The sequence below is a fragment of the Methylobacterium pseudosasicola genome (genome assembly GCF_900114535.1).
Classification (GTDB): Bacteria; Pseudomonadota; Alphaproteobacteria; order Rhizobiales; family Beijerinckiaceae; genus Methylobacterium; species Methylobacterium pseudosasicola.
The window spans coordinates 1-55,675 of the sequence record NZ_FOTK01000017.1 but is presented as its reverse complement, the minus strand read 5'-3'; the positions used below and the strand labels follow the sequence as shown (position 1 = coordinate 55,675).

General features: G+C 70.4%; 54 protein-coding genes (1 of these 54 cut by a window edge). 20 read left to right on the top strand and 34 right to left on the bottom strand.

Annotated elements, in window-relative coordinates; translation table 11 throughout:
- Together BM228_RS17075 and thrC are read right to left on the bottom strand one after the other, a co-directional pair.
- Positions 1-597, bottom strand: partial view of a M16 family metallopeptidase gene (locus BM228_RS17075; protein ID WP_092042554.1) — the 5' end (the start) only. Its footprint begins 699 nt before the window's first position; 597 of the gene's 1,296 nt are visible here — the first part of the coding sequence; the start codon lies at positions 595-597; its stop codon lies off the left edge, out of view.
- A 7-nt stretch (positions 598-604) separates the two neighbouring features.
- Positions 605-2,017: a threonine synthase gene (gene thrC / locus BM228_RS17070; RefSeq protein ID WP_092042553.1), complete on the bottom strand. Its 1,413-nt coding sequence runs from the start codon at positions 2,015-2,017 to the stop codon at positions 605-607.
- Between the two features lie 232 nt (positions 2,018-2,249).
- On the opposite strand from thrC, the gene BM228_RS17065 reads away from it, so the two are divergent.
- Entirely contained in the window at positions 2,250-2,642 is a 393-nt protein-coding gene (locus BM228_RS17065; RefSeq protein WP_092042551.1) for a hypothetical protein, read from the top strand.
- A 69-nt stretch (positions 2,643-2,711) separates the two neighbouring features.
- The gene (locus BM228_RS17060; RefSeq protein ID WP_092042550.1) at positions 2,712-3,158 is read left to right on the top strand and encodes a hypothetical protein; all 447 of its coding nucleotides are present in this window, start codon (positions 2,712-2,714) and stop codon (positions 3,156-3,158) included.
- Positions 3,159-3,183: 25 nt separating this feature from the next.
- On the opposite strand, the gene BM228_RS17055 is transcribed toward BM228_RS17060, so the two are convergent.
- A complete protein-coding gene (locus BM228_RS17055; RefSeq protein WP_092042548.1) occupies positions 3,184-3,600 on the bottom strand; it encodes a DUF4864 domain-containing protein in 417 nt (138 codons plus the stop codon).
- A gap of 415 nt (positions 3,601-4,015) precedes the next feature.
- Here BM228_RS17055 and rutA point away from each other — a divergent pair, with 415 nt between their 5' ends.
- The 3 genes from rutA to rutC are packed head-to-tail and all read left to right on the top strand — an operon-like array spanning position 4,016 to position 6,279.
- Complete coding sequence (gene rutA, locus BM228_RS17050) at positions 4,016-5,110, top strand: pyrimidine utilization protein A (protein ID WP_092042634.1); 1,095 nt, start codon at positions 4,016-4,018, stop codon at positions 5,108-5,110.
- Entirely contained in the window at positions 5,110-5,847 is a 738-nt protein-coding gene (gene rutB, locus BM228_RS17045; protein WP_092042547.1) for a pyrimidine utilization protein B, read from the top strand. The genes rutA and rutB overlap by 1 nt, the downstream gene beginning before the upstream one ends.
- A gap of 45 nt (positions 5,848-5,892) precedes the next feature.
- Entirely contained in the window at positions 5,893-6,279 is a 387-nt protein-coding gene (rutC, locus tag BM228_RS17040; RefSeq protein WP_092042545.1) for a pyrimidine utilization protein C, read from the top strand.
- On the opposite strand, the gene BM228_RS17035 is transcribed toward rutC, so the two are convergent.
- On the bottom strand, positions 6,280-7,218 hold the full coding sequence (locus tag BM228_RS17035; RefSeq protein ID WP_092042543.1) for a glycosyltransferase family 2 protein: 939 nt from the start codon (positions 7,216-7,218) through the stop codon (positions 6,280-6,282). It abuts the gene before it with no gap.
- On the bottom strand, positions 7,215-8,108 hold the full coding sequence (locus tag BM228_RS17030; RefSeq protein WP_092042542.1) for a glycosyltransferase family protein: 894 nt from the start codon (positions 8,106-8,108) through the stop codon (positions 7,215-7,217). Before BM228_RS17030 ends, BM228_RS17035 begins: the two co-directional genes overlap by 4 nt.
- A gap of 422 nt (positions 8,109-8,530) precedes the next feature.
- On the opposite strand from BM228_RS17030, the gene BM228_RS17025 reads away from it, so the two are divergent.
- Positions 8,531-12,448 (top strand): glycosyltransferase, encoded by a 3,918-nt coding sequence (locus BM228_RS17025; RefSeq protein WP_092042540.1) that lies wholly within the window; start codon positions 8,531-8,533, stop codon positions 12,446-12,448.
- Positions 12,445-13,164: a CatB-related O-acetyltransferase gene (locus BM228_RS35850; RefSeq protein WP_092042538.1), complete on the top strand. Its 720-nt coding sequence runs from the start codon at positions 12,445-12,447 to the stop codon at positions 13,162-13,164. Before BM228_RS17025 ends, BM228_RS35850 begins: the two co-directional genes overlap by 4 nt.
- 3 nt (positions 13,165-13,167) lie before the next feature.
- Here the strand turns inward: BM228_RS35850 and BM228_RS34705 are convergent, their stop codons facing one another.
- The 6 genes from BM228_RS34705 to BM228_RS16995 form a co-directional block, all read right to left on the bottom strand.
- Entirely contained in the window at positions 13,168-13,308 is a 141-nt protein-coding gene (locus BM228_RS34705) for a hypothetical protein (RefSeq protein ID WP_167367755.1), read from the bottom strand.
- A 139-nt stretch (positions 13,309-13,447) separates the two neighbouring features.
- The gene (locus BM228_RS17015) at positions 13,448-14,650 is read right to left on the bottom strand and encodes a Zn-dependent hydrolase (RefSeq protein ID WP_092042537.1); all 1,203 of its coding nucleotides are present in this window, start codon (positions 14,648-14,650) and stop codon (positions 13,448-13,450) included.
- A gap of 142 nt (positions 14,651-14,792) precedes the next feature.
- The gene (trmFO, locus tag BM228_RS17010) at positions 14,793-16,220 is read right to left on the bottom strand and encodes a methylenetetrahydrofolate--tRNA-(uracil(54)-C(5))-methyltransferase (FADH(2)-oxidizing) TrmFO (protein WP_092042535.1); all 1,428 of its coding nucleotides are present in this window, start codon (positions 16,218-16,220) and stop codon (positions 14,793-14,795) included.
- A gap of 79 nt (positions 16,221-16,299) precedes the next feature.
- Complete coding sequence (locus BM228_RS17005) at positions 16,300-16,446, bottom strand: DUF1127 domain-containing protein (protein ID WP_007566967.1); 147 nt, start codon at positions 16,444-16,446, stop codon at positions 16,300-16,302.
- A 322-nt stretch (positions 16,447-16,768) separates the two neighbouring features.
- A complete protein-coding gene (locus BM228_RS17000) occupies positions 16,769-17,029 on the bottom strand; it encodes a GCG_CRPN prefix-to-repeats domain-containing protein (RefSeq protein ID WP_092042534.1) in 261 nt (86 codons plus the stop codon).
- A gap of 157 nt (positions 17,030-17,186) precedes the next feature.
- Positions 17,187-18,161, bottom strand: a complete 975-nt coding sequence (locus BM228_RS16995; protein WP_092042532.1) for a S1C family serine protease — start codon at positions 18,159-18,161, stop codon at positions 17,187-17,189.
- 277 nt (positions 18,162-18,438) lie between these two features.
- Here BM228_RS16995 and BM228_RS16990 point away from each other — a divergent pair, with 277 nt between their 5' ends.
- Together BM228_RS16990 and BM228_RS16985 are read left to right on the top strand one after the other, a co-directional pair.
- Positions 18,439-19,014, top strand: a complete 576-nt coding sequence (locus BM228_RS16990; RefSeq protein ID WP_092042631.1) for a sigma-70 family RNA polymerase sigma factor — start codon at positions 18,439-18,441, stop codon at positions 19,012-19,014.
- Positions 19,011-19,718, top strand: coding sequence for an anti-sigma factor (locus tag BM228_RS16985; RefSeq protein WP_092042530.1), 708 nt, complete (start codon positions 19,011-19,013; stop codon positions 19,716-19,718). The genes BM228_RS16990 and BM228_RS16985 overlap by 4 nt, the downstream gene beginning before the upstream one ends.
- Before the next feature lie 56 nt (positions 19,719-19,774).
- Here the strand turns inward: BM228_RS16985 and BM228_RS16980 are convergent, their stop codons facing one another.
- Positions 19,775-20,344, bottom strand: coding sequence for a fasciclin domain-containing protein (locus BM228_RS16980; protein ID WP_092042529.1), 570 nt, complete (start codon positions 20,342-20,344; stop codon positions 19,775-19,777).
- A gap of 213 nt (positions 20,345-20,557) precedes the next feature.
- A complete protein-coding gene (locus BM228_RS16975) occupies positions 20,558-21,535 on the bottom strand; it encodes a transporter family protein (protein WP_092042527.1) in 978 nt (325 codons plus the stop codon).
- 393 nt (positions 21,536-21,928) lie between these two features.
- Between BM228_RS16975 and BM228_RS35845 the strand changes: the two genes are divergently transcribed.
- Positions 21,929-22,051, top strand: coding sequence for a hypothetical protein (locus BM228_RS35845; RefSeq protein WP_280142335.1), 123 nt, complete (start codon positions 21,929-21,931; stop codon positions 22,049-22,051).
- Between the two features lie 51 nt (positions 22,052-22,102).
- On the opposite strand, the gene uvrA is transcribed toward BM228_RS35845, so the two are convergent.
- The 3 genes from uvrA to BM228_RS16960 all read right to left on the bottom strand — a co-directional run bounded on the left by uvrA (position 22,103) and on the right by BM228_RS16960 (position 27,043).
- Positions 22,103-25,258: an excinuclease ABC subunit UvrA gene (uvrA, locus tag BM228_RS16970; protein ID WP_092042526.1), complete on the bottom strand. Its 3,156-nt coding sequence runs from the start codon at positions 25,256-25,258 to the stop codon at positions 22,103-22,105.
- A gap of 335 nt (positions 25,259-25,593) precedes the next feature.
- Positions 25,594-26,016, bottom strand: coding sequence for a cupin domain-containing protein (locus BM228_RS16965; RefSeq protein ID WP_092042524.1), 423 nt, complete (start codon positions 26,014-26,016; stop codon positions 25,594-25,596).
- A gap of 7 nt (positions 26,017-26,023) precedes the next feature.
- Positions 26,024-27,043 (bottom strand): zinc-binding alcohol dehydrogenase family protein, encoded by a 1,020-nt coding sequence (locus BM228_RS16960; protein ID WP_092042523.1) that lies wholly within the window; start codon positions 27,041-27,043, stop codon positions 26,024-26,026.
- 110 nt (positions 27,044-27,153) lie between these two features.
- Between BM228_RS16960 and BM228_RS16955 the strand changes: the two genes are divergently transcribed.
- Together BM228_RS16955 and BM228_RS16950 are read left to right on the top strand one after the other, a co-directional pair.
- Entirely contained in the window at positions 27,154-27,525 is a 372-nt protein-coding gene (locus BM228_RS16955) for a winged helix-turn-helix transcriptional regulator (protein WP_092042521.1), read from the top strand.
- 97 nt (positions 27,526-27,622) lie between these two features.
- Positions 27,623-29,674 carry a methyl-accepting chemotaxis protein gene (locus tag BM228_RS16950; RefSeq protein ID WP_092042520.1) on the top strand — a complete coding sequence of 684 codons (2,052 nt, stop codon included), beginning with the start codon at positions 27,623-27,625 and terminating at the stop codon, positions 29,672-29,674.
- A gap of 114 nt (positions 29,675-29,788) precedes the next feature.
- Here BM228_RS16950 and BM228_RS16945 read toward each other — a convergent pair whose 3' ends face one another.
- Positions 29,789-30,655 carry an amidohydrolase family protein gene (locus BM228_RS16945; protein WP_092042518.1) on the bottom strand — a complete coding sequence of 289 codons (867 nt, stop codon included), beginning with the start codon at positions 30,653-30,655 and terminating at the stop codon, positions 29,789-29,791.
- A gap of 216 nt (positions 30,656-30,871) precedes the next feature.
- The gene (locus BM228_RS16940) at positions 30,872-32,293 is read right to left on the bottom strand and encodes an MFS transporter (RefSeq protein ID WP_092042517.1); all 1,422 of its coding nucleotides are present in this window, start codon (positions 32,291-32,293) and stop codon (positions 30,872-30,874) included.
- A gap of 175 nt (positions 32,294-32,468) precedes the next feature.
- Here BM228_RS16940 and BM228_RS16935 point away from each other — a divergent pair, with 175 nt between their 5' ends.
- The gene (locus BM228_RS16935; protein WP_092042515.1) at positions 32,469-33,347 is read left to right on the top strand and encodes a polysaccharide deacetylase family protein; all 879 of its coding nucleotides are present in this window, start codon (positions 32,469-32,471) and stop codon (positions 33,345-33,347) included.
- A gap of 128 nt (positions 33,348-33,475) precedes the next feature.
- On the opposite strand, the gene BM228_RS16930 is transcribed toward BM228_RS16935, so the two are convergent.
- Both BM228_RS16930 and BM228_RS16925 read right to left on the bottom strand, forming a co-directional pair.
- Complete coding sequence (locus tag BM228_RS16930) at positions 33,476-33,730, bottom strand: hypothetical protein (RefSeq protein WP_092042513.1); 255 nt, start codon at positions 33,728-33,730, stop codon at positions 33,476-33,478.
- Positions 33,731-33,845: 115 nt separating this feature from the next.
- A complete protein-coding gene (locus BM228_RS16925; protein ID WP_244537175.1) occupies positions 33,846-34,676 on the bottom strand; it encodes a TrmH family RNA methyltransferase in 831 nt (276 codons plus the stop codon).
- 743 nt (positions 34,677-35,419) lie between these two features.
- Between BM228_RS16925 and BM228_RS16915 the strand changes: the two genes are divergently transcribed.
- From BM228_RS16915 to BM228_RS16905, 3 genes are all read left to right on the top strand, one after another.
- Entirely contained in the window at positions 35,420-36,520 is a 1,101-nt protein-coding gene (locus tag BM228_RS16915) for a replication protein RepA (RefSeq protein WP_092042510.1), read from the top strand.
- A 138-nt stretch (positions 36,521-36,658) separates the two neighbouring features.
- Positions 36,659-37,303 carry a winged helix-turn-helix domain-containing protein gene (locus tag BM228_RS16910; protein WP_092042509.1) on the top strand — a complete coding sequence of 215 codons (645 nt, stop codon included), beginning with the start codon at positions 36,659-36,661 and terminating at the stop codon, positions 37,301-37,303.
- A gap of 187 nt (positions 37,304-37,490) precedes the next feature.
- Positions 37,491-37,709, top strand: a complete 219-nt coding sequence (locus BM228_RS16905; protein WP_092042507.1) for a hypothetical protein — start codon at positions 37,491-37,493, stop codon at positions 37,707-37,709.
- Between the two features lie 22 nt (positions 37,710-37,731).
- Here BM228_RS16905 and BM228_RS16900 read toward each other — a convergent pair whose 3' ends face one another.
- From BM228_RS16900 to BM228_RS16870, 7 genes are all read right to left on the bottom strand, one after another.
- Positions 37,732-38,043, bottom strand: coding sequence for a hypothetical protein (locus BM228_RS16900; protein WP_092042505.1), 312 nt, complete (start codon positions 38,041-38,043; stop codon positions 37,732-37,734).
- 230 nt (positions 38,044-38,273) lie between these two features.
- Complete coding sequence (locus BM228_RS16895; protein WP_092042504.1) at positions 38,274-38,951, bottom strand: carbonic anhydrase; 678 nt, start codon at positions 38,949-38,951, stop codon at positions 38,274-38,276.
- Positions 38,952-39,212: 261 nt separating this feature from the next.
- Positions 39,213-39,521, bottom strand: coding sequence for a hypothetical protein (locus BM228_RS16890; RefSeq protein WP_092042502.1), 309 nt, complete (start codon positions 39,519-39,521; stop codon positions 39,213-39,215).
- A 287-nt stretch (positions 39,522-39,808) separates the two neighbouring features.
- On the bottom strand, positions 39,809-41,689 hold the full coding sequence (locus BM228_RS16885; RefSeq protein WP_092042501.1) for a sensor histidine kinase: 1,881 nt from the start codon (positions 41,687-41,689) through the stop codon (positions 39,809-39,811).
- 186 nt (positions 41,690-41,875) lie between these two features.
- Positions 41,876-42,742: an alpha/beta hydrolase gene (locus BM228_RS16880; protein WP_092042499.1), complete on the bottom strand. Its 867-nt coding sequence runs from the start codon at positions 42,740-42,742 to the stop codon at positions 41,876-41,878.
- Between the two features lie 67 nt (positions 42,743-42,809).
- A complete protein-coding gene (locus BM228_RS16875; RefSeq protein WP_092042497.1) occupies positions 42,810-43,244 on the bottom strand; it encodes a GlcG/HbpS family heme-binding protein in 435 nt (144 codons plus the stop codon).
- Between the two features lie 40 nt (positions 43,245-43,284).
- Positions 43,285-43,575, bottom strand: a complete 291-nt coding sequence (locus BM228_RS16870) for a hypothetical protein (protein ID WP_092042496.1) — start codon at positions 43,573-43,575, stop codon at positions 43,285-43,287.
- Positions 43,576-43,728: 153 nt separating this feature from the next.
- On the opposite strand from BM228_RS16870, the gene argE reads away from it, so the two are divergent.
- On the top strand, positions 43,729-44,913 hold the full coding sequence (gene argE / locus BM228_RS16865; RefSeq protein ID WP_092042494.1) for an acetylornithine deacetylase: 1,185 nt from the start codon (positions 43,729-43,731) through the stop codon (positions 44,911-44,913).
- 204 nt (positions 44,914-45,117) lie between these two features.
- Here argE and BM228_RS16860 read toward each other — a convergent pair whose 3' ends face one another.
- Entirely contained in the window at positions 45,118-45,918 is an 801-nt protein-coding gene (locus BM228_RS16860) for a glycosyltransferase family A protein (protein WP_092042492.1), read from the bottom strand.
- Positions 45,919-46,391: 473 nt separating this feature from the next.
- Between BM228_RS16860 and BM228_RS16855 the strand changes: the two genes are divergently transcribed.
- Positions 46,392-46,859 (top strand): DoxX family membrane protein, encoded by a 468-nt coding sequence (locus BM228_RS16855; RefSeq protein ID WP_092042491.1) that lies wholly within the window; start codon positions 46,392-46,394, stop codon positions 46,857-46,859.
- A gap of 174 nt (positions 46,860-47,033) precedes the next feature.
- Here BM228_RS16855 and BM228_RS16850 read toward each other — a convergent pair whose 3' ends face one another.
- The 6 genes from BM228_RS16850 to BM228_RS16825 form a co-directional block, all read right to left on the bottom strand.
- Positions 47,034-47,639 (bottom strand): glutathione S-transferase, encoded by a 606-nt coding sequence (locus tag BM228_RS16850; protein ID WP_092042489.1) that lies wholly within the window; start codon positions 47,637-47,639, stop codon positions 47,034-47,036.
- A 205-nt stretch (positions 47,640-47,844) separates the two neighbouring features.
- The gene (locus tag BM228_RS16845) at positions 47,845-48,264 is read right to left on the bottom strand and encodes a GFA family protein (RefSeq protein ID WP_092042487.1); all 420 of its coding nucleotides are present in this window, start codon (positions 48,262-48,264) and stop codon (positions 47,845-47,847) included.
- Between the two features lie 471 nt (positions 48,265-48,735).
- Positions 48,736-49,245: a P-loop NTPase family protein gene (locus tag BM228_RS16840; RefSeq protein ID WP_092042486.1), complete on the bottom strand. Its 510-nt coding sequence runs from the start codon at positions 49,243-49,245 to the stop codon at positions 48,736-48,738.
- Positions 49,246-49,405: 160 nt separating this feature from the next.
- Positions 49,406-51,094 (bottom strand): thiamine pyrophosphate-binding protein, encoded by a 1,689-nt coding sequence (locus BM228_RS16835; protein ID WP_092042484.1) that lies wholly within the window; start codon positions 51,092-51,094, stop codon positions 49,406-49,408.
- A 146-nt stretch (positions 51,095-51,240) separates the two neighbouring features.
- Positions 51,241-52,434 carry an FAD-dependent oxidoreductase gene (locus BM228_RS16830; protein ID WP_244537174.1) on the bottom strand — a complete coding sequence of 398 codons (1,194 nt, stop codon included), beginning with the start codon at positions 52,432-52,434 and terminating at the stop codon, positions 51,241-51,243.
- Between the two features lie 220 nt (positions 52,435-52,654).
- Positions 52,655-53,539 (bottom strand): LysR family transcriptional regulator, encoded by an 885-nt coding sequence (locus BM228_RS16825; protein WP_092042481.1) that lies wholly within the window; start codon positions 53,537-53,539, stop codon positions 52,655-52,657.
- On the opposite strand from BM228_RS16825, the gene BM228_RS33805 reads away from it, so the two are divergent.
- Both BM228_RS33805 and BM228_RS16820 read left to right on the top strand, forming a co-directional pair.
- Positions 53,520-53,783 (top strand): hypothetical protein, encoded by a 264-nt coding sequence (locus BM228_RS33805; protein ID WP_139234103.1) that lies wholly within the window; start codon positions 53,520-53,522, stop codon positions 53,781-53,783. The genes BM228_RS16825 and BM228_RS33805 overlap by 20 nt on opposite strands.
- Positions 53,784-54,116: 333 nt before the next feature.
- Positions 54,117-55,283: an HD domain-containing phosphohydrolase gene (locus tag BM228_RS16820; protein WP_092042629.1), complete on the top strand. Its 1,167-nt coding sequence runs from the start codon at positions 54,117-54,119 to the stop codon at positions 55,281-55,283.
- The last annotated feature ends 392 nt before the right edge of the window (positions 55,284-55,675 follow it).

Sequence of the window (55,675 nt, the reverse complement as noted above, 5' to 3'; positions counted from 1 at the left end):
GGCCACGACGATGCGGTCCGGCGTGTATTCCCGGGCGAGGTAGGCGCGGATCCCGGCCTCGTCGAAACTCCGGATCGTCTCGGGGCGCCCGAGGATCGGCCGGCCGACTGGCTGGTCCGGGAAGGCGGCCTCCGTGAAGGCGTCGTAGACCACGTCGTCGGGGGTGTCCTCGACGGCGGCGTATTCCTGCAGGATCACGCCCTTCTCCCGGGCGAGCTCGCCGGCATCGAACACCGAATCGGTGAGGATGTCGCCGATCACGTCGAGGGCGAGGCCGGCATCCTCACCCAGCACCCGGGCGGTGTAGCTCGTCCCCTCCGTGGAGGTGGCGGCATTGATCTCACCGCCGACATTCTCGATCTCCTCGGCGATCTTTTGGGCCGAGCGCGTGCGCGTGCCCTTGAACGCCATGTGCTCGATGAGGTGGGACAGCCCGGCCTCGTCGGCGCGCTCGTTGCGCGAGCCGGCCCCGACCCAGACGCCGAGGCTCGCAGTCGCGACCCCGGGCATCGGCTCGGTCACCACCGTCACGCCGTTCGCGAGCCGGGTCGTGCGCAGGGACGGGGAGGCGGCGTGCGTGGTGAAATGCTGGTTCATCGCGGGCTCAGCCACCCTTCGTGATGCGGGCGCGCTCGCGGATCAGCCGCTCCACCGCGGCCTGATCGTTGGCCACCGGGGTCATGCGCTCGGGCCGGTCCATGAGGTCGGCGAGGTGCGGCGGCAGGGGCGGCCGAAGCCCGCCGGTGGCCTTGGCGACCGCGTCGGGGAATTTTGCGGGATGCGCCGTGGCGAGGGCGACGACAGGGGTGGCCGGGTCCTGCTCCAGGAGCCGGCGGCCGGCGCGAACCCCGATGGCGCTGTGGGGATCGAGCACGATCCCGGTGGCGGCCTGGGTCAGGGCGATCTCTTCCATCACGTCGGGCTCCGGCACCGCGACGGCGTCGAACTCGGAGCGGACCGTGGCCAGAACTTCCGGGCTCAAGGAGAAGCCGCCGGACTGCTTCAGCCCGGCCATCAGCCGCGACAGCGCCGAGGCGTCGCGGCCGAGCGCCTCGAACAGCAGCCGCTCGAAATTCGAAGAAATCTGGATGTCCATGGAGGGCGAGGTCGTGGGCACGACGCCGCGCAGCTCGTAGGCGCCGTGCTCCAGGGTGCGCACCAGGATGTCGTTGGCGTTGGTGCCGATCATCAGCCGGTCGATCGACAGGCCCATCCGCTTGGCGACCCAGCCGGCGAGCACGTCGCCGAAATTGCCGGTCGGCACCGCGAAGGAGACCGGCCGATGGGGCGCGCCGAGCGCCACCGCGCTGGTGAAGTAGTACACGGCCTGCGCCGCGACCCGGGCCCAGTTGATCGAGTTGACCCCGGACAGGCGCACCGAATCGGCGAATTCGGCGTGCTGGAACAGGGCTTTGACCAGGTTCTGGCAATCGTCGAAGGTGCCGTCCACCGCCAGCGCGTGGACGTTCTGCGCCGGCACCGAGGTCATCTGCCGCCGCTGGACCTCGGAGACCCGCCCGTGCGGGTAGAGGATGAAGATATCGACCCGGTCGAGGCCGCCGAAGGCCTCCACGGCGGCCGAGCCGGTATCGCCCGAGGTCGCGCCCACGATGGTGGCGCGGGTGTCGCGCTTGGCGAGGACATGGTCCATCAACCGCCCGAGCAGCTGCATCGCCACGTCCTTGAAGGCCAGCGTCGGCCCGTGGAAGAGCTCCAGCAGGAACAGGTTGTCGTCGAGCTGGGTCAGCGGGCAGACCGCCGGGTGCCGGAAGGTGGCGTAGGATTCGTCGATCATCCGGTCGAGATCCGGGCCGGCGATCTCGCCATCCATCAGCGGGCGCAGCACGCGCTTGGCGGCTTCCGCGTAGGGCTTGCCGGCGAGCGCAGCGATCTCGCCCCGGCCGATCTGCGGCCAGGTCTGAGGCACGTAGAGTCCGCCGTCGCGGGCGAGGCCTGCGAGGAGCGCATCCGAGAACGAGAGCGGCGCGGCCTCGCCGCGGGTCGAGACGTGGAGCACAGGGGCCTCCGGGAGGAAGGCGCCCCCTCTACACGATGCGGGCGGACCTGTCGAAAGCCCGGCGCGCCCGAGGGGGTCCCGAGGTTTAACCGGGCCTGAACGGGCCGGTTCAGGACCGGTTCCGCCACCGCGCCTAGAACCGGATCACCCCCACGGAACCCCGGCCCGACCGGCCGGTGATGCGGGGGCGGCCCGACCCCGCCTGCGGGGCGCCTTCGGAAAGAGAGCCGACATGATTCGAACCCGCGCCGTTCGACCCCTCGCTTTGGCCGGCGCTGCAGTGCTGCTGCTCGGCACCGCGGCGATCGCCCAGACCCCGCCCCCCGGCGGCCCGCGGCCGGGTCCCGAGGCCGGCGCCCCGCCGCCACCCCCGCCCCCGGGCGGTCCCCGGCGCGGTCCCGGCCCGGACGGTCCACCCCCGCCACCGCCCGGCGGTCCGCGCGGTCCGGGTTCCGATGGTCCGCCCCATCCGCCGCCGCCGAAGGGCGCGCATTTCCGGCTCGAGCGCGGCGACGCCCGGGTCGACGTGAAATGCGCCGACGAGGAGTCGATGAAGGTTTGCGCCGACATCACCCTCCAGCTCCTCGACAAGCTCGCGACGCTGCGGCCCGCCGACGCCCGATAGCCCTCATCCGGACGGCGGGGCTCCGAAACGGCGCCGCCGTCCGCCGTCACCCACGACAGGATCACCGACATGACCGATACGACACCCGATTCGCACGACGCCACCGGCACCGTCTGGGCCGTGTTCGGGCACCGATTCGCCCTCGACGGGGCAGGGGGGCGGATCCTGGCGGATCTCGGCCCGAAGGGGGCCGCGGGGATCGCCCTGGCGGTGGGCGACCGGGTCTCGGTGCAGGGCACGCAGAAGCCCTCCGAGATCAAGGTCACCCGCCTCACCCTGGCGGACGGCTCGACCCGCACGATCGACTGGCCCGAGAAGGAGAAGCACGACCATCCGCCGGCCGATCCCGCCCTGGCGATCCGGGCCGCGGAGGCGGCGGGCTACGCGGTCGCCGACGTGCCAGCGCGCAAGCCGAAGCATTTCGAGCTGCGGGGGGCGAAGGACGGCGCGGAGCACGAACTCCACATCACGCTGGACGGCGAGATCCGGAAGGCCAAGGTCCTCGCCGCGGCGTAGCCGCTCGCCAGAACGCGGGCGCCGGTCAGGCGCTCGTGCCCGGCGCCTTGATCAGGCGGCAGCCGGTGATGCGCCAGGTTCCGTCCGCGTCCCGGGCGAGGCTGTATTCGGCGGTCCAGTCGACGCCGTACTCGTCCTGGATCGCCACCGACTGCACCACCCCCGCCTCCCCGGTATCCCGGCCCTCGCCGAACACGAAGCTGCGGTGGCGGTAGACCGGGCGGTACTGGTTGCGGACCATGCCGATGAACAGGTCGGCATTCGGGAACATCTCCTGGATCGCCGGGGCCGCCTGAGCGTAGGCGGTCGGCGCATCGTCGCGCCCGAGCGCCTCGACCTGCTTGGTGATCACCGCCCGGGCCGCCGCCCGGGTACCGTCATCGGCCAAGGCCGGCCCCGAAAAAAAGCTGAGGATCAGCAGGAGGGTGAGCCACGCGCGCATCGACGGTCACTCCGATCGGGCGTCTCCCGCGAGACACCTGAGCCGACTGATCATCTAGAGCGCGCGCCGCCAAAGGGGATACCGGTTCGGCGCGAAGCGCGCGCGTCGAAACAACGGGCTCGACGCGAGCTGGAGGCGGGCCGTCGGCAAGCACTGCGCGCGCAGGATGTGCAGGCATCGCGCTTCGGTTGTGCAAGTCGCTGGAATGAGAGGCATTTTCAGCTCTGATCCGGCGCACGGGTTTGATTCTCCGCCCGGGTTTTGCGAGCGTCCGCGCACCGACTCAGTCCCACAGGGCTTGCCTACGGGGCTTGGCCGAGCGGAGCAGAGGGCGATGGTGCAAAGCCAAGCGGACGCGAAAACCCGTCCCGAGAGCGTTCCAGCCAAGGACGGCCCGACCACGGGCGTACCGGCCATGAGCGTCGGGGTGTTCATCCCGATCGGCAACAACGGCTGGCTGCTGTCCGAGAACGCCCCGCAATACCGGCCAAGCTTCGAACTCAACAAGCAGATCACCCTCAAGGCGGAAGCGCACGGGCTCGATTTCGCCCTCTCGATGATCAAGCTGCGCGGCTTCGGCGGCAAGACCGAGTTCTGGGACCACAACCTCGAATCGTTCACCCTGATGGCGGGGCTCGCTGCGGTCACCACCCGGATCAAGCTGTTCGCCACCGCGGCGACCCTGTGCATGCCGCCCGCGATCGTCGCCCGCATGGCCGCGACCATCGATTCGATCTCGGACGGGCGCTTCGGCCTGAACCTCGTCACCGGCTGGCAGAAGCCGGAATACGACCAGATGGGCCTGTGGCCCGGCGAGGAGTATTTCTCCAAGCGATACGATTATTTAGCGGAGTATGCTCAGGTTCTGCGCGAGCTGTGGGAGACGGGTCGAAGCGACCTCAAGGGCGCGTTCTTCCAGATGAACGATTGCCGCCTGAGCCCCCGGCCGCAGGCACCGATGAAGATCATCTGCGCCGGCCAGAGCGGCGCCGGCATGGCCTTCACGGCGCAGTATGCGGACTACAATTTCTGCCTGGGGAAGGGCCTCAACACGCCCACCGCCTTCGCGCCCGTGGTGGAGCGGCTGGCGGAGGCCCGGGCCAAGACCGGACGGCACGTCACAGCCTACGCGCTGTTCATGATCATCGCCGACGAGACCGACGCCGCCGCGATGGCGACCTGGGAGCATTACAAGGCGGGGGCCGATGCCGAGGCGATCGCCTGGCTGGGGGTCCAGGGCGCGGCCGACACCAAGTCCGGCGGAGACACCAATGTCCGCCAGCTCGCCGACCCGACCTCGGCGGTGAACCTCAACATGGGCACCCTGGTGGGCAGCTACGCCCAGGTGGCCGCGATGCTCGACGCGATCATGACGATCGACGGCGTGGAGGGGGTGCTGCTGGTGTTCGACGATTTCCTCAAGGGGCTCGACGCCTTCGGGACCCGGATCCAGCCGCTGATGCAATCCCGCCGGCACGTGGTGCCGGCGCAGCTCGCCGAGGTCGCGTGATGGATAGGCCCGCCGGATTCCAAGACGCCCAGGGCCGCCACGGCGGGGTGATCCTGCCGGCCCGGCCGGAGCCGATCGCCTTCGACCCGGCCGCGACAGCGCTGATCGTCGTCGACGTGCAGAACGCCTATGCCAGCCAGGGCGGCTATCTCGACCTCGCGGGCTTCGACGTGTCGGGCACCGGGCCGGTGATCGCCCAGATCATCCGGGCGGTGGCGGCGGCCCGGGCGGCGGGCATCCGGATCCTGTGGTTCCAGAACGGCTGGGACCCGGACTATGTCGAGGCCGGCGGCCCGGGCTCGCCGAACTGGCACAAGTCCAACGCCCTCAAGACCATGCGGCGGCGGCCGGAGATGAACGCCCAGCTCCTCGCCAAGGGCTCCTGGGACTACGCCCTGGTCGATGCCCTGAAGCCGGAGCCCGGCGACATCGTGCTGGGTAAGCCGCGCTACAGCGGCTTCTACAACACGCCGCTCGACAGCATGCTGCGGGCCCGGGGGGTGAACACGCTGGTCTTCACCGGCATCGCCACCAATGTCTGCGTCGAGTCGACCCTGCGGGACGGCTACCACCGGGAGTACTTTGGGATCGTCCTGGCGGACGCCACCCACCAGGCCGGGCCGCGGAGCCTGCACGAGGGGGCGCTGGCCAATATCGAGACCTTCTTCGGCTGGGTCTCAGACGTTTCGTCCTTCGAGGCGGCGCTACGCGCGCAGACCCGCGCCGCCGCCGAATAGACCACCCGCCATCTCCGAACCCGCACCGCGAAAGTCCGAAGAAAAATGCCGAAGCAGGTCGTCATCCCGCCGGGTACGGGCAAGCCGCTCGCCCCCTACGTGCCCGGCACCCTGGCCGACGGGGTGTTGTACGTCTCGGGCACCCTGCCCCTCGATGCCGACGCCAACGTCGTCCATGTCGGCGACGCGGGTGCCCAGGCCCGGCACGTGCTGGAGACGATCAAGGGCGTGGTCGAGGCCGCGGGCGGCACGATGGACGACGTGACCTTCAACCACGTCTTCCTGAAGAACTGGGCCGATTACGCGGCGATCAACGCGGTCTACGCGGATTACTTCCCGGGCGAGAAACCGGCGCGCTACTGCATCCAGTGCGGCCTCGTGAAGCCCGACGCCCTCGTGGAGATCGCCTCCGTGGCCCATATCGGCCGCTGATCAGCGGCCCCGCAGGAGCTTCGGCGCGAGGCTGGGCAGCGCCGCCGCCAGGAGTCCGGCCGCGCGCAGCACCTCCGCGGCCTCCTGCGGCGAGCGGCGAGCGAGCGCCAGGGCGAGCCGCAGCGGCACCTGCGCGCAAAAACTCGCGGCCGTGAGAGCGAGGGCCGCGGCCCGGCCGTGATGCTTGCCGGCATAGAGGATCTGGCTGCGTAGGAAGTAGAACAGGCGCCGGGCTCGCGCCTGCCGGGTCGTGCCCTGGCCGACATGGTGGGCGACCGCCCCGGCCACGTGCCGCACCGCGAAGCCGGCGGCCCGGGCGCGGGTGCAGAGGTCGGCATCCTCCCAGTAGACGAAGAAGCGCGGGTCGAAGCCATCGAGCGCCGCGAACAGGTCCCGGCGGATCATCAGGAACGCGCCCATCACCTGGCCGACGGCGCGGTCGTCGGCGTGATCCCATTCGAGCAGAAAATGCGGCCGGACCAGGCCGAGCCGGTCGAGGGCAAGGGCGCGGCCGAGGAGGCCGAGACCGGTGGGCGCCCGGGCGCAGGAGCGGGCGGTCCGGCCATCCGGGTCGACCAGCCGGGCGCCGACGATCCCGGTGCGCGGATCGTCCATCAGGGCATCCCGGGCTACACGGAGGGCGTCGGGGGCGACCTGCGTGTCCGGGTTGAGGAACAGGATCGCGGGGGCCTCCCCGGCGGCGGCGCCCTGGTCGCAGGCCCGGCCGAAGCCGTGATTCTCGGAATTGCGGATCAGCCGAAGCGGGCGGGGCAGGGCGGGCAGGTCGTCCGCCGAGCCGTCCTGCGAGGCGTTGTCCACCACGATGACCTGCACGGACGCGGCATGCTGCACGGTCGCAAGGCTCGCCAGGCAGGTCCGGAGCAGGGCGCCCCCGTTCCAGTTGACGATCACCACGTCGAGGACGGCGCGGTCCGTCATGGGCGATCCCAGGGCGGGCCGAGGCGCCCGAGGGCGCCGTCGCGGACGGCCCCGAGCAGCCGCAGCAGCACGGCCGGCCGCCAGCCCGAATCCGCCCAGTACAGCCCGGCCTGGAGCGGCAGGTAGGCGGCCTGGACGAGCTTCCAGCGCAGGGGCACGTGCGGCAGGCGCCAGGCATAGACCGCGTTGCGCAGGTAGGTCGCCATGCGGAACAGGGGCTGGCGCGGCATCGCGATCCCGAAGCCGCGGATTACCCCGCCCCCGACCCGGTGCGGGATCGCGACGTCCCGGGCGAGGTAGCAGCCGTAACCGAGGCTCCAGGCGCGAAAGCACCATTCCAGCTCGACGCCGTCGATGAAGAAGTCGGCGCGGAACGGGCCGATCCGGGCGAGGGCGTCGAGGTCGATGAGCGAGCCCGAGGTCGCCAGGAACTGCACCGGGGCGAGGGCGTCGCAGGCCGGCGCGCCGGGGCGGGGCGGGTAGGCGGGCGCCTTGTGGCCGACGGCCGGGGCGGGGGCCGGCCCTACGACCGCCACCGGGATCGCGGCCTGCCGGAGCCGGGTGAGGGCGGCGAGCAGCGCCGCGGCGAGCCCCGCGGGCGGCTCGGCATCCTGATCGAGCAGCAGCAGGGTGCTCGCGCCCGCCGCCCGGGCCGCCGCGACGATCTGGTTGAGCGCCTCGGCGATGCCGACATTGCGCCCCGCCGACAGCAGGGTCACGCCGGCCCGGGTGAGGCGCTCCGCCTCCGCGTCGGGCAGGCCGCCATCGTCGAAGGCGATCACCCCGGCGAATCCGGACGCAGTGTGCGCCAGGACCCGGTCCACCTGGTCCCGGCTCGGCCGGAACAGGGTGATGCCGAGCGCGAGGCGGCCCAGGTCTGGATCAGGCACGGGCCGGGCTCCGGCCGCTCACGCCCGCACCACCGCGACGGTGGCGGCCTGCTCGGCATTGAGGGTATCGGTCGAGGGAGAATGCCGGATGGGAAAGCCGGCGAGGCGGCGCATGGCGTCGATCCGGTCTCGATGGGTCGGCGTTTCGATATCGCGGCCCCCGGTCCCCGACAAGCTGGCATGCCGGCTCGGGCAGCCGCGGGGCCGCGGACCGGGCGGCCCATGGTTTACGGACTCGGCCGGTTCCGTTAGTTCGACGGGCGAAGAATGCGACGCCCGCCTCCGCGCCTCGCACGCCCCCGACGCTGCCGACCATGAGCCGATCCGAGACCAGCGCCTCGACCGCGTCGACCCCGAAGGCGGCCGACGGATGCCGCGCCTCGTGACGGCACGCGGCGCACGTTCCCCCGCAGAGCCCTGAGATGCGCCTCGGTTTGCCCCCGACAATCGGGCGGTTCAAGCGCCGCATCGGCCGGCCGGTCGCGCGCGGCGCCGTCGAGTCCGCGCGCGCCCTGCGCCTCGGCTGGCGCCGGATCAGCGATCCGCTGGGCCGACCCGCCGCCTTGCAGGCTCGCTGGGCCGGCGCGGGGGCCGGCGACGATCTCGAGGCACGCCTGATCGCGGCGCTGGAGCCGTATGTCGATGCCGGCTTCTACGCGAGCTGGTATGGCATCACGGTCGATCCGGTGCGCGACTACCTCACGGTCGGCTGGCGCGAGGGCCGGGATCCGCGACCGGATTTCTGCACCGCCGACTACCTCGCCGCGCGGCCGTATCTCGCCCGGGCCGGGATCAACCCGTTCCTGCACTGGCTGACGGCCCAGCGCGCCAAGGGCGGCGCTCTGCCGAAGCCCGACACGAAACAGGCCGAGCGCCTGGCCCGCCGTCTCGTGGACGGCGCGTTCTATCTCGCCCACAACCCGGACCTGCAGGCGGCCGGCGTCGATCCGGCAGCCCATTACATGGCTTCCGGCTGGCGCGAGGGCCGCGAGCCGTCGCCGCACTTCGACACCCTGGCCTATTGCCTGACCCGAAAAATCTCCTACGCGACCCAGAACCCGCTGGTGCACTACATCCTGCACGGCGGCCCGGCCCGGCCCGAGCCGGAGGATTTTTTGGCGGTCCAGGCCGAGACGCTCGCGCCGTATTTCGACGCCGCATACTACCGGCAGGGGCTAGCCGAGCGGGAGGCCCGAGAAATCTCCGAGGCCTCCGATACGGAGCTGCTGCGAGCCTACGTTGCCGACGGCTGGCGGCAGATGCGCAGCCCGCGTCAGGATTTCAACCCGGCCGGCTTCGTGCAGGCGCGGGCCGGCAGCCGGGCGGTGATCGGCGACCCGTTCTTCCGCTACGTCGCCGAGACGCTGCTTTCCGGCAAAAAACCGTTCTCGGGGCCGGACAGGCTGAACGTCCCGGCGGTGGACGAGGCCTGGTACCGGGCGACCTACGCGGACGTGCGGGAGACCGCACCTTACCTGCACTTCGCCACCAGCGGCTGGCGGGAGCTGCGCGATCCGGGCCCGGGGCGCTCGACGCTGGACGCGCTGCTGCGGGTCTGCGGCCTGCGCCCGGCGCGTCCGCCCGTGGAGGACACGCTGTGGCTCGGCGCGATCGGGCGCAGGCCTCTGGACCGGGCAGCGTCTCTGGACCTTCAGGCCGGGCTGGCGGCTCTGCATTTCGACCACGCCTTCTACCGGGAACGCTACGGCCTGGCGGAGGATGTCGACGCCGTCCGCGACTATTGCGACGCCGGCTGGCGCCAGGGCCGCAACCCACGCCCCGACTTCAACGGGCAGGCCTATCTCGACGCGCATCCCTGGGCGCGGGAGACCGGCATCGCGCCCCTGGTCCACCACCTCGCCACGGCACTGCTGCACGGCACCGATATTGCGGCCGGGCGATTCGACCCGCGCTACGGCCCGCCGCCCTCCGAGGCGGACGCCCTGGCGGAGCAGGCGCGGCTGTTCGAGCCATATTTCGACGCCGCGTTCTACGCGAAGCGGAATCCCGACGTCGCCGGTGCTGCGGGCGGGCCGCTGGCCCATTTCGTCGCCTACGGCCAGCACGAGGGCCGCAACCCCAGCAAGACCTTCTCGACCCGCTTCTATCGCCGGGCCTACGGCCACCTGTTCGCACCGGGCGAATCGCCATTTCTGCACTACGTCCGCACCGGCCGCGCCGCCGGGCTGATGGGCTGCCCCGAGGATCTCGGCAGTTGGCCGGCCATGGAGGCCCCCGAACCGCAGGATTGGGACGGCCTGCCCCGAGCCCTGACCCTCGCCCAGGCCCGGGTCGTCGTGATCATGCCGGTCTACAAGGGCCGCAGCGAGACCCTGCGCGCCATCCACGCCTGCCTCGCCGCCCCGCAGAAAACCCCGTTCACCCTGCTCGCCGTCAACGACCGATCCCCAGACCCGCAGCTCACAGCCGAGCTCGCCGAGCTGGCCGGCCGCGGCCTGTTCCATCTGGTCGAAAACCAAAACAACCTCGGCTTCGTCCGCTCGGTCAACCGCGGCCTGTCCCTGCGCCAGGGCCGGGCCGTGGTCCTGCTCAACTCCGACGCCCAAGTGTTCGGCGACTGGCTCGACCGGCTGGTCGCCCATGCCGAGACCGCCGAGGCGGACGGCCGCCCGCCGGTGGGCAGCGTCACGCCGCTGTCGAACAACGCCACGATCTGCAGCTACCCTCGCTTCAACGCCAACAACACCATGGCGCTGGAGATCCCCCGGCCCGAACTCGACCAGGCCGCCAAGGCGCTCAACCGCGGCCGCTCGGTGGAGGTGCCCACCGGGGTCGGCTTCTGCATGTACATGACGGCGGAGGCCCTCGACGCGGTCGGCACGCTGGACGAGATCGCCTTCGGCAAGGGCTACGGCGAGGAGAACGACTGGTGCATGCGCGCCCGCAAGGCCGGGTTCTCGAACCTGCTGGCCGAGGACGTGTACGTCTACCATGCCGGGCAGATCTCGTTCGGGCTCGACCCGGGCGGCGAGTACGACCAGGGCCAGGCGGCGCTGCTCGCCAAGCACCCGGACTACCCGGCTTTGGTCGGCCAGTTCGTCCAGGCCGATCCCGGCCGGCGGGGGCGGGCGCGGCTCGACCTGTACCGGCTCGCCCGGCACTTCCGCGGCCGGGCTTTGCTGTTCGTGACCCATAGCTGGGGCGGGGGCATCCAGCGGCACATCGACGACATGATCGCCCGGCTCAAGGCTGAGGGCACGGCCGTGGTGCTGCTCTCGGTCGACCGGGCCCGGAACATCCAGGTCAACGTCTCGTATCGCAGCCGGGAGTTCGTGTACCTGCCGAGCCTGGACAGCCTGTACCTGCCCCGCGACGCCGACGAGCTCGCCGCCTTCGTCGAGCAGCTGGCGCCACTGCTGATCCACGTGCACTCGCTGGCGGGCCTGCGCTGGAATGCGGCCCGCGCGCTGATGGACCTCGTATTCGGCTCCGGGCGGCCCTATGCCTGGACGCTGCACGACTTCTCGCCGGTGTGCCACCGCAACCACCTGGTGATGCCGGACGGGCGCTATTGCGGGCTGGCACCGGTGCCCGTGTGCCAGGACTGCCTGGCCTCGGACGCGGACGGCTACGAGGAGCCGGATCCGGCGGAGCGGCGGGCGACGTTCGGGCGGTTCCTGGCCGGGGCGGCGCGGGTGTTCGCGCCGTCGGCCGACACGGCGGGTCGGATCCGGGACGTGTATCCGGATCTGGCGATCACGGTGCGGCCGCATGTCGAGCACGACCGCAGCGTGCGCTCCACCGCCCTGCGGCGCCCGGGCCGCGTGCGCCGGGTCGCGGTGCTCGGTGCGATCAGCGCCACCAAGGGCGGCCTGTTCCTGCAGGCACTGGCCACCGATGCCCAGGACCGCAAACTGCCGCTGCGGTTCGCGATCGTGGGCTTCTCCGATCCCGCGCTCGCGGGCGGGCTGGAGCGGGCGGGGGTGAGCCAGACCGGTCGCTATGCCGGCGACGACGAGGCCCTCGACCTCGTCTGGCGGACCGCCGCCGACCTGATCCTGCTGCCGGCGATCTGGCCCGAGACCTACTCCTACGCCCTGACCCTGGCGTTGCGGACCGGCCTGCCGGTGGCGGCCTTCGCCCTGGGAGCCCAGGGCGACCGGCTGCGGGCCTATCCGAACGGCCATATCCTGCCCTACGCCCTGGCCAACGACCCGGCCGCCTTCAACGACCGGCTGCTGGCGCTCGACATCTCGCGCGCCGGGGAGCTCTCGGTTCCGATCCAGGCGGCCGAGTATGACGACCTGATGCGCGACTACTACGTCCTGGACCTGAATCCGGCCGGGGCGCAAAACCCACGCGACGAGGACGCCGCATGATCTCCGTCAACGAGGACATGAAGCAGGAGATGCTCCGGCGCGGCATCTCGGTGCTGCATCCGGCCCCGTTCGGCCTGCCGGAGGACTGCACCTTCGAGCCGCCCTGCAGCATCAAGTGGATGGGGATCGATTACTGCCTCACCATGGGGGCGTTCTCCTACGCGGTGAGCGGCTATTATTTCGGCGCCGACATCGCCCGCTACTGCTCGATCGGCGAGAGCGTCCAGGTCGGGCGCGGCAGCCACCCGGTCCATTGCGGCTCGACCTCGCCGCTGTTCTACACGCACCATTCGGCGGTGTTCGACCGCCAGGATCCCCGCGCCGAGGATTACGAGATCTGCGGCCCCTATCTGTGGCCCAAGCGCGTGCGGATCGGTAACGACGTCTATATCGGCCACGGCGCCTTCCTGATGCCCGACATTACCATCGGCGACGGGGCGATCATCGGCGCCATGGCGGTGGTGACCAAGGACGTGCCGCCCTACGCGATCGTGGCCGGCAGCCCGGCTCGGGTCGTGAAGATGCGGTTTCCCGACGCGCTGATCGAGCGCTACCTGGCGGTGCGCTGGTGGCGCTACGCCTTCTGGGACCTGCGCCAGTGCTCGATCACCGATCCGGAGAAATTCCTCGACGCCGTCGAGGAGCGGATCGCCGGCGGGATGCAGGAATACCGCCCGGACCTGATCCCGATCCAGTCGCTGATCCCGGGCGCCTGAGGCTCACTCCCCCGCCTCGGCGAACCGCGCGAACGCCGCTACCAGCGCGTCGGCGGCCGGCCCGCTCAAATCGCTGAAGCAGAGGCCCTCGCCGACGAACACGGTCCACACCCCATCATAGGTCGCTTCCTTCCGGATCCGCATGGCCGCCCTCCGGCATTGATCCGGGTCAACGATCGGGGGCGGGGGGCGTTGCTTCACTGAGTAAATGCTCGGCCATCACTACCTTTGAGCCGCGCCCCAAGATCAGGTGGTAGCTGTCATCCTATGGCTTGCAATAGCCTCACCCCACCAGCACCCGAGCCGCCGCCGCGCCGAGCGCGCGCACCCCGAAGGCCAGGTCCGCGTCGCTGGTATCCTCTGCCCAATGGTGGCTGATGCCGCCGATCGACGGGACGAACAGCATGGCGGCCGGGAGAATCCGGGCGATGTTCTGGGCGTCGTGGCCGGCGCCCGAGGGCATCACCTGCCAGCGGCCGGGGCAGACCTGCTCGGCGGCCTCCGAGAGGGCCCGCATCAGGTCCGGGTCGCAGGGGGCGGGGATCGCCTTCGACAGGGTCGTGAGCGTGGCGGGGCAGCGCTCGCGCCGGTTCGATTCGCGCACCAGCGCCTCGAGGCACGCTTCCATCCGCTCCAGCACCGGGATCGACACGTCGCGGAACTGGAAGGCCACCTCGGCGCGGCCCGGGATGATGCTGTAGCCGCCGGGATCCAGGGTGATCCGCCCCGTGGTCCAGGTGCTGCGCGGGCCACAGACCTTCGGAAATTCCCGGTCGATCGCCGCGAGCAGGCGCACCGCCGAGAGGCCCGCGTCCCGGCGCTCTGCCATGGTGGTGCCGCCGGCATGGTCCTGGTTGCCCGCGAACACGATCTGGAATTGCCAGATCGCCACGATGCCGCTGACCACGCCGAGATGCAGGCCGGCGGATTCGAGTTGCGTGCCCTGCTCGATATGCAGTTCCAGAAAACCCCGGTAGCGGGCCGGATCGAGCCGCATCCGCGGCAATCCGGCGAGCCCCGCGGTTTCGAGGGCCGCGCGCAGGGGCGTGCCGTCGGTGCGGTTGCGGGCGGCGTCGATCTCGGCCTCGGTCAAGGCGCCGATCGCAGAGCGGCTGCCCAGGAAGCCGCCGGAGAAGTGCCCCTCCTCGTCCGCGAAGGCGACGACGTCGACCGGCAGCCCGGCCCGGGCCAGGGCCAGCCCGGCCACCACCCCCAGCGCCCCGTCGAGCCAGCCGGCCTCGTTCTGGGTCTCGATGTGGCTGCCGACCAGGAGATGGGGTCCGGGCCCGCGATGGCGCCCGAGCACGTTGCCGATCCCATCGATCGACGCTTCCAGCCCGCATTCCTCCAGCTTGGCCATCAGCCAGCGGCGGGATTCCATGTCGGCGGCCGAGAAGGTCGGGCGGTGGACGCCGGTACGGAACCGGCCGATCTCGCGCAGGGCGTACAGGTCGGCCAGGAAGGCTTCGGTGTCGATCTCGGTCATGCTTCGAGCCCAGCTGCTGAAAGCCCGGGTCGTGCAAGCGCCATGCGCGCATCAGGGTTTCCAAAGGGCGAGCCCTTTGGCGGGGTGTCGGGGCGGAGCCCGACAGCAGGGCTCCGCCCTTTCGAAACCGTGACCTGCTGCGCTACTCCGCCGCCGCCGGCCGCCACTCCGCCGCCGGAGCGCCCGCCATCCAGGCACCGAGGTCGGCCCTAGCCCGATCGGTGAGCGCCCGCTTCTTCAGCACGGCCTTTTCCGGGCCGCGCAGGCGACGGCCGGTCTCGTTGCGGGGGGCCTGGGCCAGGGGCGGGAACAGGCCGAAATTGACGTTCATCGGCTGGAACGAGCGCGGGGCGTTGGCCTCGCCGTCGGCCGCGACGTGACCGCCGGTGATGTGCGCGATGAGGGCGCCCAGCGCCGTGGTCTGGGGCAGGGGGGCGAGGGGCTGGCCCGCCGCCTCGGCCACCGCGAAGCGGCCGGCCATCAGCCCGACCGCGGCGCTCTCGACATAGCCCTCGCAGCCGGTGATCTGGCCGGCGAAGCGCAAGGTGGGCCGGGCCTTCAGCCGGAGGGTGGCGTCCAGCAGCCGCGGGCTGTCGAGATAGGTGTTGCGGTGCAGGCCGCCGAGCCGCGCGAACTCGGCCCGCTCGAGCCCCGGGATGGTGCGAAAAATCCGGACCTGCTCGGCATAGGTCAGCTTCGTCTGGAAGCCGACCATGTTGTAGAGGGTGCCCAGCGCGTTGTCCTGGCGCAGCTGCACGATCGCGCAGGCCTTGACCAGCGGGTCGCGCGGGTTGGTGAGCCCCACAGGCTTCATCGGGCCGTGCCGCAGGGTCTCGGGGCCGCGCTCGGCCATCACCTCGATCGGCAGGCAGCCGTCGAAATACGGCGTCCCCTCCCACTGCTTGAACCCGATCTTGTCCCCCGCCACGAGGGCGGCCACGAACGCATCGTACTGCTCGCGGGTCATCGGGCAGTTGAGATAGTCGGCCCCGGTGCCGCCGGGGCCGGGCTTGTCGTAGCGGGACTGGAACCACGCCACGTCCATGTCGATCGAGTCGCAGTGGACGATTGGCGCGATGGCGTCGAAGAAGGCGAGGGACTCGGCGCCGGTGAGCGCCCGGATGCCCTCGGCGAGAGCCGGGGCAGTCAGCGGGCCGGTGGCGACGATGCAGGGCCCCCATTCCTCCGGCGGCAGGCCCTCGACCTCACCGCGCACCACCGTGACGTTGGGGTGCTGCTCCAGAATCCGGGTCACCGTGGCGGAGAAGCCTTCCCGGTCCACCGCGAGGGCACCGCCCGCCGGCACCTGGTTGGCATCGGCCGCCCGCATGATCAGCGAGCTCAAGGAGCGCATCTCCTGGTGCAGCAGGCCGACGGCGTTGCTCTCCGGGTCGTCCGACCGGAACGAGTTCGAGCAGACCAGCTCGGCCAGGCCGTCCGTCTGGTGCGCCTCGGTGCCGCGCACCGGGCGCATCTCGTGGATCACGGCGCGATGGCCGGCCTCGGCCACCTGCCAGGCCGCCTCGGAGCCTGCCAGCCCGCCGCCGATGATGTGAAGGGTCTGTGTCATGTCCCAGAATAGCGAAGGACCGTCGCCCGGATCAACGGGCGGCGGTCCTTTGAGTCGAATCGCGATGGTTTTTGGGAGATCAGACGCGGGCGATGCCATGGATCTCGCTGCGGTTGATGCCGAGATCGGCAAGATCGCGATCCGAGAGGCGGGAAAGCTGGGAGACGGTGTCGCGGTACCGGAGATAGGCGCGGACGCGACTCAGGACGCTACGAGCGGCGGACATGGAATGCTTTGACCTCTGTTCAGGCAGGAAATGGCGCGCCGTTGCGCATCGCTGCCTCTTGTTGGTGCAATGCACATATAAACCTGCCGCGGCGCAGCAGGAGTCAAAAGGTCAAGGATCTGGTCTGCACGGGCCGCATGGTCGGCTTAAGAAACCGGCAACCTTCCCGGCTGGTCATTCTTTGTGCGCATGCCGGAAACCGGCTTGAACGCGCGAAGGGCGCCCTACCGGCTGGCGGGGCGCCCTTCGCAGTGCAGCTCGGGCTGGAGAAGCATCATCCCGAAAGCCGGCGGCCGCCTTTCGGGATGATGCGTTTGCGCGCTCAGTAGAACGGGCGCGGGCCGTAGAAGCCGTAGGGCCGGTAATAGGGCCTCGGCCGGGCATAGCCGTAGCCGCCGTAATAGACCGGCCGGCGCCAGTAGGGCCGGGGCCCCCAGTTCGGGCGGCAGATACCCCAGGGATTCGGGTGGAAGCCCGGGCCGCAGCCCCCCGCCGCCTGGGCGGAACCAGCGAGCCCGAGGCCGCCGGCGATCGCGGCGGCCACAACGAATGCCTTCGCGCGCGGTGCGCTCAGAATCGCCATGACAGATCTCCTCAAAGCGTCCGGCGGATCGGCGCCGGTCGTGAGAAAGTCGGCCCCGCCGCCTGAACCGAAGCTGAGCCTGTGGTTGTATCCCGTGCAGGCTCGCCTCGGCATCCGAGAAACGCGGCCTCGGCGGCGACGGTTTCGCGGGCGGTTCTCAGTGCAGCGAAGGCGTGCGGAGGAACCGCTCCCGATCCGCCGAGACGATGGCGAGCTTCACACTGCGCCCGTCGCGGCGCACGGTGAGGGGAACCCGGACGCCGGCCTCGCCGAGCGCCCAGATGCTGCGGAACAAGGCCGCGAGGTCCGGGACCGGCTCGCCGGCCACCGCCTCGATCACGTCGCCGCCGTGCAGGCCGCCGGTCTCGGCCGGGCCGCCATCGGCAATCCCCATCACCACGATGCCCTCCTCGCTCTCGGTGGCGTAGAGGCCGAGCCAGGGCCGCGGCGGCCGGTTCGCGCGTCCGCGCGTGACCAGGTCGTCGAGGATCGGCGGAAGCAGATCGATCGGCACCACCATGTTGATCGGGCGGGCATTGCTGCTGCCGCCCTGCTGCAATTGCAGGGAGCCGATGCCGAGCAGCTCGCCCTGCGCGCCGATCAGCGCGGTGCCGCCCCAATGCGGGTGGGCCGGGGCGGTGAACAGGGCCTCGTCGAGGACATACTCCCAGTACCCGGCGAATTCCTGCCGGGCGACGACCTCCACGGCGACGCAGCGCTGGCGTCCGCCCGCCCCCGCCACCACCGCCCGGTCGCCGGTCTTCAGCCCGGCCGAGCGGCCGATGGGCAGGGCCGGGACGCCGAGCTCGCCCAGAGCCTGGACCAGGCCGAAGCCGGTGGCGGCATCGAAGCCGAGCACGTGGCCCTGCACCGAGCGGCCCTCCCGGGTGGTCAGCCAGACGCTCTCGGCCTCCGTGACCAGGTAGCCGATGGTGAGCACCAGCCCGTCCTCGCGGATCACCACGCCGTTGCCGGCGCGCTCGGTCCCGAGGGTCTCGGCCGTGAAGGCGCCCTCCGGCACCCGCGCCGACAGGGCAAGCACCGACGAGAGCGCCCGATCGAGATCGTAGCCGTAATCCGCCGGCCTGGGCTGGGCCTGCGCCGGGATTTTCCACTCGCCCTGCGTCGCCATGAGAGTCCTTCGGCTGGTTCGCCCCTGCGCCGGCGCCACCGGACGCGCGAAACCGGACTTAGATAGGCGGTCCGCGCGGCCTGCGACACCCGTGGCGCGGCGCCGCGCGCATCGCCGCGCCATCCGACGATCCTGTGCGGGACCGACGATGTGACAGGACGCGCAGGGGCCCTTAGAGCTATCCTAAAGGAGCGCGGCCGGCAGGGGAACGGGCGCGCGGGCGCGGGAACGGATCTTGGCCGGACCGATTTTTGCCGCGGGGGCGACCCCGGACCGGGTGCCGCCGGGTCTTTCCGGCGCCGACGAGGCCCGGCTGCGGCGATTGCTGTTCGAGATCGGGCGCGGCGAGGCGGCGGCTTTGGCCGAGCTCTACGATCTGACCAGCCCGAAACTCTTTGGCGTGATCCTGCGTATCCAGCGCGACCGGTCCCTGGCCGAAGACATCCTTCAAGACGCGTATCTGCGGATCTGGCAGGCGGCCGGGAGCTACGACCCCGAGGCCGGACGGCCGCTCGCCTGGCTGTGCACGATCGCCCGCAACCGGGCGATCGACGGCCTGCGCCGGAAGGGATCGGTAGAGGTTCAGGGGCCGGTGCGGGACGACGGCGAGGATTGGGTGGCGCGGCTGATGGACCCGCATGACGACGCCGCGGCGTTCCTGGACCGGGACGCCCTCGCGGCCTGCCTGGGCCGGCTGGAGCCGGCGCACCGGGATTGCGTGATGCTGGCCTATTGCGAGGGCCATTCCCGGGAGGAGCTGGCCCAGCGCTACGAACGGCCGGTCAACACGATCAAGACCTGGCTGCATCGGGCGCTCGCCTCCCTGAAGACCTGCCTGGAGGCGGTCTCGTGAGCGGCGGTCCCGACGGCCCCATTCCGGATCCCGCTGCGGATCCCGACCTGCGGGCGGCCGAGTACGTGCTCGGCACCCTCGACCCGGGGGAGCGGGACGCCACGGCACGCGCCCTCGCCACCGATGCCGCCCTTGCCGGCCGGGTGCGAGCCTGGGAGCGGCGGCTGTCGCCGCTCCTCGCCGCGATCCCGCCGGTGGCGCCGCCGCCGCGGGTGCGGGCAACGCTGCTGCGGGCGCTGGCAGCCGGGTCCGGCGGGTCGCAGGACCCCCTCGCCCATCTGCGCCGGCAGGTCCGGCGCTGGCGGATCGCCACCGCGGGGGCGGGGCTGCTGGCGGCGGGGCTGGCTGTGTTCGTCGCGGTCGGGCAGCTGCCGGAGCCGGAGGGTGGCCGCTATCTCGCGGTGGTCCAGGGCGGCGGCGCGCTCCCGGCCCTGATCGTGCGCGTCGACACCCGCACCGGCACCGCCCAGGTCCGGCCGGTGGGGGCCGAGGCGCCCGCGGGAAAGAGCCTGGAGCTGTGGTATGTCGGCGCCGAGGGGCCGAAGCCGCTCGGCCTCATCGGGGCTGGCGCGAGCCGGGTGAGCCTGCCGCAGGGCGCCGCGCCGGACGGGGTCCTGGCGGTCTCCGTGGAGCCTCCGGGCGGCTCGCCGAGCGGCCAGCCCACGGGACCGGTGGTCTATACCGGCAAGCTGATCGCCGAGTAGGGCCCCGGAAGAGCCCGCAGTGCCGGGGCGGCACCGCGGGCGCGTCGTTGACCGGATCAGGGGGTCAGCACGGCGTTGATCACGTGGATCACGCCGTTCGACTGCATGACGTTCGGGATCGTCACCGTGGCGGTGTTGCCCTTCACGTCGGTGATCAGGACCTTCTTGCCCTGCACCGCCACCGCGAGAGGCTCGCCCTCGACCGTGGTGAGCTGGCCCTGACCGCCGCCCTGCTTGACCAGCGCCATCAGGTCCTTGGCGGTGTAGACGCCCGGGACCACGTGGTAGGTCAGGATCTTGGTGAGCGTCGGCTTGTTCTGCGGCTGCACGAGGCTCTCGACGGTGCCCGGCGGCAGCTTGGCGAAGGCGGCGTTGGTCGGTGCGAACACCGTGAACGGGCCGGGTCCGCTCAGCGTGTCGACGAGGCCCGCGGCCTTCACGGCGGCGACCAGCGTGGTGTGGTCCTTGGAATTGACCGCGTTCTCCACGATCGTCTTGTTGGCATACATCGGCGCGCCGCCGACCATCGGGTTCTTGGCCTGGGCCGCGCCGGTCACGCCGAGGCCGAGGGCCAGAGCGAGGGCGACTGCCCGAGCCGCGTGCCGGCCTCTGAGAGCGTTGAACATCTGTGTTTCCTTCCGTCAGGCATCCCGGGATCGAACGCGGACCGGGATTACGCCGTCGCTTACGGGGCCTCGCGCGGAAAGGTTTCACAGGGTCCGGCTCCAGGCCGGCCCGAGAGGACAAAAAAAGACCGCCCGGCTGCGGAGCCGGGCGGTCTGGCGGAGATCCGAGGTCTCCCGCCCGGGGGCGGGAGACCGGAGGCGCGTCGTGGCCGATCAGTACTTGCGGACCAGGGCGGCCGGGACCGGCGAAGCGGGCGCCGGCGAGTACAGCGGGACGATGAACCGGATCCAGCCGTCGGTGGAGTAGTCGCTGCGGGTGCGGCCGAACGCGTTGGTGAAGGTCGCGCCGGTCACGACGTCGCGGGCGACATAGGCCTGGACGGTGAAGATCTTGAAGTCGTAGCCGACGAGGCCGCCGACGGCGAACCGGCCGCGGTTGCCGGCAGCAGCGCTGAACTGGCCGATGTCGAAGTTGTAGGTGCCGTAGGCGACCGGGCCGATCTCGAAGTTGCCGAACTTCTTGGTGGCGGTGATGTCGAAGTTCAGGGCGTTGGACAGGTAGAACGGGCCAAGCGCCGCGCCGACCGGACCACCGAAACGGCCGGGCGAGTCGTAGATGTTGGCGGTCAGGTTGCCGGTGATGTTCCAGCCGTCGCCGGTGTAGCTGCCGGCCACGCCGAAGCGGTAGGTGTTCGAGGAGAGCTGCGGCAGCACCGGGGTGGCGGTCGTGCCGTTCGCGGTGATGATCGAGCCGCGGTCGCCGTTGAGGTCGTTCAGATACACGCCGCCGAGCAAGCTGACGCCGAAGTTGCTGCCGAGGTCGAAGGCCCAGATGCCGCCGACGAAGGTGCCGACGTTGATCGAGATGTCCTTGTTGCGCACGCCGGCCGGGTTGCGGGTGAAGGCGAACACGGTCGGGGGAGCGACGAGCAGCTCGACGCGGCCGCCGAACGGCACGAACGGCGTCGACCAGACCAGGACCGGGATGTTGACGGCCGTGTCGGGATCGTTCCGGCCGTCGGTGCGGCGGTAGGTGAAGGTGTTGATCGCGTAGATGCCCTCGGGCAGCGGCGCGCCGATGGCGAGGCCGACCTGCTCACCGGGAACTGTCGTGGTCTGCGCCTGCGCGATCGTCGACGTCATGCCGACCGTGAGCGCGACCGCGCCGGCCGCGAGCCAGTTCTTCATCATTGTTTCATTCCTTCCCAAGGTCTCAAGGCTTCCGTCCCGCATTCGGCACTACCCTGCCGGTCTGCTCGCCCTTGGCGGCTGCCGACTTCCGATGTGCCGAGCGCCCCCACGGAGCCCGCCCGTCTCAACGCTGCTGACTATTCTACAGAGACCTGCGGAAAGACAGTGGAATGCTGATCGAAGCGGCAAAACCGGCTGAACCGTTGCGCAAAAGACGCATTTTTGCGGCGATGCAACACAGTCTCCGGACCCGAATATCGGGACCCCGATCGGCAAAATATCGTTGAACGGTCAAGCTGTTGATGCCGCCACCCGCGGGAGAATCCGGCAAGCCCGGGCGGGCGAACGGGCAGGGGCCGGTCCGGCGAGGATGGCCGGAAATCCCCGGTCCGGATGGCCCGGAACGAGCTCGAACCCGGTGCCGGCGGCCCGAATCACGGGCTGCCGCAGGCGGTCCAGACCGGAATTCCGGCGGCGACCCGGCAGAATCTGCCGCCCTGGAGCGCGCGCCGCTGACGTGGATCCCGGTTCGGCGTCGGCGAGCGCGTTCGATCGAGGATCCGGCGCCTATTCGGCGGCGCTGCGGCGGCCGGCCTGCGGGGCAGGGCGCCGGGCCAAAACCTCGCGCAGGAACCGGCCGGTATGGCTCGCCTTCGAGCGGGCGATCTCTTCCGGGGTGCCCAGGGCCACCACCCGGCCGCCGCCATCGCCGCCCTCGGGACCCATGTCGATCACCCAGTCGGCGGTCTTGATCACTTCGAGGTTGTGCTCGATCACCACCACGGTGTTGCCCTGGTCCACGAGCTCGTGGAGCACCTCCATGAGCTTGGCGACGTCATGGAAGTGCAGGCCGGTGGTCGGCTCGTCGAGGATGTAGAGGGTGCGCCCGGTGGCGCGCTTCGACAGCTCCTTGGACAGCTTCACCCGCTGCGCCTCGCCCCCCGACAGGGTGGTCGCCTGCTGGCCGACACGGACGTAGTGCAGGCCGACGCGCTTGAGGGTCTCGAGCTTCTCGCGGATCGCCGGCACCGCCTTGAACAGCTCGGCCGCCTCCTCGACGGTGGAATCGAGCACGTCGGCGATGGACTTGCCGCGGTACTTCACCTCCAGGGTCTCGCGGTCGTAGCGCTTGCCCTTGCACACGTCGCAGGTGACGTAGACGTCCGGCAGGAAGTGCATCTCGATCTTGATGACGCCGTCGCCCGAGCAGGCCTCGCAGCGCCCGCCCTTCACGTTGAAGGAGAAGCGGCCCGGCTGGTAGCCGCGCGCCTTGGCCTCGGGCAGGCCGGCGAACCAGTCGCGGATCGGCGTGAAGGCGCCGATATAGGTGGCCGGGTTCGAGCGCGGCGTGCGCCCGATCGGCGACTGGTCGATGTCGATGACCTTGTCGAGATGCTCTAGGCCCTCGAGGCGGTCGTACGGGGCCGGGTGCTCCAGCGCCCCGTTCAGTTTCTTCGCGACGGCCTTGTACAGGGTGTCGATCACCAGGGTGGACTTGCCGCCGCCGGAGACGCCGGTGATGCAGGTGAAGGTCCCGAGCGGGATCTCGAAATCCACATCCTTGAGATTGTTGCCGCGCGCGCCGAACACGCCGAGCTTGCCCTTCCGGCTCTTTCGACGCGCGGCGGGGGTGCGGACCGACATCTCTCCGGTGAGGTACTTCGCGGTGAGCGAGGCCGGGTTGGCCAGCACCTCGGCGGGGGTGCCCTGGGCGATGATCTCGCCGCCATGGATGCCCGCGCCCGGGCCGACATCGACCACGTAATCGGCTTGCAGGATCGCGTCCTCGTCGTGCTCGACCACGATCACCGAATTGCCGAGGTCGCGCAGGCGCTTGAGGGTACCGAGCAGCCGCTCGTTGTCGCGCTGGTGCAGGCCGATCGAGGGCTCGTCCAGCACGTAGAGCACGCCGGTCAGGCCGGAGCCGATCTGCGAGGCCAGCCGGATGCGCTGGCTCTCGCCCCCCGACAGAGAGCCGGAGCCGCGGGCCAGCGTCAGGTATTCGAGGCCGACATCCACCAAAAAACTCAGCCGGTCGCGGATTTCTTTGAGAATTCTGACCGCGATCTCGTTCTGCTTGGCCGTCAGCTTCTCCGGCAATTCGGAGAACCAGCGATGGGCTTGCGAAACGGACAGCGCCGTCACGTCGCCGATATCGGCCATGGCGATCTTCACGGCCAGCGCCTCGGGCTTCAGCCGCTTGCCGCCGCAGGACGCACAGGGCGTCTCGCTCATGAAGCGGCCGATCTCTTCCCGCACCGCGTCGGAATCGCTCTCCTTGTAGCGGCGTTCCAGGTTCGGGATGACGCCCTCGAACGGCTTGTTGACCGCGTATTTGCGCAGCCCGTCATCGTAGGCGAAGCGGATCGCCTGCTTGCCGGAGCCGTACAGCACGATGGCGCGGGCCGCCTCCGGCAGGCTCTGCCAGGGTACGCTGGTCTTGAAGCCGTAATGCTCCGCCAGCGCATCGAGCGTCTGGCCGTAATAGGGCGAGGTCGATTTCGCCCAGGGGCCGACCGCGCCGCGCTTGAGGCTCAAGCCGGGGTCCGAGATCACCAGCTCGGGATCGATCCGCATCTCGTGGCCGATGCCGCCGCAGGTCGGGCAGGCGCCGAACGGGTTGTTGAACGAGAACAGCCGCGGCTCGATCTCCGCGATGGTGAAGCCCGAAACCGGGCAGGCGAAGCGGGACGAGAAGGTGATCGTCCGGGGCTCCTCGCCCTCGGGGGCCTCCGCGAACACGATCTCGCTGATGCCGTCGGCGAGCTCCAGGGCGGTCTCGAAGGAATCGGCCAGCCGCGCGGCGATGTCGGCCCGCACCACGATCCGGTCGACCACCACGTCGATGTCGTGCTTGAACTTCTTGTCGAGCTTGGGCACGTCGTCGATCGCGTAGTACTCGCCATCGACCCGCAGCCGCTGAAAACCTTTCTTTTGGTACTCGGCGATCTCTTTTCGGTATTCGCCTTTTCGCCCACGGACCACCGGGGCCAGCAGGTACAGCCGGGTCTTCTCCGGCAGCTCCAGCACCCGGTCGACCATCTGCTGGACGGTCTGGCTCTCGATCGGCAGGCCGGTGGCCGGGGAGTAGGGGATGCCGACCCGCGCCCAGAGCAGGCGCATGTAGTCGTAGATCTCGGTGACCGTCCCGACGGTGGAGCGGGGGTTCTTGGAGGTGGTCTTCTGCTCGATGGAGATCGCCGGCGAGAGCCCGTCGATCTGATCGACATCGGGCTTGGACATCATCTCCAGGAACTGGCGGGCATAGGCCGAGAGCGACTCGACGTAGCGGCGCTGCCCCTCGGCGTAGATCGTGTCGAAGGCGAGCGACGACTTGCCCGAACCCGACAGCCCGGTGAACACCACGAGCTTGTCCCGGGGGATCGTCAGGTCGACGTTCTTGAGATTGTGCTCCCGGGCGCCCCGGACCGTGATCACCCGCCGGTCGGCGGCGGATGGGGCAGCGTCGAACAGGGCTTCCAGCTTGGCGTCGGTGGCGGCCTCGTGGCGTCCGGCGCCCGTCTGTGCAGCCTTGCGGGCAGATGCCGGCGCCTCGACCTTCTTACGCGCGGGCTTGGGCAGCACCGCCTCGACAGACGCCGCCTTGGCGGGCGTCTTGGCAGGCGTCTTGGGCGAAGGAGCCTTCACGGGAGAGGGTTTGGGGGCGGCTTTGCTGGCGGCGCCTCGGGGTCCGACTCGGGTTCCGGCTTGGGCTTTGGCCATGAGGGCGGCGGTCTTTCGAGGCGTCGACGCGGTCGGGGCTGGCTTGCGCACGGGTCAGCCGCCGTACCCGCTCATGTCGAGCCCGGAGCGGTCGACGGCAAGGTAGGACCGGCGGGACGCAAGCCCGTCATGCGAAGCCTTTGCTAGAACGAAACGCGTACGCCGGCAACTGCTTCCCCCGCATGTGCTGTCCCCGAGCCGAAAAGCAGGGTTTCCAAAGGGCCTGCGGCCCTTTGGCGGGGTGGCGGGGCAGAGCTCCGATCATCGGGCGAAGCCCGACAGCAGGGCGCTGCCCTGCACCCGCAAAAGGTCCCGGACCTTTTGGATCCGGGACTTCACGCCTCGGCGTTGCGGGCCATGAAGGTGGCGGGGGTGCCGTCCTCGGGGTTGACGAACACGATGTCGGTGGGCGCCCGCCGCGGGGTGTCGATCGACAGGAACGTCACCGGCTCGCCCGGGGCGATCTCCGGCATTGCGTGCACCGTGCCCTTCTCGAAGAACAGGAGCTGGCCGGGGCCGAACGTCGTGAGGTTCGCGGGGGCGCCCAGCCAGACGGTGCCGCGTCCCGACAAGCAGTAGAGGTACTCGTCGCAGGTGGCGTGGTAGTGCGGCGGGGTCGGCCGGTAGACCCGGAACACCCGGGCGCTCGCCGCCGCCCGGTCGGTCAGGTAGGTGTCGACCAGGAGCGTCTGCGCGCTGTCGGGCAAGGCCGCCGCCAGCGCCGATACGTCGAAGAGTCCGGTGCCGGTCTCGGTCATGGCGCCCTCACGACGCAAAGCCTTCGAGCACGATCTTGCCCTTGGCGCGTCCGCTCTCGATCAGCGCGTGGGCCCGCCGAAGGTTCTGGGCGTCGATCCGCCCGTAATGCTCACCCAGGGTGGTGCGCAGGCGCCCCGCATCCACCAGCCGGGCGACCTCGTCGAGGAGCGCGCCCTGGGCGCCGATGTCGGACGTGCCGAACATCGAGCGGGTGAACATGAATTCCCAGTGCAGCGACAGGCTCTTGCGCTTGAGCAGGGCCACGTCGAGCTGCGCCGGGTCATCGATCAGGGCGAACCGGCCCTGCGGGGCGATCAGCTCGGCGATCTCGGCCAGATGCGCGTCGGTGTTGGTGGTCGAGAACACGAGGCCCGGCGCGCCGAGGCCCAGGGCTGCCACCTCGGCGGCCAGGGGCCTTGCATGGTCGACCACGTGGTGGGCGCCGAGATCCCGGCACCAGGCCGCGGTTTCGGGCCGGGACGCGGTGGCGATCACGGTCAGGTCCGTGAGTTCCCGGGCGAGCTGGATCGCCACCGAGCCGACACCGCCCGCGCCGCCGACGATCAGGATCGCCGGAGCCGCGCCCGGCACCGGTTTCTTGGTGTCGAGCCGGTCGAACAGGGCTTCCCAGGCTGTGATCGCGGTGAGGGGCAGGGCGGCCGCCTGCGCCCAGTCGAGACTGGTGGGCTTATGCCCGACGATGCGGGCATCGACGCAGTGGAACTCGGCGTTGGTCCCCGGCCGGGTGAGGTCGCCCGCGTAGAACACCGCGTCGCCGACGGAAAAGCCCTCGGCCTCGGCGCCCTTGGCGACCACGGTGCCGGCGGCGTCCCAGCCCAGCACCTTGACCCCGCCGGCCTCGGGCTCGGCCCGCAGGCGGACCTTGGTGTCGACCGGGTTCACCGAGACCGCCTCGACCTTCACCAGCAGATCGCGGGGGCCGGGTTCGGGCTGGGGCAGGTCGAGATCGACCAGGGCCTCGGCCTCGGTGATCGGCAGGGATTTTCTGTACCCGACGGCGCGCATCGGCCTCTCCTTCAGCTGTTGCGAAACGAGATGCCGTCCGCCTTCACGGCGCGCAAGTACGCACATAAAACGCCACTGGTGCGAGAAATGATACCGTCGAGGATCCCGCCATGCCCCGCATCCGGCACCATCAGGGTAACTGCAGCCCCGGCTGTGCCGTGGAGGCGACCCTCCGGCTCATCGACGGCAAGTGGAAGGGCGTGATCCTCTACCACCTGCTGGAGGGGACCCTGCGCTTCAACGCGATTCGCCGGCGGCTGGCGAGCGTGACGCAGCGCATGCTCACGAACCAGCTGCGCGAAATGGAGGCGGACGGCCTGATCGCACGCACGGTCTACGCCGAGGTGCCCCCGAAGGTGGAGTACAGCCTGACCGTGCGGGGACGCTCCTTGGAGCCGGTCATCCACGCGCTGAAGGTCTGGGGCGATCTGCACGCCGAACTGCACCCCGATGCGGCGCGTCCCGTCGAGACTGCCGCCTGATTGTGCATTGCACCTTTCGGCAAACCCCTTCACCGTAACGGTGTTTTTATACCCCTCCCGGATGAGTCTGGTTAACCCTGAACCGTTCTGGATTCCGATGGCCGTCCTCTCCTCGCTCCGCGCCCGCATCCTCGCGGTGGCGCTCGCGCCCTGCCTCGCCTTCGCGGGCGCGGCCGGATGGGCGGTGTCCGACCAATGGGCGCGCCGCGCCGAGATGGATCGGGTCGAGACCCTGGTCGGCCTGGCCTCGCGGATCAGCGCCTTCGTCCACGAGGGCCAGCGCGAGCGCGGCGCCTCCAGCCTGTTCCTGGGCGCCAAGGGGGCGCAGTTCGGGCCCGAACTCGCGGCCCAGCGCAGCCGCACCGACGCGGCTTTGGCCGGGCTCCCCGAGGCGATGGCGGCGGCGACCGCGTTCGGCCCCACCTTCGCGGCGCGGGCGGATGGCTTCGCCAAGGCGCTCGCCGGGCTCGCGGCCCAGCGCCAAGCGGTCGACGCCCTCGGCGTGAGCGCGCCGCAGGTGGTGACGTTCTACACCGGCCTGATCGGCGAGGGGCTGGGCGTGGTCCGGGCGATGGGCGGCGTGATCGGCGAGGCCGGCATCGCCGCCCGGGCGAACGCCTACGCGGCGTTCCTGGCCCTGAAGGAGGCCGCCGGCCAGGAGCGGGCCGCCGCCTCGGCGGTGTTCGCCTCCGGCAGCCTGGACCTCCCCGCCGCGCGCCGGCTCACCACGCTCTCGGCCGATCAGGCGACCTACGGCGCCCTGTTCCGGGCCGGGGCCACCGACGGGCAGGCCAAACTGCTGGACGAGGCCGAGGCCACCGAGCCGGCCCGGGAGGTGGCGCGCCTGCGCAAGGCCGCGCAGGAGACGATGCCGGGCACGAGCCTCGCCTTCCGCGACGCGCCGGCCTGGTTCCGGCTCGCCACCCAGCGCATCGATGCCTTGAAGGGGGTCGAGGACCGGCTGACCGCCGACCTGGTCTCCGCTGCCGGTGCGGTGCGGGCCCAGGCCGACCGGATGCTGACGGCCTGGATCGTGGGCGGGCTCGCCCTGTTCGCGCTCTCGGTCGGCTTCGCCTTCTGGCTGGGCACGGCCATCGCCCGGCCCCTGGTCCGGATGGCCCGGGTGCTGACCGCGATCGGCCGCGACGAGCCGGGTGCCGCCGACCTCACGATCCCCGCCGGAGGCCCGCGCGAGGTGCGGGCGATCGCCGCCGCCGCGGAGACGTTCCGCGACAGCGTCGCCGAGCGCCGGCTCGCCCGCGCCGAGCAGCAGCGGCTCGCGGCCGAGAATGCCGCCGCGCAGCGCGCCGCGGCTCTGAGCCTGGCCGACAGTTTCGAGCGGCAGGTCGGCGGCATCGTCGAGGCGGTCTCGGCCGCCGCCGAGCAGCTGGAGGCCTCCGCTCACGGCATGGCCCGGTCCGCACAGGACACCACCGATCTCAGCCGGGCGGTGGCCGGCGCCGCGGATTCGGCCGCCCGCTCGGCCGACACGGTGGCGGCGGCCACCGAAGAACTCACCGCCTCGGTCCGGGAGATCAGCGTGCAGGTCGGGGCCTCGGCCGACCTCGCGGCCTCCGCGACTCGGGATGCGGACGGCATGGCCGGAGAGGTCCGCCGCCTCGCCCAGGCCGCCGGCAGCATCGGGGAGATCGTCGCGATGATCTCGGACATCGCCGGCCAGACCAACCTGCTGGCGCTCAACGCCACGATCGAGGCCGCCCGGGCCGGCGAGGCCGGGCGCGGCTTCGCGGTGGTCGCCGCCGAGGTGAAGAATCTCGCCGGCCAGACCGCCAAGGCCACCGAGGAGATCGCCGCCAAGGTCGCCGAGATCACCGGCTCCACCGAGGCCTCGGTCCGGTCGATCGGCGGTATCACCGAGGTGATCCGCAACCTCGCCCGGATCGGGGCCGAGATCGCCGCCATGGTCGAGGAGCAGGGCGCGGCCACCGCCGAGATCGCCCGCACCACAGGCCAGACCTCGCAGGACACCCGCGCGGTCTCGGGCCACATCGCCGGCGTAGGCGAGGCGGCGGACATGGCCAGCCACGGCTCGTCCCAGGTGCTGGACGCCGCCAGCGACCTGGCCCGGCAGGCCAGCGCCCTGCGCGGCGCCGTCGGCGACTTTTTGGCCAACGTCCGCGCCGCCTAAGACGAAGGTCCCGGATTCAAAAGGTCCGGGACCTTTTGCGGGTCCAGGGCGGAGCCCTGGTACTCAGGGGCTCCGCCCCCGAACCCCCGCCAAAGGGCTGAGCCCTTTGGAATCTCAGGACTGGGCCTCGGCGAGGCCGAGATTGAGCAGGCGGTCGGCGTTGCGCCAGAGGGCGGCGTCCAGGGCCTCCTCCGAGAGGCCGAGGGCGCGAAAATCCTCGACGCCCTGGCGCATAGGCCGGAACGGGAACGAGGAGCCGAACAGGAACTGGTCCTTCATGAAGCCGTTCGCCGCCTCCACGTAGAGGCCGCCGCCGGGGGCGAACGTGTACATGTCCGAGGAGACGAAGACGTTCTCGTTGCGGAAGGCCACGGTCACCGTCTCGGCGACGTGCGGGTAGAACCCGTGGCAGCACACGATCGGCAGCTTGGGGAAGGTTTTGGCGACCCGGTCCACCGCCAGCGGGTCGTTGAGGCGCAGGTCTGGGGTGGTCGGGCCGGACATCACGAAGGCCGGCACCGCGAGTTTCTCGCACAGCTCGTAGAGCGGCATCAGCCGTTCGTCGTCGGCCCGCATGCCCTCGCGGTAGAAGCCGGCATCGAGGTTGATCCCCTTGAAGCCGAGCTCGGTCACCGCGCGCTTGGCCTCGGCGACCGCGGCCTTGCGCCCGAGCTTCACCGGATCCACCGAGGCGATGCCGATCAGCCGCTTCGGATTGTGCCCGGCGGCCTGCACGAGGGCGTCGTTCGAGATCCGCACCCCCGGCACCGAGCGGGCGACCATCACGGCGACGTCGATCCCGGCCCCGTCCATCTCGGCGCAGAACCCCTCGATCGTGGCGCCGCGGGTGAAGTGCTCGACCTCACGGCTGCCGACCCGGGCGTTCAACCAGCGCGCGATACCGAATTCCGGCGTGTCGGGCTCGGCGCCGAAGAACTTGTGCAGGAAGGTCGGCCGGCTGCGCATGTCGACGACGGGCATTTTCTTGGAACTCCACGTTTGTGACTTGAAAGGTGTGGTGCTGAACATCCACGGCTGAATCGGATCATGGATTCAAAAGGTCGAGACCTTTTGCGGGTGCAGGGCGGAGCCCTGCTATCGGGCCTCGGGCCGTGCGCTCAAGGGCTCCGCCCCTGAACCCCGCCAAAGGGCTGAGCCCTTTGGAAACCCGATCTCGTCCCCGGCAGGCGGGTCTCGTCAATGCGAGACGGCCTCCAGCACCTTGCCGCGGGTCTCGACCCCGAGGGTGAGGACCAGCAGGGCGGCGATCAGGAACCCGCCGGCGCCGACCTGGAAGGCGGTGGCCGGGCCGTAATCCCGCACCAGCACCGGCACGATCATCGGCCCCAGGATAGCGCCGATCCGCCCGAAGGCCGAGGCGAAGCCGGCTCCCGTGGCCCGGGCGCGGGTCGGGTACAGCTCCGGCGTGTAGGCGTAGAGGCAGCTCCACATGCCGAACATGAAGAACTGCATCACGAAGCCGGCGACGAACAGCCCGGTCACCGCGAGGCCGGCGACGGTCAGTACGGGCTCGCCGCCGGCATTGCCGTACAGCCAGGCGGCGGCCGCAGCGCAGACGAGGAACAGGGCCGTGGTCGGCTTGCGGCCGATCCGCTCGAGCAACAGAGCCGCCGTGGCGAAGCCCGGGATGCCGCCGAGCGTGATCAGAGTCACGAAGCCCACCGAACCGACGATCGAGAAGCCGCGCTCCTTGAGCAGCACCGCGATCCAGGAATTGAGCCCGAAGAAGCCGATCAGCGCGAAGAACCACAGCCCGAACGCCATCACGGTGCGCATCCGGTAGGCCGGCGCGAACAGGGTCGCCACCGCGCTCTGCCGGCGGGCCGGGACCGCCTCCGCCACCGCGGCGGCGATCTGCGGGGTGACCGGGGGCAGGGGCCGGCCGGTGGCGCGCTCGACCGCGCGCTCCATCGTGGCCATCACGGCCTCGGCCTCCGCGTGGCGACCGGATTCGGCGAGCCAGCGGGGCGATTCGGGCATGTTCCGGCGCACCGCGAGCACCACCAACGACAGCAGGCCAACCACCACGAAGGCCCAGCGCCAGCCGAGATAGGGCAGCACGAAGAAGCTGATCGCCCCCGACAGCACGTAGCCCACCGCCCAGAACCCCTCCAGGATCGCGATGTATCGGCCGCGCACGGGAGCCGGGACGATCTCCGAGACCATCGCCTGCGCCACCGGCGCCTCGCCGCCGACGCCCACTCCGATCAGAAACCGGCAGGCCATCAGCACGGGCAGGCTCCAGGCGGTGGCCGCCGCGAGGCTCGCCAGGCCCCAGACCACCATGGTCACCTGGAACACCGCCTTGCGGCCGAACCGGTCGGAGGCGGTGCCGGCGACGATGTTGCCGACAAGCTGGCCCGCGAAGGTCATGGCGGCGAGCTGGCCGGCCTCCGTGGGGCTCAAGCCGAACGCCACCACGATCGAGCCGAGCAGGAAAGTCAGGAGCGCCACGTCGATCTGGTCGACCAGCCACGCCGAGGCGATGACCGCGAAGATCTTGCGCTGGTAGCGCGACATCGGCAGCCGTTCGAGGCGCGCGGCGATGTCCGAGACGACCGGTCGCCCGTCTCCCTGAGATGTGTCGGCCAGCGGCACGGCGGATCCTTCCTCGGCACCCGGACCGCGGCGCCCGCGATCCCGTTTCCGACCCGGTACAGCAGGCCCGCCCGCCGGAACAGGCGTGGCGGCGGATCGGCCGGCGATCAGGCCAGGCTGTCGGCGGCCAGGATCCGGCCTATCTGCCCGGGCGCCCCCGGACACTGGACCCACGATGGATGATGCTTCCTCGGCCGCGCAGCACGGCCGCTACCGCTACAGCGCCCTTCCGGACCGGCCGGCCTACGACTGGCCCGGGGGCAAGCGGCTCGCGGTCTATGTCGGGCTCAACCTCGAGACCTTCGATTTCGGCTCAGGGCTCGGGGCGGAGTTGGCGCCGGGCGGCCCGCAGCCCGACGTGCTCAACTACGCCTGGCGCGACTGGGGCAACCGGGTCGGAGCTTGGCGGCTGCGGGAGACCCTCGACGCCCTGGGCCTGCCCGCGAGCGTGCTGGTCAACAGCCGACTCTACCGGGACTGCCCGGGCCTGATCGAGGCGTTCCGGGCCCGGGGCGACGAGATCGTCGGCCACGGCCGCACCAATGCCGAGCGGCAGGGCACCCTGTCCGAGGCGGAGGAGCGCGCCCTGATCGCGGAGGCCACCGCGATCCTGACCCGGGAGGAGGGCAGGGCGCCCGCCGGCTGGCTCGGGCCCTGGATCTCGCAATCGCGGGTCACGCCCGACCTGCTGGCCGAGGCCGGCTACCGCTACCTGCTCGACTGGTGCCACGACGACCAGCCGACCTGGATGGCGACCCGGGGCGGCGGCCGGATTCTGGCCGTGCCCTATCCGCAGGAGCTGAACGACATCCCGGCCGTCGTCGCCCGCAAGGAGACCGGCCGCCAGTTCGCCGACGCGATCGTGGACGCCTTCGACGAGATGCTGGAGCAATCCGCCACCGCACCGCTGGTGATGGGCATCGCGCTCCACCCGTACATCGTCGGCCAGCCCCACCGGCTGCGGCCCCTGCGGGCGGCGCTCGGCCATATCGCGGCCCACCGGGACCGGATCTGGATCACCACGGCCGGCGCGATCGCCGCGGCCATCGCCTGACCGCCAAAGACGGGGTTTCCAAAGGGCTCAGCCCATTGGCGGGGGATCGGGGCAGAGCCCCGATGGACCAGGGCTCTGCCCTGGACCCGCAAAAGGTCGAAGACCTTTTGAATCCGGATTTGATCCGCTCAGTCGGGGATGGCGAGGCCGATCGACAGGCACAGGGCCGCCACGGCCGTCAGCGCCACGGCCGCCTGCCGGACCTGATGCCAGCGGGCGGTGCGGGCGCGTTCTTCCGGGCTGGCGCCGAGATGCAGCTCGTCGTCAAAGCCCTTCACGAAGGATTCGAAGCTCGGGAAGGCCCGCCGGGCGAGCCACAGCCACACGCCGACCGCGATCAGGCTGGCGATCCCGCCCCCATACGTAAAAGCATCGTCCAGCATTCGGCGCACGCCTACCAGCCCACGCCCCCCTCTTCGTTGTCTTTTACGATACGGTACTGGAATTGCCTAGATCACCACCCGATTTCGGCGGGCAACATTTTGTTTCCGGCCCGGTTCAGGCCGGCGGCCGGCCCAGCGCGTAGAGGGTGATGGCGGCCGCGTTCGAGACGTTGAGGCTGCGGATCGCCCCCGAGAACGGGATCCGGGCCAGGATGTCGCAGCAGGTCCGGGTCCGTTCGCGCAGGCCCTTGCCCTCCGCCCCGAGGACGATCACCAGCGGCCGGGCGATGGTGAGCGTGTCGAGGCTCGCCGGCGCATCGGAATCGAGGCCGATCCGGGTGTAGCCGCGCTCGCCCAATGCGATCAGCGCCTCGGCCAGGTTGCGGACAGTGACGAAGGGCACGTGCTCCAGGCCGCCCGAGGCGGATTTCGCCAGGACCCCGGTGGCGCCCGGCGCGTGCCGGACCGTGGTGACGATGCCGGCGACCCCGAAGGCCGCGGCCGTGCGGACGATCGCCCCGACATTGTGCGGATCGGTGATCTGGTCCAGCGCCAGCAGCAGGGCATCGGCCGGCAGGTCGTCGAGGCCGGGGGCGGGCAGGGGCTCGGCCTCGAGATAGAGGCCCTGGTGGACCGCATCCGGCCCGAGCAGGCGGCCGATCTCGCTCGGCCGTACCAGCTCGGGCGTGATGCGCAGGGCGTCGCCGAATTCCTCGGTCAGCCGGGCGGCGGCGTTCTCGGTGGCGAGCAGCCGGTGCAGCCCACGCTCGGCATTGCCCAGGGCCTGAACCACCGGGTGCCACCCATACAGCACGGCTGAGCCGTCGGCTGCTCCGGGTTCAGGTCGCGGGCCGGATCCTCCGGGGCGACCACCGGGCCGGAAGCCGGGTCGCGATCCGAAACGGGGCGGACCGCCCGGGCGGCCGTCATTGCGACGGCCGGTCATCGGAGCGCGATCGGGGAGGGAAGCATCGGCACGGCCTTCTCTGAATGGGTCGCGCCGAGAAACCGGGCGGCGCCGCTCGCGTCAAGCCGAGGCCGCCTGAAACGCCGCATCGCCGTCGAGCACACGATCGATTCCCTGAGCCTCTTTCCCATCGACACAGCGCCGGTCTGTGGATGGATCGGGTATATTCCCTTCAAACCAGGTGATTTTCGACGGAACAGGATGCGTTCTTCAGACCGAACGAGCGCTCCGTTAAGTAGGAAGATTATCAAGAAGGAATCTTTCAGAGAGTCAGTTCGGAAGACTATATGCAGTGGCGATTTCCCCATCTCGGTCAGCGGCTTGAGCCTGGTTTTCGTATCCAACTCTGCGCGGATGCGCATGCGACTCTGCGTGGTCGCGTATCGAAGTCTGCGCGGATCGAGCCGGCTGGCGTATCGGATTCTGCGTCGTTCCGTATCGGATTCGGCGCAGATTCCGGCTCCGAGCGGTGGAATGCGGGGACAGAATGCCGGACCTCCGGCGTATCGAACTCTGCGTTGGTCGAACGGCCCGATCCGCCCGTATGGAACTCTGCGCTGACACCGCCTCCGGGGCCGTGGGCGAACCCCTGGGGAAACGGGGATTGCCGGGACAAGCGTGATCGACTCCAAGCTTCGACCGGCGAATCATGGCATGGCAGGATCGGGCCGCCGCTTCGTCTCTCGGATGGCTGGCCCACATGCGGCTCGAGCTGAGGGGCGATGGGCATCGAGGAAAAAATCGCCGCGATCCATGATGCGGATCTGCGGGCCGAGATCGAGGCGGCACGCGGCGGCTTCCTGTTCGCCCAGATCGTCGAGCACGTGCTGCACCGCCAGCGCGAACGCGATGCCGAGGCTGCCGTTCTCGGGGAGCAGGAGCTTCGCCGCGCCCAGCTGTCGCGCGACCAGCGCCGCCGCGACGCGGTGCGCCTCGTCATCGAGAGCGAGCCGGCGCTGCCCTCGAGCCTGCAGCACATCCACTCGGTGCTGGCGCTCTGCGGCCTGCCCTATCGCGATCCCGGGCCGGTGCGCGAATTCTCCCGCACCTATGGGCGCAACTCGCTGAGCCTGATGGCCGGGCGGATCAAGGATCCGGAAACCGGTGCCTTCGAGCCCCAGGGGCTGCCCTACGGGCCGAAGGCCAGGCTCGTGCTGCTGCACCTCTGCACCGAGGCGGTGCGCCAGCGCAGCCCCACCGTGAAGGTCGCCGAGACGCTCTCGGGCTTCATGCGCGAGATGGGTTTTGCCGTGACCGGCGGCGAGCGCGGCACCATCCGGCAGTTCAAGGAGCAGCTGAACCGGCTGGCCGCCTGCACCATGCAGATCGGCCTGTGGGACGGGCGCGACAGCGCCACCACCCTCAACGTGCCGCCGTTCCGCAGCCTGGAATTGTGGAAGCCCCGGGCCGGGGAGGGCGAGGAGGAGGCGGGACGGACGGTGCGGTTCGATCTGGAATTCTACGAGACGCTGATCAAGCACGCGCTGCCGGTGGACGTGCGGGCGGCGCGGGCGTTTTCCGGCTCGGCGCGCAAGCTCGATCTGCTGTTCTGGACCGGCTACCGGCTGCGCGCCCTGCAGCGCCCGCTGCGGCTGACCTGGAACAACCTGCACGCGCAGTTCGGGGCCGAGAACGCCTCGATCCGCAGCTTCCGGCAGGCCTTCAAGGCCGATCTTGCGCATCTGCGCGAGGTGTTTCCCCGTCTGCCGATCGTGCTCGACGATGGCGGCCTGACCCTGCACCCGGCCGATCCGAGCACCCTGTTGGTGCCGCCGCGGCCGGCCTCCACGAAGAGAATGCAGGCTCGGCGGCAGGGAATGTAGCGCGTCCGGATGGAATGCCCTCAGGGCATTCCATATATTCCATCATGTTCTTATGAGGTTTGGGAACAGACCCACGAAACATATTCCCGGGGCGGTCGGAATGCGCTAGATGTTCCCTCATTCTGAAGGGAATGCCGCATGGGCCTGTCGGAGGACGAGATCGAAGCGCGGCTCGCCGCATTGCGCCGCCAGCGCGAGGCGCTCGACCGGGAAATCGCCGATCTCGTGCTCTACCTGGAACTCGGCCGGCGCTTGAGCGGGGCGGGGAGCGGACCGGCCCCTGCCGATCGCGGAAGGGGCGACGCGCCGGGGTCGCCCGCCCGGCCCGCGCCGGAGTCGCCGGCGGTCGCGGCCCCCGACACGCCCGTCGGGGCTAGCCCGCCGCGCGGGGCTCGGCCGGTCTCGGACCCGATCGGGTTCGAGGCCTGGGACACCCCACCGCGTGAGACCCGGCACGGCCCGCCGGATGGGGAGGCGGACGGGATTCCGCCGGCGGTCGCCTTCACGGAGGATGCGGCGGCCGCCCGCCGCTACGGCCGCGCGCTGGTGGAGGCGGCCTGCGCGGCGATCCGGGAGGCGGGCCGGCCGATGCATGCCGGCGAGATCCTGGAGATCCTCCTGGCCCGCGGCTTCACCCTGCCGGGGCGCGATCCGGTGGCGGCCCTGAACACCCGCCTGTGGAAGCGGTCCGGCCCGGGAGGCCCCCTGCGCCGCGTCGCCGAGGCCACCTACGCCCTGGCCGCGGAGTCCCGATCCGGGCAGGACCACGATCCGGAGGCTTGAGGGACGACGAGGCCGGCAGTCACAATGCCGTGACGCTCCGCGGCCCGGAGCCGACCCCGACCGGGCCTGACCCATATGGGGGACGCGCCGCCGCGCCACCGATTGTACGGTCCCGGATCGTCTCGATCGGGGCCGCTTGAGGATCGTGAACCATGCACAGCGACGCGCCATCCCGCGCGGTGACCCCATGACGGTGGCGCTCGCCGCACCGGCCGCGCAGGTCTGCGCCTTCGCGCTGGGCTGTGCGGTGATCCATGCCGCCCGTGGGCAGGCCGAGATCCTCACCCGGGTGCTCGCCGCCGCGGCGATCCTGGCGGCCGTCCTGGTGCTGCTCGTCGCCTCCCTCGACTACGCCCCGGAGGCGGACGCGGTCTTGGGCCCGAGCCCGGTCTCCGCGGCGTCCTGAACGACCCGCAGACGCCGGGCCGTCAATTGATCAGGCAGAAGCCGGCGCCGGTGCCGACGCGCCTGTCCTGGGCGCACCAGGGCCTGGGGGCCGCCCGGAGCGCCTCCTTGGGCAAGTCGGCCGGGATCCTCAGGGCCGAGGTGGTCTGGGCGGCCTCGGGCTCCGGGTGACGCAGCGCGAGGCTGTCGAGCAGGAGGCGGGGCTCTTGGTCCGGGAGCTGCGCATTCGCAACCGAGCTCGCCGCCACCGGCCGGGAGCCGTCGGTCCGCTCCTGCGCGGCCGCGGCCCCGGTCAGGACCAGGCAGGCGATCGGGGCCGCGAGGAACCTGAACATCGACGAAGCTCCCTGCCGAGGACGCGCATCCGGCGGATCCCAAGCTTACGGGGCGGCCGGACCGGGCGAGTGTGGCGCTGGCATCTTAAAAGGGCGCGAAGATTCAGGCTTAACCGGATGCCAAGATCCTGGATCGAAGGCTCTATACGCGCGGACAAAGTCGCCGGCCCGCTGGCGATCAATCGTCGGCGGACCAAGATAACCTGAGAGACATCCCGTCCGGTCGGCGCCTACGCCGCCCGCATCCGGTCCCCCGGCAAGGGCGACTGGGCCACCGGCATGTCCGCCTCGGCGATCGGCCGGAACCGCCCGGTGGTGCCGTCATAGGCCAGGAGCGCGCCGGACTCGATCTCGAAGAACCAGCCGTGCAGGCGCAGGGAGCCCTTGGCCAGGCCGACGGCCACGCTCGGATGGGTGCGCAGATGGGCGAGCTGCACCACCACATTCTCCAGAGCCAGCGCCCGGTGCCGCTCCTGCGGATCCATCCCCTCCGGATAGGCCTCGCAGACGATGCGCTCGGCGGCCTCGGCGTGGCGCAGCCAGGCCGCGACGCTGGGCATCTTCTTCGCGAGATCCGGCTTCATCAGGCCGCTCATGGCGCCGCAATCGGAATGGCCGCAGATCACGATGTCGCGCACCCCCAGGGCCACCACGGCGTACTCGATCGCCGAGGAGACGCCGCCGACCACGTCGGAGGCCGGGGGCACGATGTTGCCGGCGTTGCGGCAGACGAACAGGTCGCCCGGCCCGGCCTGGGTGATGTGCTCGGGCGAGACCCGGGAATCCGCGCAGGCGATGATCAGGGCGCTCGGGTGCTGACCGTCGCGCACGAGCTGCTGGTACATCTGGCGCTGGCCCGGGAAGACGCTGCCCTGGAAGCTGGCGATGCCCTGGATGATGCTGTTCACGGATGCGGTCTCTGCGGCAGGGGATAGGGCTGAGAGGGGTTCGGACAGGGGCACGCGGGATCCCCGCGAGCGCCGCACCGGCGCTGCGTGCTGGGTTCGTGCAGGGGGATGTGGGGGGATCGGAAGGCGGGTCGCCCGAGGGGCTCTGCGCGCATCATCCCGAAAGCAGGGTTCCGGCTTTCGGGATGATGCGGACGTCAAGGCCGCGCGCAGCGCCCGGATATTGGGTTCGGACGCTGCGCGCGTCGGTCTCGGATTGCGTCAGCGGCGGACGCGGCGCTCGACATGCCCGGACGCCCAATGGGGATCGATCACGGTGCGGCGCGAGACCGCGGTCCGGGCCCCGTCATGCACCATCGGGGCGCCGAGGAGCTGGCCGCTGCCCATCTGCTGCGAATGCAGAGAGCGCGGATCGTGGGAGGGATCACTGACATAGGAACTCATGTGCCCGCCGCCGGCGGCCTGCCGGCTGCCGCCGCCGCCCTCTCCGGCCTGCGCCGCCATCGGCAGGGCGAGGGCACCGGCCAGGAGGCCGAGGGTCAGGAAGCGCTGGGGGATCGTGCGCGTCATGTGAAGCTCCGCCTGTGTTCGTCATGCTGGCTCGGGACACCGCGTCCTGTGCCGATGAATTGAACATAGCCGTCGTCGTTCAAAGTCGATGTGCGTTCCAGCACAGTAAAAATAGGTAAAATTTAATCCATTCCGCCAATCTATTTGTGCGGAGCCGCACCTCGGCGCCGCGATATCTGTCGAGGGCCGGGATTAATCGGCGTCGTACGCCTGCACGCGGCATTCGCACCGCCGCGGCAGGGCGCGGCAGGAGTCGATCCGGATCGATGCCGGGGGAGGAGACCGGCTCAGTCGAGCCCGCGCCCGTGCCGGATGTCGCCCACGGGGCCGACCATCCGCAGGGCGGCGGGTTCCGGCCCGAGGGCGGCGGGCAACGGCGCGGCCGCCGCGTAGACGAGGCCATCCGGCTCGTAGGCCAGGGTGGCGCTGTCGCGTCCGGCGAAGCCGCGCTCCAGCAGGCGGGTGCCGAAACCCCGGCGCGACGGGACGGCGACCGGCGGCCCGCCGCACTCGCGCCAGGTCATCCGCAGGGTCCGGGTGCCGCCCGGCGCGGTCTCCAGCGCCCAGCCGAGCGCCGCCCGCCCGCCCGGGACCGAGAGGGCGCCGTACTTGACCGCGTTGGTGCACAATTCGTGCAGGATCATCGTGAGCGCGAGCGCCATCTCGGGGGGCAGGCGCAGGTCCGGGCCGTCCAGGGTGATGCGCGGTGCCGCGCCCTGGAACGGCCGAGCCGCCTGGTCGGCGATCCCCCGCAGATCGGCGCCGATCCAGCTCTCGCGGGTCAGGACGTCGTGGGCCCGGGACAGGCTGAGCAGCCGCGCCTCGAAGGCTTCGCGCCCGGCCTCGGCGCCGTCGCCGAGATTCTTGAGGCTCTGGGCCGCCATCGACTGCACGGTGGCGAGGGTGTTCTTCACCCGGTGGTTCAACTCGTCGACGAGGAGGCGATGGGCCTCCGCGCGCCGGGCGAGCTCGTCCGCCGCCCCCGTGAGGGCGTCGGCGATCATCGCGCCCTCGCGCACGATCGCCCGGGGCAGGGGCGGCAGCGGCGCGTCGCGACCCAGCGCCCCGGCGGCGACCGCAAGGTCCCGCAGCGGCCGGGCGATCAGGGCAGCGAGGAGCCAGGCGAGCATCGCCGCGGCGAGCGCCACCGCGCTGCCCGCGGCCAGGATGTTCCAGCGCAGGGCCGCCACCGAGGCCAGGGCCCGGTCCTCGGTCTGGCGCACCACCACCTGCCAGCCGAGGCCGGGGTAGTCGCGGTATCCGGTCGTGCGCGCGCTCGCGCTGAGATAGCTGGCGGTGCTGTCGGGCCAGGGGCCGAGCCGGCTCGTGCCCTGCGGGTCGAGGGGACGCCCGCCGGACAGCACGGTCTCGGGGAGGCGGCTGCCCTGGAGCGCGGCAGGCCCGAGCAGCACGGTGCCGTCCCGGGACAGGATCAGGATCTCGGCCCCGCCCCGGTGGCTGCGGAGCGAGCCTTCGAGGATGCGCGCCATGTCGCGCGCCCAGGTCCAGTCGAGATGGGCGGCGAGCACCCCGAGGAAGCGCCCATCCGGGGCCCGGACCGGGGTGGCGAGGTCGAGGAGGCGCAGGGGCTCGCGGGCCGCCGCGTCAGGCGTCTTCGGCGCCAGCACCGCCTGCAGGAGCTTGGCCGGATGGACGTCCCCGACGAACGGCCTTTCTCGGGCCCCCTGGAAATAGTCGCGGCCGGAGACGTCGGCCCCCTCCAGAGCGCCGGTGCTGGTGACCGCAATGCGCCCGTCCGGATCGATCAGCCCGATGATCGAGTAGGCCGGGTAGGTGGCCTGGAGACGCTCCATCACGGCGCGCTTGGCCTCGGTCCCGGTCCCGGGATCGCGCAGGCGGTCCGAGCCGGCGGCGATCTGGATGTCGCGCCAGCGCTCGAACATGCCGAGATCGAGGCTCCGCGCCATCTGCCCGGCGATCTCGGCGAGCTGGCCGCCGACCTCGGCCTCGAGCCGGCGCGTCGCCTCACGGCTCACCAGGATGGCCAGGGCCAGGGCGGCGAGGAAGCCCAAGGTCCCGAAGCCCAGGGCCAGCACCAGGCGCAGCCGCGGCACCAGCGGCCGCCGGCGGACGGGATCGGTCGGGGCAGCCGGATCGGCCTGCGATCCCGCCGCCGCTACAGGCCCGGATCGGGCGACCGCTTGCATCCGCTCTCCCCGGAACCCGACCGGCCCGCCCTCGGTCGAGACGGGCCGCGTCCGAGCCCGTCCGTCACAGCACGCGCGGGAGGGCTCAGCAAGGCCGTATCAGGACGAGCCATCGCGCGTGCAATCCTGTGTTGCACAGATGCGCCCTTACACGACCTCTCCACGACCCCTCCACCGCCCTTGCGCTCAGCCTCCGAGCAGCGCATGCGCCGCCCGCACCAGGATCCCGCCCGGCCGACGCAACTCGCCGAGCACCGAGAAATGCTCGGCCCCGGACACCGGCAGCAGGGGACCCGGTGCATGGGCCGCCGCCCGCAGGGCGTGCAGGTTGCGGGCGTCGTGGATCAGGGCCGGCAGCTCGCGGCTGCCATAGGCGACGCAGAGCGGCTTGCCCACCACGGGCAGGCGCAGGGGCGACAGGGTCTCGACCTCGGCTTCCGTGAGGCGCAGCTTGTCGTCGAGGGCGGTCTGGCGGATCGGGGCGAGATCGTAGACGCCCGAGATCGCGAGCCCCGCGGCGATTGCCGGGTGGCCGAGATGCAGGGCGGTCAGCAGCCCGCCCGCCGACCAGCCGGCCAGAACCAGGGGGCCGCCGATCCCGTGCGCGGGTCCGTGGCTACCGATCCAGTCGAGCGCCGCGCCGATCTCGGCCGCGATCCGGGTCAGGCTCGCCTCCGGGGCGAGGGTGTAGCCGACCATCGCCACCGACCAGCCGGCGGCGTTCGGTCCCTCGGCGAAGCAGGCGAACAGCTCCCGGGCGCCGCGCTGCCAGTAGCCGCCGTGGAGGAAGACCAGGGCGGGGGCCGAGGCGTCGCGGGCCGGGTAGAGGTCGAGGGCGTTGCGGGCGCCCGGGCCGTACGGGATGTCGAGGCCGGCCGGATGCGCGGCCCGGTAGGCGGCCGAGGCGGCGTCGCGGGCGGCCACCTGGGCGGCGCTGTCGGCGACCGCGCGGGTGTTGTCGTAGCAGGCGCTGCGGGCGTCCCGGTCGAGCTCGGCCCAGCGGCGGCGCGGATCGGCCGGGTTCGGGTCGTCCAGGCGGAAATCCAGAGCCATCGTGGGTTGTCTCCCGGCCTCCCGCCACACCATGACAGGCCGCGGGACCCGGGTCGAGGCGCCCGGCTCAGGGGGCAGCGCCCGGATCCTGAGCGCCGATCGCCCGCAGGGCGGCACGAGCCACCGCGACATCCTGGTCGCTGGCGCCGGAGCCGACCCCGATGCCGCCCAGGCAGACACCGTCGATCACGATCGGCAGGCCCCCCGGGAGGTTGGTCAGCCGGCCGCCGGAGGCGAGGGCGACCGTCACGGCGAGATCGGCGGGGAGGCGGCCGGTGGGCGCGCCGTTCGAGGCGGCGGTCACCGCCTTGGCGAGCGCGCTCTCGCGGGACAAGAGCTTGGCGCCGTCCATGCGCAGGAAGGCGAGCAGGTTGCCGTCGGCGTCGACCACAGCGACGTTCTCCGGCACGCCGATCGCCTCCGCGTGGGCGATTGCCGCCTGGAGGGCGGTCAGCGCCGCCGCATGGGTGAGCCGGGCGGCGGGACGGGTGGTGGCGGTCATCGCGGGCCTCGGCAACGGTCTCGGCGGGGGGGGCAGCGGGTCAGAAGCCGGGCCAAGCCCCCGGGATCGTGCCGCCGTAGCCCCAGCCGGTAAACGGCGGGGCCGCGACCCGCTCCCGCGTGGCCGGGGGAAGGGCGCGGGCGAAGGACCGGGGCGCCTGCCAGGCCCGCCAGCCCCGGAGCCGGTCGCCCTCGGCCCTGCGGGCCAGGGTTACGTCCATGTCGGACATTTGCCGGTGGCTTGGCTTCCGATGGAGCGATCGGGCCTCGGCCGGGGCGATCGCCAGCAGCACCGCCGTCGGCATCAGGGTCGCGAGGATCAGGGGGCGCATGGTTCGGGCTCGCAGGGCGCGGCGGGGCCTTCACCGGCAGCTACGCTGCGCCGCGCGCCTGGTTCCGGGGCAGGGCGGTTTTCACCGGTCCGAAGCTTGCGAAAACCTCGTAGGATGCGGGACGCCCTCCCCCGAGACCCCGCGAGCCGCCCGATGACGATCGCCGCCAAAAACCCCGCCGCGCAGGATCCGGTGGCGCTGCTTAAAACCCTCGTGGCCTTCGACACGGTGAGCGCGCGCTCGAACCTGCCGCTGATCGACTGGGCGGAGGGCTATTGCCGGGATCACGGCGCCGCCGTCGCCCGGGTGCCCGACGCCACCGGGACCAAGGCGGCCCTGCTCGTCAGCGTCGGCCCGTTCGCGACGCGGGCCGGCTACGTGCTCTCCGGCCACAGCGACGTGGTGCCGGCCGAGGGCCAGCCCTGGTCGTCGGACCCGTTCGTCCTGCGGGAGGAGGCGGGCCGGCTCTACGGGCGCGGCACCTCGGACATGAAGGGCTTTCTCGCCGTCTGCCTGGCGCTGCTGCCGGAGATGGTGGCGGCCGAGCTCGCGACCCCGCTCCACATCGCGATCTCGTATGACGAGGAGGTCGGCTGCCTCGGGGTGCGGCCGCTGATCGCCCGGATGCTGGAGCGGGGGCCGCGCCCGCTCGGCTGCTTCGTCGGCGAGCCCACCGGGATGGGCGTGGTGGTCGGGCACAAGGGCAAGTCCGCGGCCCGCCTCACCTTCCGGGGCAAGGCGAGCCATTCGGCCCTGGCACCGGCGGGCGTCAACGCGGTGGAATACGCCGCCCGCTTCATCGAGCATGTCCGGCTGTCCGCGGAGGCGATCGCCCGGGACGGGGCCCGCGACCCGCTCTACGACGTGCCCCACACCACCGGCCTGTCGAGCGTGGTCCGGGGCGGCACGGCGCTCAACATCGTGCCGGATGCCTGCAGCGTGGAATTCGAGTACCGGGCGATCGGCGCCGACGATGCCGGGGCGCTGGCGGCGTCCGCGATCGCCTACGCCACCGACACCCTGGCGCCGCTGATGCGGGCGACGGACCCGGCCTGCGGCGTCGAGGTCGAGCCGCTGATCGACTATCCCGGCCTCGACACCGACCCGGAAGCGGCGATCGTGACGCTCGCCAAGCGGCTGGCCGGGCGGAACGCGCACGGCAAGGTCTCGTACGGGACGGAGGGCGGGCTGTTCGAGCGGCTGGGCGGCGTGCCGGCGGTGGTGATCGGTCCGGGCTCGATCGCCCGGGCCCACAAGGCCGACGAATACGTGACCCGGGACGAGCTCGCCGCCTGCGCAGAGTTCGTCCGGCGGCTGATCCGGGCGTGCCGGGGCTGAAGATACGGCGAAGCGAAGCGCGGGCCGCCGTTCGAAGAGACTGCGAAGTCTGAGGCTATCTCGCCCGCTATCGGGGTTTCCTTCGAAGAATTGCCGAACCTCACGGCCGGCATCCCACGTGGGCGCGTCACGTCGAGGAGCGAGAGGCCAGATCGATCGCGACGCGATCGAGTCGGGATCCGAGGGCCGCAGGTCGCTGCGGTCTCACCACGGGATCCGTCCGAAGCGATCGATGAGCCGCTGATACTCCGCGTTACTCTCCTCCTTGGCCGTCCCACCCTCGCCGACATACGAGGTTCCGGATCCCGGATGCACGAGACGGTACACGAGCGGCAGGACGAAGCCGTGGCGCACAAGGTGGATGTTCGGGCCGCCGAAACGCAGAACGTTAGCCAGCCAGGGGCGGACCTGAAAAGCGTCCTGCATATTCGCCGGTGCCGTCGCCTCAACCAAGTGGGCGCGCCGTAAGCCAGTTTCGGCCAAGCGACCGAGCCATTCGTTGTCGTAGTGCCACTTCGAGGACGGATCGATCGCGCCGACCTTCTCGAATGTGCTGCGGCGCATGAGCCAACCAGAAGGCGCCGGAAAATCGTTGATCCGGACAGGCTCGTCGGTTTCGTTCACCTCGAGTTGAGTCGAGGAGACGAAGTCGAATCCGTCGAGGGCCCGGATGGCGACGGCGAGATATTGCGGCAGCCAGCGGTCGTCGTCCTCAAGGAAGCCGACGAAGTCCCAGTTGGCATCCACCGCCCGGATCGCCGCGTTCAAGGCGGGGACCTGGGCTTTGCATTCGCTCCGCACGAACGTGATTTGCGGATGGTCGGCGAGCCGAGCCGGAATCACGGTGTCCGCATCGACTCCGACGAAAAAATGGATCGTGAGCTGACTATTGCTGAACTCCTGAGCCGTTGCGCTCGCGACTGCATGCTCCAAGAAATAAAAATCTGATTTGCCGACCAGCGTCGAACGCTTGAGTCGGGATGGCGTAATGATTGCAATTTTCATTCTGATTCTCTTGAATTATTGCGAATAAATTTATGGAGCTGTCGCACGTTGCTTTTGAATCGATGCCTATCAATGGGCACGGCCATGTTCTTAGACGCTAATCAATCTGAAACAGCGTGGCTTTCGAGCTGTCAAGTTATATTTCATGATTTGTTTTTAATAAAATATCCGCATTATTGCAGTTATATACAAATCATCATTCCTTAAAATAAATGATTTTTCGATTTTTATAGCCATCACCTATTTGATATCGACCTATGTGTTGAGCACAATCGATGGCTCCGCTGTTGTTCAGAAGTCACCACGCTGCAAGATGCGCGACCAGCCGCCTAAGCCGGTGCGCTCGTCCTATTCCCGCAGGGCATTGCGGGCTGGAAGCTCTACGGCCGGCACCCGACAAGAAACCTTTGCCCCGCTCGCGGTTTGGAGGAACGGCGGGCCGCGGAGCCGGCACAGGAATCGTTGAAAAGCGCATGGCCAGCCTCAGCGTCGCGATCGCGTTCGGCGTCCGCCTGCTCCTGGTGCTGCTGTTCCTGCCGTTCAGCGCCCTGGACAAGATCCTCAACTTCAAGGGCGCGGTCGGCCAGGCCCGGGAGGCGGTGCACGCCACCGGGCCGGCGACCGTGCTGATCCTGATCGGGCTCGGGGTCGAGATCGGGATGTCGCTGTGCATCCTGACGGGCTTCGCCGACCGGGCGGCGGCCTTCGTGCTCGCCGGCTATTGCGGCGTCACCGCGCTGCTGTGGAAGCAGTTCTGGGCGCCCGGCGATTTCTGGGCGGGCGGCCAGGGCCGCGCGTTATTTTGGGATTTCTTGAAGAACTTTGCGCTGGCCGGAGGCTTCTTGCTGATCACCTTCGGGACCGGCGCCGGGACGGTGGAAAGCTTCTTCGCCGACCCGCTCGCCTCGTCCCACCCCTACGCGGTCCAGGCCGGACCTTAGCGCATCGTGCCGGATATCGGAACCGGCACGATGCGCCAGGTCTTTGATTTTGCATCGCCTTTTTCCGAAAGCCGGCACCCACCTTTCGGGGTGATGCTCGAGAATCCGAGTTTCCAAAGGGCCCCCGGTCCTTTGGCGGGGTTCGGGGCGCGAAGCCCCGAGAATTCCAGGGCCTCACCCCTTCGGCACGGTGGCGACCATCGAGGGCCGGGCCTCGAACACCGCGTACCAGGCGGCGGTGGCGGGGCGTCCCTCGCGCCAGGCGAGGTCGGGGAAGCGCAGGTCGAGATAGCCGAGCGCACAGGCGATCGCGACCGTGCCGATATCCAGGACCGGCATGTCGGCGACCAGGGTCTCGAACCGGTCGAGCGCCGCCGTGATCTTGCCGACCTGCCCGGCCTCCCAGGACTCCCAGCGCCGCTCTTCCGGGCGCAGGACCCGCTCGTAGCGGGTGAGCAGCGCGGCATCGAGCAGGCCGTCGGCCAGCGCCTGCCGGACCAGGGCGTCCCAGCGCGCCGCGCCCTCGGGGAACAGGCGCGGGCCGGCCGAGAGGCCGTCGAGATATTCGCAGATCACCCGGCTGTCATAGAGGGCGGTGCCGTCCTCCAGGACCAGGGCCGGGATCTTGCCGAGCGGGTTGTAGGCGGCGACCTCGGGGGAGGGGCCGGTCGGGGAGGCCCCGGCGACGGTGACGGCGATCCTGTCGATCAACCCGGTCTCGTGGGCCAGCACCAGCACCTTGCGGGCATACGGGGAGGCGGGGGAGTAGAAGAGCTTCATCGGACCGTCCCGGTTCGTGGCGACACCGGGACCTTGCACCGCTGGCGGCCGGAATCCAGCCTCCGACGCCGAAACCGGGTTTCCAAAGGGCTCAGCCCTTTGGCGGGGTCTTCGGGGCGGAGCCCCGACGGAGCTTCGCTCGACCCAGGGCTCCGCCCTGGATCCGCAAACGATCACGGATCTTTCGAAGCCGGGGCCTCTACCCTCAATCCATGTCGGCCGGAATGAACCGCAGCGTGCCGGCCCGGCGGGTTGGCTGGCCGGTGTCGTTGGTGTGGTTGACCCCGTCCATGACGGGCACCTCGGGGAAATCGAACGGGCTGATTCCGTCCAGGCACGCCACGTTCACGGCAAAGAGGTTCTGGTTCGAGCGCCGCTGGTGATGGGTGTAGATCCCGCAGCGGGAACAGAAGAAGTGCTGCGCCGCGCCGGTGTGGAAGCGGTAGCTGGTCAACGCCTCCGCGCCCTGCAGGATCTCGACCCCGCCCGCCTCCGCCATGGCGACGACGGCGCCGCGCATCCGGCAGTACGAGCAGGTGCAGCGGCGGATCGAGTCGAAGCCGTCGCCGAGCGTTGCCCGGAAGCGCACGGCACCGCAATGGCACTGGCCGGCATGGAGGGTCATGGTGCCCGGTCCCGTTCGGATCCCGTCTGCGCCCGGTCTTACGAGACGTGTCCGCTCGCGGTAGGACAAGGACAGGGTCGCCGACCGAGATCGGCGTCACCTTGGACGTAGCCCCGGAATCCGGGCCGGACAATCCATGAAAAGCTCGCGCGCTGTGTGAGGAAAACACACGCGACGGTCCGCGGATGCACGCGGGCGATCAGCGGCAAGCGTTTGAACCGCTACGCCTTTCTTGCCGCCGCCCCGGCCGGGCGAACGCTGATTGGGTTGCCAAAGTTTACACGCACTCTCAGGCGCAAACGGGCGGTGCCGACTTGATACAGACCAGATCGCGAGGGAATTCGCAGCCGTAAAGGTTCGCACGTTCATGCTAAGGTTGGTATGCCCTTGCAGATATAAAATATCTGAAGGATGGATTCGTTCGATAGCAGCGAAAAGCACATGAACTTATTGTCGAAATCCCTCAATCTCTCAAATGCTCGCCAAGAACATTTCAACCTGGTTCTGACCTTTTAGATGCAGGACCGCTTCTTCTTTTCCCCAGCGAGACAATTCCCTGTCGATGCGACCACGTCTGGTTGCATCAAATCGCCATACATCCCGCAGCAGTTCGATCGTGTTCCTGATGTTTCCTTCCTGACATCCGACAGGCAGGTCAGGTCGATTCCGAATCGCCGTGCTCCTCGAAATGACGCGGGCTGCGCAGATCAGACGGGGCGTATCCAGCCAAATGGTGAGATCGGCTTGAGGAACGCGCAGGTCAAATGTTCGAGCTGCATAGTTCCCTTCGCAAACCCAAGCATCCCCGCAAACAGCGCTCGCAACACGCTGCCGGAACAGGTCGGGATCAGCCTCTCGCCAGCCTGGCTCCCAGAAAAATTTGTCCAGGTGAACGACCGGAATTTGCAATCGCTCGCCGATCTTCCGTGCCAGCGTCGACTTACCGCTCCCGGCATTGCCCAGGACATTGATCCGCCTCATGCGATCGAGCGCCTTGGTGTCAGCCGGACAGCTGCCCCGCGGCGCTTATCCGTCATGCAGGGAGAGACCGAGGTGTCAGCCGGTGGTCCAAGTTCGCCAATCGGGGCAGAGGCGTAGCCCCGATCTTCGATACGGCGGATGGTGGTGCGGCCGCCGCCGGTCAGCTCGCCCGCACCACCACCTCCACGAGGTTGGCGCTCCCGGACCGGATCCCGGCCTCGATCGCCGGGGCGATGTCGGCGGCTCGGGTCACCCGTTGGGACGGCACGCCCATGGAGGTGGCGAGCGCCAGGTAGTCCACGCGCGGGTCGGTGAGGTCCATGGCGATGAAGCGGTTGGCCCGCACCGAGGCGTAGTGCGCCTGGCCCTTCATGAAGTTTTTCAGGATGTTGTACTCGGCGTTGTTGATCACCACGAAGGTGACCGGCAGTTTTTCGTGCGCCGCGGTCCAGAGCGCCTGAGGCGAGTACATCGCCGCCCCGTCGCCGACGACGCAGACCACGGGCGCCCGGTCGATGCCGAGCGAAAAGCCGACCGCGGCCGGCATGCCCCAGCCCAGAACGCCGCCGCGCATCGCCGCGTATTGGTGGGTGGAGGAGCTGTCGAGGAAGGTCCGCAGGTGGGTCAGCGTCGCGGGCGCCTCGTCGATGATCGTGGTCTGCGCCCCCACGGCCCGGGCCACCTCGCGGGCGGCGACGAGCGGCGCGATCACCGGATCGTCGAAGGCGGCGTCGGCCGCGGCGGCGAGCTTGGCCCGGCGCTCGGTCCGGGCCGTCTCCGCCTGCGCGCGCACCTCCGCGTAGGCGGCGGCGCGGCCGGCCACGCGCGGGGCCAGCAGCGGCAGCAGCGCGTTCAGGGAGGCCTGGATGTCGCCCACCGTCGACAGGCTGGTGGCGTAGGTGCGCCCGAGGTCGCGGACATCCGCCGAGAGCTGGAACACCTGCGTCCCCGGGGGCACCGCCGAGACCTCCGAGTAGAGGATGGTGATCAGCGATTTGCCGCCCAGCGCGAACACCGCGTCGTAGCGCCCGAGGATGTCGGCGATGGCGTCGGCCCGGGTCGGCAGGTTGCCGGCCCAGAGCGGGTGTGCGGTGGGGAAGGGGATGTGGGCCGGCCAGGACGAGCCGTAGACCGGCGCCGCCAGCAGGTCGGCCAGCGCCACAGCCTGGGCGGAGGCGTCCGAGGCGTCGATCTCGTCCCCGGCGATCAGGGCCAGGCGGCCGGGCGCGATGGCGGCGAGCCTTTCCGCCAGCTTGTCGAGGGAGCCCGCCACCGCCCGCTGGTCGATGGTCGAGGTCTCGCCCGCCGGTGTCGCGGTCATCGCCTCCATCACGTCCATCGGCAGGGACAGGAAGACCGGGCCGGACGGGGCGGCGCCGCAATCGTGGAAGGCGCGGCGCAGGAGCACCGGGATCTGGTCCGGGCTGGTGACCTCGCGCGCCCACTTCACCACCGGGTCGGCGATGGCGACGAGGTCGCCCATCAGCAGCGGGTCGGAGAGGGCGTGGCGCAGGTCCTGCTGGCCGGCCGTGACCACCAGCGGCGTGCCGCTGACCTGCGCGTTCCAGAGGGCGCCCATGCCGTGGCCGAGGCCGCCGGCGGTGTGCAGGTTGAGGAAGGCCGGCCGGCGCGCACCCTGCGCGTAGCCGTCGGCCATCGCCACCGCGGTCGCCTCCTGCAGGGCGAGGATGTAGCCGATGTCCTGCGCCTCGGTGAGCGCGTCGATCAGCGGCAATTCGGTGGTGCCGGGATTGCCGAAGATGTAGCGCACCCCCTCCGAGCGCAGCACATCCAGCAGCAGTTCGGCGCCTCTGCGGCTCCCGGCGGCGTCCACGGTCTCGATCGGCATGCGCAACCCTCCTCCGCCCCCCGGCGGAATCGCGGCTACGCTACCCCATGGCCGCGCCGCGACGAAGACCCGCAGGGCGGAATCGGGTTTCCAAAGGGCGAGCCCTTTGGCGGGTTGTCAGGGCGGAGCCCTGATGGAGCCGCGCGTTATAGCCCGATCGGCAGGAGGCCGGGCGCCAGAGCCGCGGCGGCCCTGGGGCCGTCCTTCGCCATGCGGATCGCCGTGCGGGCCAGGCGGTTGCGCAGGCGCCGGGCCCGCCAGAGGGCGCCCGTCTCCACGGCGAGGCCGCGGGCGTAGACGCTGGCGCGCAGGCTGCGGGCGTCGCAGGCCTGCTTGACCGGGTCGGCGTAGAACGCCGCGATTTTTTCCCGCGCCATCCCGGGGGTGGCGAGCCAGGCCGGCACGTGAACCCGGGCGAGCCGGTCGGCATCGGTGAGCAGCTTGCCGATCCCGGTGCCGGGGATCGGGCAGGCGGTCTGGAAGGCGTCGCCGATCAGCACCAGCCCGTCGCGCTCCACCCCGTCGGCCCGGGCGAGGTCGATCGGCCGGACCTCGAGGGGGCCGGACACCGACAGGTCCGGGCAATGCCGCGCCAGGTGAGGCATCATCGCCCGCAGGGTGGCTTCCGGGTCCCGCCGCAAGGCCGCGACCCAGGGCTCGCCGGGGTCGCGGTAGCAGAACAGGTTGGCGCGCATCACGTCGCCGATGGGGAACAGGGTCAGGTAGGCGTCGCGCCCGCCGAACCCCTCGGCGAAGTAGGTCATGGCCGGGAACGGAAAGGCGGCCCGCGGCGCCCCCATGTCGAAGCCGACCGCCAGGGAGTGGCGCGGGCTCAGCGCCCGCTTGGTGATGCCGGCCTTGGCGAGCAGCGCGTGGCCCAACCCGGTTGCGAGCACCACGAGGCGCGCCTCGATCCGGCGGCCGTCGCTCAAGGTGAGCGCCTGGCGATCCGGCCCGAGATCGAGATCGGCGACCCGGCCGACGGTCAGCAAGCCCTCCGGCAGGGCGTCCCGGGCGGCCCCGACCAGGACGGGATAATGCGCGCCCCATTCGCGGGCGGCCTCCCGGTAGGCGAGGCGGCCGTAGCGGACCACCGCGACCTCATCGGTCCGCGTCGTGCAGGCGGCGAGCGCTTGGCCGAAGCCGAGTCCCTCGAACAGGGCCATCTGGTCGGCCCCGAATTTCTCCGCCCGGAAGTCGCGCCGCGCCTCGCCGCGCCCGGCCTGGGCGTCGATCAGCGCGACCCGGGTCCCGGCGCGGGCGAGCGCCCCGGCGAGGCAGCTCCCGGCCAGCCCAGCCCCGACCACGGCCACGTCGTAGCTGTCCACCCCGCTGCCCATCGCTGTCATCCGAAAGTCGTCCCGTCCGCGGCGTGAGGTTCTCAACGCGCGAAATCGCACACATGGCAGCGATCACGATTTTCGTAAAGCACGTACGTAATTTTTCAGCGCCTGGAAACATGCGGTTACATGGCGACATCGAAATCTCTAAATGGGTTCATCTTCTGATTGAAATACGACACCTCATCCGGCTCGATCCGACTCCCGGAACTGCACGGGCTCAACCCCGCAACGCCGCCACGAAGGCACGCATGAACGGTGGCAGGCCGTCGAGGTCGCGCAGGCACAGGGTCAGGTCGCGGCGCGCCCACGCATCCGAGAGCGGCACCACCGCGATGGCGAGCCCTTGCGCGGCCCGGGCGGCGGCGCTCTCGGGCAGCACCGCGAGCCCGACCCGGGCCTCGACCAGGCGGCAGACGGCGTCGAAGCCGCGCAACTGCACCCGCAGGCGCATCGGCCGCCCCTCCCGCACCGCCTGGGCGACCAGGAACCGGCTGATCGCGCTGCGCCGGTCGAGGCCGACGAGGTCGTGGCCGAGCACCTCCACGAAGGCGATATCGGCGCGCGCCGCCAGGGGATGGTCCCGGGCCGCCACCAGCACGAACCGGTCCTCCCGGAACGGGAAGGTCTGGAGCGAGCCGGTATCGACCGTGCCGGACAGGATGCCGAGATCGGCCGCGCCCTCGGCCACCAGCCCGACGATCTCCTCGGAGGTGCGCTCCTCGATCTCGACGCCGATCCCGGGATGGGTGGCCAGGAAGGCCGAGAGCGCGTCGGGCAGGAACTCGGTGAGCGCGTTGGTGTTCGCCAGGACCCGGATCTGCCCGGCCGCGCCGCCGGAGAACACCGACATCTCCTCGCGCAGGCGCTCGACGCCGGCCAGGATCTCCCGGGCATGGGTGAGCAGCGTGCGCCCCGCCGGGGTCGGGCTGACGCCCTGCCGCCCCCGGGTCAGGAGCGCGGCGCCGAGGGACTCCTCCATCAGCCGGATCCGCGTCGAGGCGGCCGCCAGGGCGAGGTTCGCCCGCGCCGCCCCGTGGGTGATCGAGCCGGCCTCGACCACGTGCCGGAACAGGCCGAGATCGGTGAGATCGAACCGCATCATCGCCGAAGGTCCTTTCCGGAAGCGGCATCGCCCGGTCCATCCGTCCGGTGACGACGACGCGAGACGGTATCGCCGCCCCGCCGGCCTGTCAGCGTTGCCGGACGGACGCGCCGCCCGCCTCCGTCCCAATGCCCAGGCGTCAAAGACGCCAGGACAGATCGAAAACCACCACTACAAGATCCATGAAAATCTGAAACTGGACAATTCGATTTATATTCACGCCATAAAAATCAACGCTACCTGATTAATTCATGAGATTATCAAGCAAGATATAGCAGAGCCGATACTTATTTATTCGCGGAGATCAAATTTACCGTCCAACGCGAGCGCGAGAACATTTACTCCCCTTTAACGTGCAATATTACAAATGTGTCACATCGTCGAAGAGACCTTCCGCATCGAGGACGGCACCTTCACCCGCGATCGTCACGGATCGGATCATGACCGCTTTCAGCCCGATGGATCCGATCTTGGAACGCCACGGCTCTCCGTGCCCGCGAGCTCCCGAGAGCGCGGCCCCGACACCCCGCCGATCCCGCGCCGGGCACGCACCCGCGGAGCGAGACAAGACGCCATGATGGACGCGCTTCTGGTTGACGATAGCGCGACCATGCGCCGACGGCTGCGCCAGATGCTCGAGGCCAAGCCCGACGTCAGCGTGACCGACTACGCCGACCCGGCCGCGGCCCTGGTCGAGGCGCAGATGCGCGCCTTCGATCTGGTGCTGGTCGATTACCACATGCCCGCGATGGACGGGATCGCGTTCATCCAGCGCATGCGCACGATCCCGCACTACGCCCAGGTGCCCATCGCGATGGTCACCAGCGACATCTCCGACGCGGTCCGGCTCGCCGCCCTGGAAGCGGGGGCGACCGACTTCCTCGACAAGTCCATGCGGGGCGTCGAGCAGACCGTGCGGCTGCGCAACCTGATCCGCCTCGCCAAGGCGGTGCGGCGGCTGGCCGAGCAGGCCGCCTGGCTCGACGGCGAGGTCGAGGCCGCCCTGCGGCACATGCGCGAGCGGGAGGAGGAGATCATCTTCCGCCTGTCCCTGGCGGTGGAGTATCGCGACAACGACACCGGCGACCACACCTGGCGGGTGGCCCGCTACAGCCAGATCGTGGCCGAGGCCCTCGGCCTGCCGGCGGAGCTGTGCCGCAACCTGTATCTCGCGGCGCCGCTGCACGATGTCGGCAAGGTGGCGATCCCGGACGGCATCCTGCTGAAGCCCGGCCGGCTCGATCCGGACGAGTTCGCCCTGATCAAGACGCACGCGACCATCGGCCAGCGCATCCTGGGCGGCAGCTCCTCGGAGCTGATCCGGCTGGCCGCCGAGATCGCCGAGGCGCATCACGAGAAATGGGACGGCAGCGGCTATCCGAAGGGGCTTGCCGGCACCGAGATCCCCCTGGCCGCCCGGATCGTCGCGGTGGCGGACGTGTTCGATGCCCTGACCACGCAGCGGCCCTACAAGGAGGCGATGTCCTTCGAGGCGGCCCTGGCCTGCATCCGGGCCGATAGCGGCCGCCATTTCGATCCGGCCTGCGTGGAGGCCTTCTGCGCGCGCTGGCCGGATATCCGCGTGGCCGGCGGCCAGGAGCGGGGCGCAGTCCGGCCGGGCTCGCGCGCCGTCACAGAGCCCTGGGCCCGGGTGCCGACCCTGCTCCGCGAGATCGCCGCCGAGACGCCCGTCCTCGCGGGCCGGTTCGTGGACGAAGCCCCCACCCGCAGACGCCACGGATGACGCCACGGGAACGGGCATCGATCGATGACAATCCCGGTTTCAAAAGGTCCGAGACCCAGCCCTTTAAAGGTGTTGGGATTCATCTGCGCGCGAGGCGTTTTATCAATGGGATCAAGCGCTTCGAACCGCACAGCCAAGGTCCGATGGCATGCGCCCATCTCTCGCCAAGGTGACAGCCGAGAAGGCAGCGCGGCGGCAGGCGATGGGTCGCCGAGACCTATCCTTCCTTCACGGATCCCAAGTTTCCGCAGACGCTTCAGCCCCCACCCTGTCATCCCGGGGCGCCGCAGGCGAGCCCGGGATCCAGATCCGCCGACGGCGCAAGTCGTTGATCCGACACTGGTTCTGGATCCCGGGCTCCGCTTCGCGGCCCCGGGATGACGGGGTTGTTT

Excerpts from the sequence above, each read along its gene's own strand:
- BM228_RS17065 (WP_092042551.1), top strand. The coding sequence starts at position 2,250 with ATGATTCGAACCCGCGCCGTTCGACCCCTCGCTTTGGCCGGCGCTGCA.
- BM228_RS17060 (WP_092042550.1), top strand. The coding sequence starts at position 2,712 with ATGACCGATACGACACCCGATTCGCACGACGCCACCGGCACCGTCTGG.
- BM228_RS17055 (WP_092042548.1), bottom strand. The coding sequence starts at position 3,600 with ATGCGCGCGTGGCTCACCCTCCTGCTGATCCTCAGCTTTTTTTCGGGG.
- rutA (WP_092042634.1), top strand. The coding sequence starts at position 4,016 with ATGAGCGTCGGGGTGTTCATCCCGATCGGCAACAACGGCTGGCTGCTG.
- rutB (WP_092042547.1), top strand. The coding sequence starts at position 5,110 with ATGGATAGGCCCGCCGGATTCCAAGACGCCCAGGGCCGCCACGGCGGG.
- rutC (WP_092042545.1), top strand. The coding sequence starts at position 5,893 with ATGCCGAAGCAGGTCGTCATCCCGCCGGGTACGGGCAAGCCGCTCGCC.
- BM228_RS17035 (WP_092042543.1), bottom strand. The coding sequence starts at position 7,218 with ATGACGGACCGCGCCGTCCTCGACGTGGTGATCGTCAACTGGAACGGG.
- BM228_RS17025 (WP_092042540.1), top strand. The coding sequence starts at position 8,531 with ATGCGCCTCGGTTTGCCCCCGACAATCGGGCGGTTCAAGCGCCGCATC.
- BM228_RS35850 (WP_092042538.1), top strand. The coding sequence starts at position 12,445 with ATGATCTCCGTCAACGAGGACATGAAGCAGGAGATGCTCCGGCGCGGC.
- BM228_RS34705 (WP_167367755.1), bottom strand. The coding sequence starts at position 13,308 with ATGCGGATCCGGAAGGAAGCGACCTATGATGGGGTGTGGACCGTGTTC.
- BM228_RS17015 (WP_092042537.1), bottom strand. The coding sequence starts at position 14,650 with ATGACCGAGATCGACACCGAAGCCTTCCTGGCCGACCTGTACGCCCTG.
- trmFO (WP_092042535.1), bottom strand. The coding sequence starts at position 16,220 with ATGACACAGACCCTTCACATCATCGGCGGCGGGCTGGCAGGCTCCGAG.
- BM228_RS17005 (WP_007566967.1), bottom strand. The coding sequence starts at position 16,446 with ATGTCCGCCGCTCGTAGCGTCCTGAGTCGCGTCCGCGCCTATCTCCGG.
- BM228_RS17000 (WP_092042534.1), bottom strand. The coding sequence starts at position 17,029 with ATGGCGATTCTGAGCGCACCGCGCGCGAAGGCATTCGTTGTGGCCGCC.
- BM228_RS16995 (WP_092042532.1), bottom strand. The coding sequence starts at position 18,161 with ATGGCGACGCAGGGCGAGTGGAAAATCCCGGCGCAGGCCCAGCCCAGG.
- BM228_RS16980 (WP_092042529.1), bottom strand. The coding sequence starts at position 20,344 with ATGTTCAACGCTCTCAGAGGCCGGCACGCGGCTCGGGCAGTCGCCCTC.
- BM228_RS16975 (WP_092042527.1), bottom strand. The coding sequence starts at position 21,535 with ATGATGAAGAACTGGCTCGCGGCCGGCGCGGTCGCGCTCACGGTCGGC.
- BM228_RS35845 (WP_280142335.1), top strand. The coding sequence starts at position 21,929 with ATGGCCCGGAACGAGCTCGAACCCGGTGCCGGCGGCCCGAATCACGGG.
- uvrA (WP_092042526.1), bottom strand. The coding sequence starts at position 25,258 with ATGGCCAAAGCCCAAGCCGGAACCCGAGTCGGACCCCGAGGCGCCGCC.
- BM228_RS16965 (WP_092042524.1), bottom strand. The coding sequence starts at position 26,016 with ATGACCGAGACCGGCACCGGACTCTTCGACGTATCGGCGCTGGCGGCG.
- BM228_RS16960 (WP_092042523.1), bottom strand. The coding sequence starts at position 27,043 with ATGCGCGCCGTCGGGTACAGAAAATCCCTGCCGATCACCGAGGCCGAG.
- BM228_RS16955 (WP_092042521.1), top strand. The coding sequence starts at position 27,154 with ATGCCCCGCATCCGGCACCATCAGGGTAACTGCAGCCCCGGCTGTGCC.
- BM228_RS16950 (WP_092042520.1), top strand. The coding sequence starts at position 27,623 with ATGGCCGTCCTCTCCTCGCTCCGCGCCCGCATCCTCGCGGTGGCGCTC.
- BM228_RS16945 (WP_092042518.1), bottom strand. The coding sequence starts at position 30,655 with ATGCCCGTCGTCGACATGCGCAGCCGGCCGACCTTCCTGCACAAGTTC.
- BM228_RS16935 (WP_092042515.1), top strand. The coding sequence starts at position 32,469 with ATGGATGATGCTTCCTCGGCCGCGCAGCACGGCCGCTACCGCTACAGC.
- BM228_RS16930 (WP_092042513.1), bottom strand. The coding sequence starts at position 33,730 with ATGCTGGACGATGCTTTTACGTATGGGGGCGGGATCGCCAGCCTGATC.
- BM228_RS16925 (WP_244537175.1), bottom strand. The coding sequence starts at position 34,676 with ATGACCGGCCGTCGCAATGACGGCCGCCCGGGCGGTCCGCCCCGTTTC.
- BM228_RS16915 (WP_092042510.1), top strand. The coding sequence starts at position 35,420 with ATGGGCATCGAGGAAAAAATCGCCGCGATCCATGATGCGGATCTGCGG.
- BM228_RS16910 (WP_092042509.1), top strand. The coding sequence starts at position 36,659 with ATGGGCCTGTCGGAGGACGAGATCGAAGCGCGGCTCGCCGCATTGCGC.
- BM228_RS16905 (WP_092042507.1), top strand. The coding sequence starts at position 37,491 with ATGACGGTGGCGCTCGCCGCACCGGCCGCGCAGGTCTGCGCCTTCGCG.
- BM228_RS16900 (WP_092042505.1), bottom strand. The coding sequence starts at position 38,043 with ATGTTCAGGTTCCTCGCGGCCCCGATCGCCTGCCTGGTCCTGACCGGG.
- BM228_RS16890 (WP_092042502.1), bottom strand. The coding sequence starts at position 39,521 with ATGACGCGCACGATCCCCCAGCGCTTCCTGACCCTCGGCCTCCTGGCC.
- BM228_RS16885 (WP_092042501.1), bottom strand. The coding sequence starts at position 41,689 with ATGCAAGCGGTCGCCCGATCCGGGCCTGTAGCGGCGGCGGGATCGCAG.
- BM228_RS16880 (WP_092042499.1), bottom strand. The coding sequence starts at position 42,742 with ATGGCTCTGGATTTCCGCCTGGACGACCCGAACCCGGCCGATCCGCGC.
- BM228_RS16875 (WP_092042497.1), bottom strand. The coding sequence starts at position 43,244 with ATGACCGCCACCACCCGTCCCGCCGCCCGGCTCACCCATGCGGCGGCG.
- BM228_RS16870 (WP_092042496.1), bottom strand. The coding sequence starts at position 43,575 with ATGCGCCCCCTGATCCTCGCGACCCTGATGCCGACGGCGGTGCTGCTG.
- argE (WP_092042494.1), top strand. The coding sequence starts at position 43,729 with ATGACGATCGCCGCCAAAAACCCCGCCGCGCAGGATCCGGTGGCGCTG.
- BM228_RS16860 (WP_092042492.1), bottom strand. The coding sequence starts at position 45,918 with ATGAAAATTGCAATCATTACGCCATCCCGACTCAAGCGTTCGACGCTG.
- BM228_RS16855 (WP_092042491.1), top strand. The coding sequence starts at position 46,392 with ATGGCCAGCCTCAGCGTCGCGATCGCGTTCGGCGTCCGCCTGCTCCTG.
- BM228_RS16850 (WP_092042489.1), bottom strand. The coding sequence starts at position 47,639 with ATGAAGCTCTTCTACTCCCCCGCCTCCCCGTATGCCCGCAAGGTGCTG.
- BM228_RS16845 (WP_092042487.1), bottom strand. The coding sequence starts at position 48,264 with ATGACCCTCCATGCCGGCCAGTGCCATTGCGGTGCCGTGCGCTTCCGG.
- BM228_RS16840 (WP_092042486.1), bottom strand. The coding sequence starts at position 49,245 with ATGAGGCGGATCAATGTCCTGGGCAATGCCGGGAGCGGTAAGTCGACG.
- BM228_RS16835 (WP_092042484.1), bottom strand. The coding sequence starts at position 51,094 with ATGCCGATCGAGACCGTGGACGCCGCCGGGAGCCGCAGAGGCGCCGAA.
- BM228_RS16830 (WP_244537174.1), bottom strand. The coding sequence starts at position 52,434 with ATGGGCAGCGGGGTGGACAGCTACGACGTGGCCGTGGTCGGGGCTGGG.
- BM228_RS16825 (WP_092042481.1), bottom strand. The coding sequence starts at position 53,539 with ATGATGCGGTTCGATCTCACCGATCTCGGCCTGTTCCGGCACGTGGTC.
- BM228_RS16820 (WP_092042629.1), top strand. The coding sequence starts at position 54,117 with ATGGACGCGCTTCTGGTTGACGATAGCGCGACCATGCGCCGACGGCTG.